Raw genomic sequence first — 57,671 nt, forward strand, 5'->3', positions numbered from 1 at the left:
TTATATACACATATAAGAATATATGTCTAAAGTATTAGGCTTGCTTATATGTCATTTTTATATGATGGGAGGATCAGTTTATTAGATTGAGTAAAAGCGAGCAAGATCTATAAAGTGTTATTTGTTTTATAGGCTAAGGTGGCATAAAAGAAAGTGTGTTTAATACTTTGTTGCATAAGGATATTGAGCGAAATTCCAATGGCTAAGACGATGATTATCCTTTGGTGTATTTAAGTGATAGCTTTTTAGTGATCGTTTTTAGGGATAGCTTTTTCTTAGCAATGTGTGCTCTGGGGCTGCCAAACCATATTGATTGTGATTCAAACACTTAAGATGAACATACACCTACAAACTTTTACCACTGTCACAACTTTACTGACATTGAGCTATTGATTATGCGCACTTTGGTACAATCGGTGTGACTTATCTCGATATGCCTGTGAAATTGCAATGCTAAAACAAGACAAACTAGCACTGACCGCTCTACAAAAATTGCCCTTATTAGTGGGCGATACGGTAAATACAGTTGAAAACTGTACTTTGCTAATCAAACCACTAGAGCAACTTAGTCATGATGTGCGCAGTTTCGAGCAAGAATATCACCAAGTTAGGCAGCTCGCATTGGAGTGTCAGTTAGAATCCTCTATTAAGTATCAGATGCCGGGGGAGAATGATATTGTTTTAGAGGTATACCACCAAGGTTGCTTGGCGGGTGTGGCAACATTCAGTCGCTACCTTGATGATCCTAAACGTTTGGTCAACCATTCTGATTTATTTTACGAAGTGGTACTGCATACGATTTATGTTAGTGAACCTTACCGTGGTATAGGCTTGGCTACGTATTTGGCTGCCACCATTGTTGAGGTTGCCCGTTTAGATTGTGAGCATCTTCATCGTTGCCTTGCTGTTCACGATAAGAGCCTTAAATTGTGGTTTTCAGCTTTGGCTATTTCAGAAGGCGGTGAGGTAATCTGTGATTATCTCAGTGAGGCTTTCGTTGAGATGAGCGATGATTTAATCGATGAGCTGCAAGATGATGGTATAAATATCAAATATCATGAGCCAATGATTTTCGTTGATAGTTTGCAATAGCGGCTGATTGTTAAGCAATTTTCAAATTCTACCCCAGTAATATGATGTTGCTCATGTTTTTTCAAAAATATCATGAGTTTAATATCAATTTTCTCATTTCGTTCTAATCTTTAATACATTGGTGCCGGTTTTTCCGGTTGGCTTTTAGATGGAATGGAATGTGTCTGAAATTGAAACCAATGGCCTATTGAAGCCAGAACAAAATACAGATGCGGAAAGCGCAAATAGTTTGCTTGGACAGGAAGAAAAGCAGGCGTTTACCGATAAGGTAATGGTGGTGATGACTGGCATTATGCTAACCATCACAGGCTTGGCATTGCCGCTATCTATGTTGATGTTATATGACCGTGTGGTGCCCAACCAAACGCGCTCAACCCTGTATTCAATTTTTGTGATTTTGGTGCTAGTCGGCTTGTTTGAATTGCTGATTAAAACGCTACAAAAGAAAATCATCAATTATGCTGCGGTGAACTTTGAAATGAAAATGCATGAGCGCATGTTCAGCGCCATTCTCAATGCAAATTTATCGCAATATTTTAAACGTGAGCAAGGCGAGTATTTAGAGTCTGTTCGTGATGTTGGCGAATTGAAAGAGTTTTACTCTGGTCAGTCGCTGGTTGCTCATATTAACGCGTTTTCCGCGGTGATCACCGCTGTCATTATTGGCATGATGGAGCCGTTTGCTCTGATTGTGCCTGTTATTGTCATTATTGGTTTAGCGATCATGAATCGGATTTCTGATCGCAAAACCCAGCAGATCTTACAACAATCACGGGAGTTGGAGTCGAATTCAAACTCCCGTCTGATAGAGGTCATTCGCTCGGTTGATACGCTGAAAGGCTATGCGATGGAGTCGCGGGTAGAGAACTGGTTAAGGCCACTGTTCAAGCAGCGGGAGCGGTTGAACTTCAGTCATACGCTTCAGGTGGGCGAGCAGGATAACCGCACCCAGTATATTTCTGGGCTTGCCGTGATTATGCAGGTGCTGGTTTGTGCTGGTTTGGTGATCCAGGGGGAGTTATCACAAGGTGCAATGGCTGCGATTGTCATGCTGATGAATCGCTTTAGTGGTCCGCTACAACAGTCTTTTTCATATTGGTCTCGCTATAAACAACACAAGATCTACAAAAATGAAATTGAGCAGGTATTAAGCCTAGACGAGGGACAAGCTGATAACCCTCACCAACTTGATGACAGTTTCGACTTGCTTGTGACTCAGGTAAACGGCAAAGATGTTATGCGCCAATACAAGCTGTCGCCAGGTATGTTGGTGTGTGTAACGGGAAGTAATGGTGGCGGTAAAACAAGATGGCTAAAGCGCTTAGCCGGTTACAACTTCTCATCTACTAAAGATGTCATGGTGTCAGGGCGACCACTAAATCAATATGCGGAAAGTGATTGGAGTAAAAAGGTCACCTATATTGATCAGGAAACAGACTTTATCAATGCGTCCATTATCGACAACCTAACTTGTTTTCGGCCCCATCTAAATTCGTTGGCCCTGGCTATTTGTGATGCATTTAAGATCCGAGATGAGATCAATTTGTTGTCTAAGGGTTTTTATACCCAAGTGACAAACGGTTTAAAAAATACCGTACCAAATAAAATCGCGCAGAGCCTATTGATTGTGCAGGCCATTGTTAACGGTAGCCATGTTGTGTTGCTGGATAATGTTGATTGGATATCGGATGAAGACTACATCCGTTCGCTTGATCAGGTGATTAGAACCTTCTCTTCACGTCATATTTTTGTGGTTTCAACCCATAACCCCATCATTATTAATAACGCTGATCTGGTGATCAGCGTCGAGGGCTAACGTATGCAGGGATTTGTCAACATCGCCGACGTTAACCAGCGACTAAAAACGTTCAACCACAGTTGGATAGGGCAGGTTAACGAAAAGAATCCGCTGGTCTCCACTATGTCGACATGGCTGGTGGCGATTGGCTGGGAGGGCACCGCAGAGAAGTTGGCTGATTTTATCATCCTTGATGAAGACAGCACATTTGCCAATATCGAAAAGACGTTTACCCGTTTAGGTTATAAAACGTCGCAGGAAACGATAAACCTTAAGCACTATCAGAACATGACGGTGCCGTTTTATATCGAAGGGAATGGTATCGAAGGCTTGGTGGTTGAATATAACCAAGGCCAAGTGCTGATATGGGATCCTTACTCGGGCCAACTTGAGAGTCGGTCGACGCCAGAGTACGTTGTTAACGTTATCTTCATCGATGATTATTCTCGTTATTTTAAAGAGCCGCCTCCGCAAACAGCCGATAAAACCAATTGGCTGAAGCATGCGTTCTTCCGCTATAAAACTGAGATGAATTTACTGCTGCTACTGAGCTTTTTCATCAACTTAATGGGCTTGGTGACCCCGCTCTATATCATGAGCATTTATAACCTGGCGTTAACCAGTGGCAGCATGTCGACACTGGGCTGGATTGCCGTGGGGGCAACCATTGCGTGTACGTTTGAATTCATGTTGAAAAATGTTCGCCTACGTATTTTGGCGTCCTCGGGGCGGGAGCTGGCTGAGACTATCTCCTATGAGGTGTTTTGCAAACTGATCTGGCTGCCATACCGACTGATAAAAAATGCGGGTGTGACAAACCAAATTGCCCGTATCAAAGACATTGACCAATTCCGTAAGCTGGTTACCAGTACAGGCACATTAGCCTATTTGGATTTGCCGTTTATCGTCATTTTCATTGGGGCTTTGGTGATCCTTGCTGGCTCTGCTGCATTGGTGACGCTTGGCGGTATTGCACTGTTTGTCGCTTTTGGTTTTTATGCTCGCTTTCAGTATCAATCGCAAATGATGAAATCTTCACGAGCCAACAGCAACAAGCAAAGCAGTTGGTTTGAGGTGCTAGGTAATCTGCGGATTATTAAATCTTTGCCGTTGGCGCAAATTTTAAAAGTACGGTTTGATATTGCAAATGGCCAGTCGGCTAAAGACAGTTATCGCTTGGCGGGTTTGCAAGGCTTTATTGGTGATTTCGGCGCTTTCCTTACCCAATTTATCGGGGTGCTGAGTATTGTTGTAACGGTGGAGGGCGTGCTGGCTCAAGAGATTGAACCTGGCGTCATGATTGCCATGGTGATGTTGGTATGGAAGGCGTTAGGGCCGTTGCAAGCAATCTATAACACCATTATTCGGATGAAGCAGCTGTCAATTTCAGGCCATCAAATCAATCGCTTGATGAGTTTAGATGATGAGCGCACTTCATTGAGTAACTCACTGCCAATTGAACAACTTGATGGCAATGTTGAGCTGATGAATATCAACTATCGTTACCCTGGAACCAGTACCGGGCTTACCCAGATCAGCGCGAATTTCTACAAGGGTGACATCGTTTCTATTGTCGGGCCGAGTGGTTCGGGTAAATCAACCTTGTTACGGATTATTGCTGGCCTCTATGACAATTATCAGGGGAAGGTGGTGGTTGATAACTACAACCTGCAGCAATTCCCTTCTTATGTTTACCGCAATGCGATTACCTATATTCCGCAAGACACATGGCTGTATAACTGCACGGTAAGGCAAAACTTCATGCTGGCTGTTAGCAATATTGATGATTTTGAAATGCAGTCAGCCCTGAAAAGCTTTGGGCTGGAGAAGTGGTTGCCTGATGGGCTCGATACGGTGTTGGATAAGCTGTTTTTGGATGCGCTACCAAGCGGTATTAAGGTGAGGTTGAAGCTTTCCATGGCTTTTTGCAAGCGAACCGGCTTGGTGATTCTTGATGAACCGGGTCTTGGCTTAGATCTTGAGTCGAGCTACCAGTTTAGGGCAAAGCTGAAAGAACTGAGCCGCGGTGCGACTGTGGTTATTGCAACGCGTAATACGGAATATTTACGATTATCTGATAAGGCCTTACTACTTGATGCGATGGGCAATCAGAAGTACTTCGGTGCTTCAGATAAAGTGATTACTAGCCTAGCCAAGCAAATTAAGTAGTGGTTTGAAAGGGAATTATTATGGCTGAAGAATTAGTCGATTATAAAAACAATCAGCTTACCGAAAAGGATGAACGGACTGATTTTGTTGAGCGAATAGAGGCGATAAGCAAGGACACGAATCGCCATACCAACAGTGCTGTACATGTGCTGGAAGGTAAAATGTTGTCGGGAAGAAAAGCAACGCGAACGGTCGTGGTAACTGTGTTTATTTTCTTCTTGCTCGCGGTGGTATGGTCGTATTTTGCCAAGCTAGAAGAGGTTTCAACGGCACGTGGGGAACTGGTTCCAGTCGCAACATTAGAGCGCTTACAACATTTAGAAGGGGGGATGGTTCAAGAGTATTTCGTGAGTAAAGGGGATGTGGTGCAAAAGGGCGATATTATCGCGACCTTGAAAGATGAAAGTCGAACCTCTCAAGATACTATTTCTAAAAACCAGCTCTTAAGTCATTTGTTTGCTAGGGAGCGCTTAGTTGCCTTACTGAATGCACGTCCTGCAGAGTTTGAAAATGTGCTTAATGACGGTAGTGACGATTATCAGTCACTGCGTGTTGTGCATGAGCAACTATACCTTTCCGAACAAGCATTAATTAATGCTGAAGATACGTTTTTATCTGGGCAGGTTGAGAGTAAAGAAAAGCTGGTTGAGAGCATGTCGAATCGATTGTTGTCATCGGAGAAGCAGCTCAAGCTAATTCAAGAACAAGTTCGTATGCGCCAAACGTTATACGACCAGCAAACTTCGTCGTATTTAGAGTTGGTGAATAGCCAAATCCAAGAAATGAATATGATCCGTGAGATAGAAAACCTGCAAGAGTCGATCATGACGACGGAAGATGCGCTTATCGACTTGCGTAATCAATGGCAGCAGACGGTTTCAGCACGGCTTGCGAAGTACAGTGCCGAGCTAAAACTGGAAGAAGATAAAATTCAGGAGCTAAGCCAAACGCGCAGAGTGGATACCGACAAAACTGAACGCTTGGTGATCCGTTCACCTGTCTACGGCATTATTAAAGATCTCCCCATTAAGCATGAATCGGCTGTGTTGGAGCCAGGTGGTATTTTGGCTGAGATTATCCCGCTTGAAGAGGGCTTAAAGGCAGAAGTTAAAATTAATCCAAAAGATATTGGGTTTGTTCAAGTTGGCCAACCCGTTGCGCTTAAGTTTGATACCTATGACTTCACCAAGTACGGCGCTTTGGAAGGGATTTTAACCAATATTAGCGCCAGTACATTTAGTGAAGAAGACGAGATTTACTACAAAGGTGATGTAAAACTGGCAGCTAATAACCTCAATGCGATGGGGGGACAGTTCCCAGTGAAACCGGGTATGGAAATGAATGCGGATATCAGCACTGGCGAGAAAAGGGTGATCGAGTACGTTGTTAAGCCGGTTGTGTTTGGATTAAAAGAAGCATTTAGGGAGCGGTAAATGTTGAGTGTCTTTTTTAAATGGAATTATAAGCGTTTGCTGTTGGCCGCAGGGATCGTTGGGGCATTAATCGCCAGCGTTGCCATTGTGCTGATTTGGGCATCCTATCAACAGAATGCGCAACAAAAAGAGCACGTTGTCGAACTGATTGAATCGGACTATGAGTTTAATCAAGTAGGGCTAACTGAGGCCGGGAGTGCCGTAGATGGTCAAATCCTACAGCCAGAGCAAGTGATTGCGATTCGCCAAACATTGCAAGGTCTATCAACGGCTCAAGTTGATGAGACGCAAACCTTGCTCGGTAACATGATTAATTTGCTTGATGCGATGTGGTTAGTCGGGATCGCCAGCCGCGACTTTGAAAGCGGTAATGACGCTGAACTTGCAGCGATCAATACTCAAATTGAACAACTGGCGCAAGCCAGCCAACAGTTTCATGCTCAGAATAAACTTCAAGTAGGGTTGGCGGTTGATGTTCCTTTAAGATCGGTCTCGCAAGCACTAACGTCTTATCAGCAAGGACTAAATTTACCAACGGAAGTGGAAATAGGGTTAACACGTGCACTGGGCGAGTTAAGTGAGGTATTTACTCAATCGAAGAGTCAATTTATTACACACTATGAACAGCAAGTTGCTCAGCAAAAAATAAGAGCCATTCTGCTTACCCTGGGTGTACTGATAGTCTCAGCGGTATTGTTTGCCTTATTAATGCTGCAGTGGAAACTGCGCCAGAAAGAGAAGGTGAAGCTTCAATACTTGAGCCACTTACTTGAGGCTCACGGTAGTATCGAAAAGGATGCGAATACCAGTGATATTGACCAACTTGCGGCTTTAATTAAGCTAGTTATGAAGGCCAACTCCCATAAAGTTGAACTACTGAAAGAAACAGAAATAGAGAATGAAAAGCTTCAGTCTCTGGCATCATTTCTAGGTTATGAAATCCATGCGCTAACCAGTATTGTAGCGGGTGGCTTATCAATCAATGAAGATGTTGATGATGAAAATAAGAATGTGTTTAGTTCGGAAATTAACATTGCATTGGAATCGCTGGAGCAGCTGTCTGATAACTTCATTTCTGTATTCTCGCAAAACAAGCAAGCGCTTGATGAGAAGATAGATATACGCGAGCAAATTAAGCGCGTAGTCGTGCTGTTGAATGCAAAATGTCGTGCGTTGAACAAAGAGCTTGATTTCTATGTGACGCCAGCGGTACCGCAGTCGACTTTAGGTAATAACTACCGTTTCTACTGGTGCCTATATAATGTATTGGTTCGCTTGATTGAACAGGTTGGGCCAAGAAAGTTCATGTTGGTTGTCGATTGTGACAGTACCGCATTGGATAAAGTTAAACTGTCGGTCACTCTATTACCCGTGCTCGATGACTTTAATACCCTTGATACATTACGCCACCAATTCAACCTGAATACGGAGCGTGGCACCGGTAAGTTTGATGATAATTTCTATTCAAAACTGGTCAGCAATTTCTTTACCGGTGATGTCATATTCAAACCACTAAAAGATGAATCAATAGCAGCAGAACTAACCTTTGAACTAGTGGCAACAGCTCGAATAGAGTCAAACGGCAAGCCCGCAGCGGCGAACATTGTCGTATGTGGTGAGCCATGTCTGGAACGTGAGTTATTGTTGCTGAAGCTTCATGATAATGGATTGAATTTTGAAGTTGTTAGCTCGCTTCACCAGTTAATGAAGCGGGTAGCCAGTGGTCTTGCTTATAGCTGTGTGATTTTGATGGATGGCTTTGAGGGGGTAAATATGGCCACCATGCTAAAAGGCGTGACGGGTCGAACGCACGGGCGAACGGTGTTTGTGTCTAGGCGCAATGAGCTGCCTGAAGAGTTAACTGCTCGTTTAGCTGCTATTTGGCATTATCCTATTTACCATGATGACATCACTGCATTGTCTGAATTTATCTCTAATCAGAATGTGTCTGAGTTGCCAGCTGGTCAAAGCGGGCAAGTAAATAAGGAAGAACGTTTTGTCGAGAAACAACTGCTGGTGGTCGATGACGACCCTTCACAGCAGTTTATTTTATCTCGTATGCTCAAGCGTGTTGGTGCCAACGTTAAAGTTGTTAATAGTGGTGAGCGCGCCATTGATGAGTGGCAAGAGAACGAGTATGACATTATTTTTATGGACTGTTTGATGCCAGGTATGTCAGGGATTGAAGCAACCCAAACTATCCGGGACAAAGAGCGTACTTTGCAGCAAACTGGGCAGTTAAGTCGCAAGGTGGTCATTATTGGTAATACGGCGTTAACCACCCAAGAAGAAATTAATGAGTGCTTAAATTCTGGAATGGATAACGTATTACTCAAGCCATACAAGTACGAAACCATATTTAACATGATTAGCCGGTATAGCTAATGGAATTATACCCAAGTTACTTCAAGGTGAAGGGTTCAGAGGGATGTCTGCCCGTTCAGTTCAAGGCGAAGGTTTGCAGGAAAGCTCCCTTTTTAAAAAGCTTTTAGTATATAAAACAAGTTTGATAATGAGCAAATGAATCAGCCTCACCAGTGTGAGGCTGATTTTTTTTATATAAATAGTTGATCTATGTCTGATTTGTTGGACTTGAGAGTGTGTTTTATTTGCTGGGAATAATAACTACTACCACACTTTATATATTGCATAACTGCGCCTGCCGCTTAAAACATGGTTGGCTTAAACATATTTGCTGTGCTGGATATTGAAGGGAGTCAGTATGAGTAGTAATCAACAGCCATCTCAGGATGAGAAAATTCTTAATGAAGCCGTCGAAACATCGGGAGAGTCTTCAAATTCTGAACAAGCGGCCCAACAACAGCGACAGCAAGAGAATCAGCTGAATGCCAATGTCATGGTGAGTAATGACGCACTTGGACAGGGTGGTCAGAACCAGCAAGGTGGGGGTGAGCAAGGCCAAGATTCAGGTGAGGGTGAACCTTCAAATCAGCAACAAGATGGAGGAAATTCACCTCAAGGTGAGGGCGAATCTCAAGAGAATGCTGAAAACCAAGTTGTAGAAGGCAATGATGAAAATGACGCTGGTGATGATAATGATCCGGGTGTTCAGTCAGTAGGTGGGCAGTCTGGGCCTTCTCCAAGAAGTGGCGCGGGCCGTCAACAGAATGATGAACCAACTCCCCAAGGTGGCCCGCAAGCTGCACAAAATAACGATAGTGCACCGCAAGGCGGAAATAATAGCCCGCAGCAAGATGAACCTGATGTTGCTATTTCATCTGAAAATTTTGCTGTCAATGTCGCTCCTGGTGAAGGGGAAGAAGCCCCGAGTGACTGGGATCAGGAAATCACCGAACAGGTATTTGAAGTCAATGTTGAGGCTGTCAACGACGCACCGGAAGCGGGCGATCATATCGAAGCCACCATGGACGAAGATGGTGAGCTCATTCTGACGCAGGACGACTTACTGGCGAATGCCACTGATATTGACGGTGACGATTTAACCGCGAGTAACTTAACGTCAGCCAATCCGGATGTGGAAATCACGCCGAACCCAGATGGCAGCTTCACCATTACCACGCCTGAAAACTTTAACGGCGACTTGGCGCTTAGCTATGATATCTCCGATGGCGAAGAGACGATATCCAGCGGTGTGGATTTAACGGTGACGCCAGTCAACGATGCACCAGAAGCCGGCGATCATATCGAAGCCACCATGGACGAAGATGGTGAGCTGACCCTAACCCAAGATGATTTGTTAGCGAATGCCACCGATATTGACGGTGATGATCTCACCGCGAGTGACTTGACCTCGGCCAATCCGGATGTGGAAATCACGCCGAACCCAGATGGCAGCTTTACCATTACCACGCCGGAAAACTTTAATGGTGATCTATACCTGAGCTATGACATCTCCGATGGCGAAGAGACCGTATCCAGTGGTGTGGATTTAACGGTTACGCCAGTGAACGACGCACCGGAAGCAGGCGATCACATCGAAGCCACCATGGATGAAGATGGTGAGCTTATTCTGACGCAGGACGACTTGCTGGCGAATGCCACCGATATTGACGGTGACGATCTCACCGCGAGTAACTTAACGTCAGCCAATCCGGATGTGGAAATCACGCCGAACCCCGATGGTAGCTTCACCATTACCACGCCGGAAAACTTCAACGGTGATTTGGCGCTGAGCTATGACATCTCCGATGGCGAAGAGACGATATCCAGCGGTGTGGATTTAACGGTGACGCCAGTCAACGATGCACCAGAAGCCGGCGATCATATCGAAGCCACCATGGACGAAGATGGTGAGCTGACCCTAACCCAAGATGATTTGTTAGCGAATGCCACCGATATTGACGGTGATGATCTCACCGCGAGTGACTTGACCTCGGCCAATCCGGATGTGGAAATCACGCCGAACCCAGATGGCAGCTTTACCATTACCACGCCGGAAAACTTTAACGGTGACTTGGCGCTGAGTTTTGATATTTCCGATGGCGAAGAGACCGTCTCCAGTGGTGTGGATCTAACTGTTACGCCAGTCAACGACGCACCGGAAGCGGGCGATCATATCGAAGCCACCATGGACGAAGATGGTGAGCTAATTCTGACGCAGGACGACTTACTGGCGAATGCCACTGATATTGACGGTGACGATTTAACCGCGAGTAACTTAACGTCAGCCAATCCGGATGTGGAAATCACGCCGAACCCAGATGGCAGCTTCACCATTACCACGCCTGAAAACTTTAACGGCGACTTGGCGCTTAGCTATGATATCTCCGATGGCGAAGAGACCGTCTCCAGCGGGGTAGATTTAACGGTTACGCCCGTTAACGACGCACCGGAAGCGGGCGATCATATCGAAGCTACCATGGATGAAGATGGTGAGCTGACCCTAACTCAAGATGACTTGTTAGCGAATGCCACTGATATTGACGGCGATGATCTCACCGCGAGTAACTTAACCTCGGCCAACCCGGATGTGGAAATCACGCCAAACCCAGATGGCAGCTTCACTATTACCACGCCTGAAAACTTTAACGGCGACTTGGCACTCAGCTTTGACATCTCCGATGGCGAAGAGACCGTCTCCAGCGGTGTGGATTTAACGGTGACGCCAGTGAACGACGCGCCGGAAGCAGGCGATCATATCGAAGCCACCATGGACGAAGATGGTGAGCTAATTCTGACGCAGGACGACTTACTGGCGAATGCCACTGATATTGACGGTGACGATTTAACCGCGAGTAACTTAACGTCAGCCAATCCGGATGTGGAAATCACGCCGAACCCAGATGGTAGCTTTACCATTACCACGCCGGAAAACTTTAACGGTGATCTATACCTGAGCTATGACATCTCCGATGGCGAAGAGACCGTCTCCAGCGGGGTAGATTTAACGGTTACACCAGTGAACGACGCACCGGAAGCTGGCGATCATATCGAAGCCACCATGGACGAAGATGGTGAGCTCATTCTGACGCAAGACGACTTGTTAGCGAATGCCACCGACATTGATGGCGACGATTTAACCGCGAGTAACTTAACGTCAGCCAATCCGGATGTGGAAATTACGCCGAACCCCGATGGCAGCTTCACTATTACCACGCCGGAAAACTTTAACGGTGATCTATACCTGAGCTATGACATCTCCGATGGCGAAGAGACCGTATCCAGCGGTGTGGATTTAACAGTAACGCCAGTGAACGACGCACCGGAAGCAGGCGATCATATCGAAGCCACCATGGACGAAGATGGTGAGCTAATACTGACGCAGGACGACTTGCTGGCGAATGCCACTGATATTGACGGCGACGATCTCACTGCGAGTAGCTTGACTTCGGCCAATCCGGATGTGGAAATCACGCCGAACCCAGATGGCAGCTTTACCATTACCACGCCGGAAAATTTCAGTGGCGAATTGTATTTAAGTTATGACATTTCAGATGGTGAAGAAACGGTTCAGGCTGGCGTTGACCTTACTGTTGAGGCGATTGCGGATTCACCGAATTTAGCCGTTACGGACGGTGACGGCAATGTGATTCCGGGCAATGAAATCGACACTGATCCGGATGACGCCATTGAGCTGAATATAGCCGCCAGCCTAAATGATCAAGACCTTTCTGAATCACTGACTGTCACCGTTGATGGCATCCCTGAAGGCGGTGTACTTCGCTATGATGGTAACGAAGTGTTAGAAGCGCAAGATAACGGGTTAACCAGCTATGCAGATACCGAAGTCACGGTAACCTTTGAAGGTGAGGGCGCTGGATTCAGGAATTCAGTGGGCTACTACAAGGTTGATGAAGAAGGCAATATTACAGGTGTAGATCTTGTTTATGAAAATGCCTCTCAGATACGTGGCGGTGGCGACTTACGCCCAGGTGAAACTCAATTCAGCTTTGATATTGAACAAGGTGAAAGTTTTAACCTGTTCGTTATCCCAAATGGCTTTAGGAAGAATGACTTTGATGATCTAGGTGAAGGCCATTATGAATTCCGCGATAACGAAGGTAATCCTGCGACGATGGATTCAACGGATCCTCAGCTTGTGTTCATTGGTGATGATGGCAGTGAAACAGTGATTCGTAGCCAGTTTGGTGATGCGGTGTTCCATGGTGGTAGTAGTGCTCACCTTAACCAAGACAACTTCCAGCATACTCGTACTTCGATGAATCAAGATGGGGAGATTGTTTACGGTATAGAAGATTTGCTGGGCGGTGGAGACCGAGATTTTGATGACTTCATGTTTACCATCGATATGGGTGAGGTGAACAGCACTATTTATAGTGGTGAAATAATATCGGATGGTGAAACTCCAATTGTATTGCCTACCGTAGCCCTTGAAGACACTATTAGCCTTCAGCTGCCCGATGACTTTAATGATGAATTTGATATTGTCGTTGAAGCAACAGCCAGAGAACTATCAAACGATGACGAGGCCAGTGTTTCACAAACTATCCATGTAGACGCGAGGGAGTTTGCACCGGAAACGTCCGGGCCTGCTTCGGCCAATACCGCCGAAGACAACTCAGTGACGGTTAACCAAGCAGAATTGCTAGCCAATGCGTCAGATGCTGATGGTGATAACCTTGTTGCTCAAAATCTGGCGTCAGATAATCCCGATGTTGATATTCGAGATAATGGCGATGGTACCTTTACCATTACGCCGCCACAGGATTTCCATGGTGATCTTGCATTGTCATACGACATCACCGATGGTGAATTTACAACCCCATCCCAGTTAGATTTAACGGTTACTCCGGTTAACGATGCACCGGAAGCGGGCGATCATATCGAAGCCACCATGGATGAAGATGGTGAGCTGACCCTAACCCAAGATGACTTACTGGCAAATGTTACCGATATTGACGGTGACGATTTAACTGCTAGCAATCTTACTTCGGCTAATCCGGATGTGGAGATCACGCCAAACCCCGATGGCAGCTTCACCATTTCCACGCCAGAGAACTTTAACGGTGACTTAGCGCTCAGCTTTGACATCTCGGATGGTGAAGAGATCGTATCCAGTGGTGTTGATTTAACGGTCACTCCGGTTAATGATGGTCCTGAAGCCGGTGCGCCTGTAGAAGCGGTGATGGATGAGGATGGTACCTTACGCTTCACTCAGGATGATTTGCTAGTACATGCCACCGATATTGATGGCGATGAATTAACGGCAAGCAATCTCACCTCGGCTAACCCGGATGTGGAAATTACGCCAAACCCGGATGGCAGTTTTGATGTAACGCCACCAGAGAATTTTAATGGCTCTTTGGATTTGAACTTCGATATATTTGATGGCACAGAAACTGTTCAAAGCACCGTTGATGTAACCGTCAACCCGGTTAACGATGCGCCTGATGCTGGCGATGAGATATTCCTAACAGCGCAAGAAGATACAATTGTTGGCGTATCAATGCGTGAAGAGCCAATGATTCGCCTCGATCAAGAACCTGAATTTGGTTCAATTGAAGCCTTTATTGATGATGAGTGGGTAATCATGCAAGTTGGGGATGAGGTGGCGCATGACACCGAGATCCGCTGCGTGCCTGATGAAGATGCGGTTCAGGCCGTTACTCACGACAGCATGATTGGTACCTTTGACGATAATGCCAAACTTGATGACTGGGGAGAGGCGGTTGACAGTCATACCCGTCAGTTTACTGATGGTGATCTTACGGTAACCACCTCCAGCAATGATGGCCCGCTAGGTGCTTGGAACGGCAATACACATATTGGTCATGGTATTGGTGATAGTGACCGTAATGGCCTAAGTGGAGATGAAAAGCTAACAGTCGAAATTGATGGTGAAAACATAAACCAAATTAGCTTCACCTTGGATGGGCTAGGTGGCTGGTTTATGGAGTCTTCAAAACACTTTACGGAAGTCGAAATTAAGGCCTTTAATGCCGAAGGTGAAGTGATTGATTCGGAAACCTACCACAAAGACGATCCTAACAGTTATGTGACGACTTATACCCTGACTGCCGATGAACCTGTGGCGCGCTTTGAGCTAGGAACGATTCAAGGCAATGGTACTTATGTTGTACAAAACATGACAGTGTCACAAGTTGCACCAGACTCCGCTGTCTTTACTTCTATTGATGTTGATGGTTCGGAAATGACCGAAGAGGTTGTCTTCCACCATCAAGAAAATCAAGCGAATGAGCCTATTGAGCTATCGGCACAGTTATCAGAAGCTTACTCACAATCAGAAAGTTCGACGCAGTTTGCACCTGTGGTCATTACTGAGCAGCAGCTGCTTGAGCAAGCATCAGACATTGATAGCTTGGATCTCGACATCATTGATCTGACGTTGGTCGGTAATGATGCAACCTTACAAGACAATGGTGACGGTACTTACAGCGTTATTCCCAATGAAGACTATAACGGCACTGTTGAACTGACTTATAAGGTCACTGATGGTGAATTGATTTCAGAAAACAGTATTTTCATTGATTTTGAAGCCGTGAACGACGCACCGGAAGTCCAGCAGCCGCTCGCGGCTGAGGTCAATGAAGATCAGGAGCTAGTTCTTCATCCTGATTTCTTGTTGAGCCAGGTGACGGATATCGAAGGTGACGAGCTGTCACTGGTTGGCCTTGAGATAAAAGCGCCACTGGGGGGGACGTTAACGCCGAATCAAGACGGTAGCTATTCATTTGCACCACCGCCAGATTTCAACGGTATGGTTGAGCTAACCTACAGCGTGACAGATGGCGAACATACTGTCGAAGGGACGGTGAATGTAGATGTTATTCCTGTTAATGACGCGCCGTTTGCAACCGGCAATGCATCGCTGACTACGTTAGAGGACGAAGGCGTCACTTTCACATCCGAATCACTTCTTGGCTTGTTCGATGATATTGATAGCGAAACAGTGTCAATATCACGAGTACTGACCGCCGACGGTGAAGAAGCGCAAGGCGAGGTGGTTGATAACCAAGATGGTACTTGGACCTTTGTGCCTGCTGATGACTTTGCTGGCAGCATTGCAATGACGGTCGAGGTCACGGATGGGCAGGCAACTTACGAAACATCAATGCCTGTTTATGTTCGCCCGGTCGCTGATGGCGCCATGATCACGACTGAAAATGATGGCCCATTGTTGATTACGGAAGATGGTAGCGGAATTTTAGATCTGAATATCACCATGGTGGATGATTCAGAATCGATGACAGCATTGGTAATGTCAGGTTATCCGGTAGGCTTCATTGTCAGTGATGGTGTTAATACGGTCGAGATCACCGAGGAAGGTCAGCAGATCAATTTAATGAACTGGGATGTTGATGTACTGGAAATTACACCACCGGCAAACTGGTCAGGAAACTTCTTCGTCACAGTAACGGCGACAACAGTTGATTACGGTGACGAAATTTCAAATATGCCAGCGGCCGAGGCAACCATTGTTGATGAGGCAGTTCAAGGTGAAGCTAATGAGGTGATCGAGCTAACCGCTGATGAATTGTTATCGCTTTCGGAATTGGAAGTTGAAGGCAATGACTTCACTATCGAGCACCTTAACCTTGTCGATTCGAGCCAAGGCGAAATCGACATTGACCAAGATGGTAATGTGACTTTCACTCCGGCCCCTGATTTTACCGGGCAAGTGCATGTTACCTTCCAAGTTGTTGATGCCGAGGGGAATGCGCAGGATGCGGGTATCACCCTTGGCGTTGAATCCACGCAACAAAGTGATAATGCCGTGCCGCAAAGTACACAAGCGCTTGTTCATGAGATGACGGAAGATGGGACTCTGAACTTTAGTGACGCTGATTTACTTTCCAATATCACGGATGCAGATGGTGATGACTTAACCGTAAGCCAAGTACAAATCACCCAAGGGGAAGGTGTACTGACTGCTGAGAATGGCACTTATAGTTTCATACCTGAACCCGGCTGGCATGGGGAAGCCGAGATTAGTTACAGTGTGAATGATGGTACAGATACTGTATTGCAGGCGATGACTGTAACCGTTGAAGAAGCATACCCTGATAATGCGGTAACCCTTACCACGGAAACACTGCTACAAAGTTGGCCGGAGGCTGATCGCGACAGTTTAGATGTTTCAAATGTTATGGTGGATGAAGGTGAAGGGCGAATTGTTGAAGAAGACAGTGAGACCTGGACTTTCATTCCCGATGAAGGATGGAGCGGTGATGCCAGTGTTTCTTATGATGTGAATGACGGTGAAGCCAGTGTACCGGGTTTATATCAGTTCACTGTTGAAGAGTCGCAAGAGAGTACTGAGCCTGCTCAGGCTTTTGCTGCGGATTCCAACGGAACGGTGAACTTTACGGATACTGATATTCTGAACCAAGCAGGGATAGATGATCATGACGGTATCACAATTAGCGAAGTGAGTTATGACGGTGATGACGGTATGTTGTTTGATAATCCAGATGGTAGCTATAGCTTCTGGCCAAACGATGATGCCGATAGTGAAATAGCCCTCAATGTGAGTTATAGCGTGGATGGTGAGCCTGAACAGCAAGCTGTTGTGTCCTTCTTCCTAGAGGAGGCGGGAGATCAGAACGTGCAGGAGATTGAACAGGAAGACATCGCGATTGAATCTGCAGAGGCTGATTATTATGGTGTGCCGGGCGATAGCTTGGAAATCCCAATCCCGGACGCGATCACTGATAACCCTGATCTTGATGTCGTTGTGATTTCAGGACTTGAAGAGGGGGTGAGCGTTGATTCGGCGCTAGATAATGGCGATGGTAGCTATACGGTAAGTGGCGATGATAGCTTCACGTTGGTTGCCGATGAAAACTTCAGTGGTAGCCTCGATATCACTATGACCGGCTATGACAATATGTATGAGCAAGTGGGTGATAGTGACACTGTCACCGTTAATTTTGATGACGATAATATTGGTAATACGTCGCCGCAAGCTAACGAGCAGCAGGATGATCAGCAGGGTGAAGAAACAGATTGGACGCAAGACAATGGCGGACAAGATGGCTTCGATCCGCTGATGGATGAAGGTGCAGGCGGTGACGATGATATGAATACTAACCAGCAAGAGGATATGAGCTTTGATGACAATAATTTCTAATTGCCAATAGCAACTCATAGTCTGTCACTCAACGACAAGGCCATAACCCGATGGGTTATGGCCTTCGATTTATTTGCTGTGAATAGGAGCAGCGCTTAGTGTTTGCGTGTCTTTCTGCGGGTTAAGCCTAGGCCTGCAACCGCAAGAGTTAAGACAGCCAATGTGCCCGGCTCTGGCACAGAGTTGGCAACGAAGACGAGTTTTTCAAAGCTTGTGCTGCTATTTAACCAAAGATTGTCACCACTTCGCCAGCCTCCAACACTAGAGTTAACCGTATGCCAACATAAGCGATCACGTTCATTCATACCTGCGGTATCACATGAATTTTTACTGACAGTATCCCCAATACCAGCAAAACCCCATGAATAATTTGGATTGTAATACCACTCAGCACCATTGGAGGTTGTTGTTACTCCACCTCCTGTGCCTGTTAATGTTGTTGCATCAAGTACGGTTGTCGCTGCTAACACATCTAGAATATTGTTACCTGTACGGCGTCCTGCCAGCATAATGTAGTCACTGTTTTGACAAGATGGATCCAGTGATGCGATACCGCCAGCATTGTTGTCTCGGTATCGGCGGGTATCACACAATGTCCAGCCCCAGTCATTCGTCACAGTACTGATATCGATATCATTCTGTGGACCAAAAGGCATGTAAACGGCATGCGCGGGAAGTGATATCACCGCACTGGCAGCTAGGGCCAATGATGCGGCTAGTGTACGAATGAGTGTTTTTGATGGTGAGTTAGAATGCTTCATCGAATTATTCCTTTTTAACTGCCCGATTAAGGCGACTACTTAACAGAAACGGCAATTTAATATTGCTGTGTAATCTGCTATCCCATATGTGCTTGGTTGAGTATTTGTCTTTTAATAACGAGCAACTATTGGGCCAGATTTTTTATTACTAAAATTCAATGAGTTAGTATGTGAGCTTTAGAGGTGTGTAAAACTTCCTGACAGCAATATGATGCATAAAGCCTAAAAACCCCAACCATGTGGTCAGGGTTTCGTTTATCACTCATATAATGGTTAGAAGTTTTAGGGTTTGAAAGAAAACACAGGCTTAGTTGCTTAGTCATGATTTCAGATTGAGCGCCCGTTTTTGTCGGCGTTTGATATTGGCACTGACTACAAAGTTATCGAATAGTGGTGCGAACAGATTAGCAAACAAGATAGCGAGCATAATGCCTTCGGGATAAGCGGGGTTAACCACGCGGATAAACACCGTCATGACTCCAATCAGGATCCCGTACGCCCATTTCCCTTTATCGGTAAACGCCGCAGAGACGGGGTCGGTTGCCATGAAAAACATACCGAAGGCAAAGCCACCCAGCACCAAGTGCCACCAAAACGGCATGGAGAACATTGGGTTAGAGTCGGATCCAATCATATTGAGCAGGGTCGATGTTGCTATCATTCCCACCATCACGCCGACAACAATTCGCCACGATGCCACGCCCATGAACAAGATCATCAAGCCGCCGAGAAGTAAAAACAGGGTGGAGACTTCACCTATTGAGCCAGGGATGTTACCGACAAAAGCGTCCATCCAGCTGATGGTTTCGCCTGTTGCATTATGAATTAACGCCGTTTGACCGTTTTCAGCCCATTGGCTGAGGGCGGTTGCGCCGGAGTAACCGTCGGCAGCGGTCCATACTAAGCCTCCGGAACTTTGTGCCGGATAGGCAAAGTAAAGGAAGGCACGGCCAGCCAATGCTGGGTTCAGGAAGTTCCGCCCGGTACCGCCAAAGATTTCTTTGGCTACCACAATACCAAACGTGATCCCCAAGGCTGCCTGCCAAAGTGGAATGGTTGGTGGCAAGATCAACGCAAACAGAATCGACGAAACAAAAAAGCCTTCGTTGATTTCATGCTTTCTGATGATCGCAAACAGTACCTCCCAAAAACCACCGACAATAAACACCGTAATATAAACCGGGAAGAAATAGACGGCGCCCAGCAGCATCTTACTGGCCCAGCTGGCTGACTCGGCCATGCTCCCACCAAGAGCAATGGTGGCAGAGTAATGCCAATTACTGTCAATAAGCGCTGTGATTTGCTCTGGTGTATAGAGCGAGTACAAGGCAACGATAGCTTGGTGGCCGACGTTGTACATTCCCCAAAACATGGCTGGGAATACGGCAAGCCATACCATGATCATGATCCGCTTCAGATCGATGCTATCGCGTACATGGGTTGTGCTTTTAGTCACTTGTCCCGGAGTGTAAAGCAGGGTGGCGAATGCCTCATAGAGCGGAAACCACTTTTGATATTTGCCACCTGGCTCAAAAGCGTGTTCGAGTTTTTCTAGTGTAGATTTAAGACTCATTCTTTAGCCCTCACGAATCCTAGTGAAGAAGCTCACCAGTACTACTGTTGTTACGGGCTGAGTGGTCATTGCGATTAGCAATAGTTTAAATATAAACCACTAACCCAAACTGGGCGAGTGGCAGAAAAGACCAGAGAAGAGGGCGAATACCATTATGAACTAATAGGAGGATCTTGCTACGGATCCAGCAGGATGAACCATACTGTTAATCAGCGCGTAGTTAATTATGTTAACAAACTCAGATTGGTATTCGCTTTTAGCTGGAACAACTAGGAGCTGCTATGAATGAATTAGCTGTTGATTTAGCTAGGTTTCAATTTGCATTTACTGTTTCCTTTCACATCATATTTCCCGCTTTTACGATTGGCTTAGCCAGTTATCTTGCCGTCCTTGAAGGTTTGTACCTTAAAACAGGCAAGCATAAATACATTGAGCTTTACCATTATTGGATAAAAATTTTTGCCATCAGTTTTGGTATGGGCGTGGTAAGTGGCATTGTGATGAGTTACCAGTTTGGTACCAATTGGAGTGTTTTTTCCGACAAAACCGGGCCGGTGCTGGGGCCATTAATGGGTTACGAGGTATTCACCGCGTTTTTCCTTGAAGCGGGCTTTCTTGGTGTGATGCTGTTTGGGATGAACCGGGTTGGTAAGAAGCTGCATTTTATGTCGACCGTGATTGTCGCGATAGGGACATTAATGTCGGCATTCTGGATCTTGTCGGTGAATAGCTGGATGCAAACACCCGCCGGGTACTCAATGAATGAGTTGGGCCAATACATTCCAGAAGACTGGTGGGCGGTGGTGTTTAACCCTTCGTTCCCATACCGATTGGTTCACATGGTGCTAGCGGCGTATCTAACCACGGCGTTTGTGGTGGGGGGCGTGGCTGCTTATCACTTGCTCCGCTCGCAGCAAAATCATTTGGCTCGAACCATGTTCTCCATGGCAATGTGGATGGCTGCGATTGTCACGCCAATACAAGTTGTCGTGGGTGACTTGCATGGGTTAAATACCCTTGAGCACCAGCCTGCCAAAATTGCCGCAATGGAAGGCCACTTTGAAACCCAGAAAGGGGCGCCACTTATTCTCTTTGGCCTACCGAATGAAGAAACCAAAGAAGTGGACTACAAAATTGCGATCCCGCATTTGGGCAGTGTGATCTTAAAGCATGAATGGAATGGGGAAGTGCTTGGGCTAGATGCATTCCCCGAAGAAGATCATCCGCCAGTTGGCATTGTATTCTGGAGCTTCCGCATCATGGTTGGCCTTGGTTTCTTAATGCTGGCGATTGGCCTTTATAGCTTGTGGTTGCGCAAGAAAGATGATCTTTATCACCACACCAACTTCCATCGATGTTGCGTCATCATGGCACCATCAGGGTTTGTCGCGTTGCTCTGTGGCTGGATAACCACCGAAGTAGGCCGTCAACCCTTTACCGTCTACGGATTGCTGCGTACCGCCGATTCGGTTTCACCTGTTGATGCCGCAGCGGTAAGTGTGTCTCTTGCTGCCTTTGTGGTTGTTTACTTTACTGTGTTTGGTGCAGGTATCTTCTACCTATTACGTTTGATGCGCAAGTCACCAACCAAGTATGAGAAACCACCTGAAGCCATTGTGCCGGTAGCCAGTGAGGGGGGGAGCGACAAAGAGTCGTTGTCTTCTTCGAACAAGTTAACCATGTAATTGCTTACACAAGGAGCCATCATGGATTACGCATTAATTTGGTACATATTGATTGCGATAGCCGTGTTCGCCTATGTCATTCTTGATGGATTCGATCTTGGCATCGGTATCCTGTTTATTTCTGGCGAATCGGTTAAAGAGCGTGACTTAATGATGAACAGTATCGCGCCAGTATGGGATGGTAATGAAACTTGGCTGGTGCTGGGCGGCGGTGGGTTGTTTGCCGTATTTCCACTCGCGTACGCGGTAGCAATGCCAGCGTTGTACGCGCCGCTCATTGTAATGTTGTTGGGACTTATCTTCAGAGGTGTGGCTTTCGAATACCGATTCAGAACGAAGCGAGGGCAGTTCTTGTGGGATAGCTCTTTCTTTATTGGTTCCCTGGCCGCGACCTTTAGCCAAGGTATGATATTGGGCACCTTGTTACAAGGCGTTGAAGTGGTTGATCGCCAATACAGTGGTGGTTGGTTTGATTGGTTTACGCCATTTAGTGTGTTCTGCGGCTTTGTGACAGTTGCGGCTTATACCTTGCTGGGGGCGTGTTGGTTACTGATTAAAATGCCAGACGGTTATCATCAACGCTTTTATCCGATCGCGAAGCGATGTGCGTTGATAATGGTAGTGATGGTCGGTATTTTGAGTTTATGGTTGCCACTGGGCAATGAAGTGATTGCCGACCGTTGGTTCTCGTTCCCGCAAGCCTTTTTGTTCTTGTTAATTCCCGGTTGCTCAGCTTACCTGGTGTATCTCTTGTTTAAAGATTTGATGGAGCACAAGCCCGTGCAGGCTTACTTGGTTAGCTTGGGGTTATTCTTCTTGGCATTTCTAGGGTTTGGTGTCAGCACTTATCCATACATTGTGCCGCACAGTTTGACCTATGCTGAAGCTGCTGCACCTGATACCAGTTTGAAATTTTTGTTGAGTGGGGCAGTGTTCCTATTACCGTTGATTATTGCTTACACCGCCTATTCATACTGGGTGTTCAGAGGCAAATTGAAAGAAGATGAGGGTTACCATTAATGATCAACCCATGCTTTAAACGTTGGTTTTGGTTTGCTGCATTGTATCTTGGCGGTATTGCGGTCGTGTCGTTGATTGCCGTCATTGTTCGTTGGGCGCTTAGCTGATGGCTACCAGGCTACTATACTCCAAGGGTAATTTACTTTACGTAGAGTAGAGGGATTGATTATGTCAGCACAAGATAAACTAGGTGGCTATGCAAGTGGGTTTAGCAGTCTCGATGCGAGTGCGATTGCTGCGAATGTAACCGCTGATTATAAGCTTCTGGATAAAAATGGTGTTGTGCATCAAAAGGGCGACTTACCGAGTTATATCGGTGAATTAAAAGCATTCGGTGATCAAATGATGATTACCGAAGTGATGGTTGATGGTGAAAAAGCCTGGTGTAAATGGCAGATTGGTGATGTTGTTGGTGCCGGGTTGATCAGCTTTGGCGAAGAGGGTGTCAGTCAGGAGCAATTATTCTTTTTTGAATAATCAAGATAGTTAGCTTTGGTTATTCATGACCGTTTTTTAGAAGCAGTATTCCCCTCACCCAAATAATTAGGGGGCGAAAATGAATTTCGCCCCCTGAAGTTTAATTTATTAAAAGCTTAAGCAATTAGCAGATATGTTTTTGCATTAGGCGAACTCACTCTGAGCTAATTCTTTTTTCTTCCCAGCGTATTGTTCAATTTCTGTCTCATTGTCTTCAACTTTAATTGCCGGAGGTTGTGCGCTAGCTACTTTCTGCTTGTCTCGACCCAGCATCAGCAGGCATGGGGTAAGAATCAATGTCAGCAGGGTTGCGAAGGCTAAACCACCGGCAACGGCGGTTGCCAACTGTGACCACCATTGGGTACTCGGTGCCCCGAACTCAATCTTACGGTTGATTAGGTCGATGTTCATTTCAAGCACCATTGGCATCAAGCCAAGAATCGTGGTGATGGTGGTAAGCAATACCGGACGCAAACGCTGGGCACCGGTTTGCATTATTGCTTCTACCTTGTCTAAACGTTGTTTTCGCAGTTGGTTAAAGGTGTCGATCAATACGATGTTGTTGTTGACCACGATACCGGCCAAGGCGATGACACCAATCCCTGACATGATGATGCCAAACGGACGTTGGAACACAAGCAAGCCAAGGAACACGCCAACAGTCGAGAAGAGCACGGCACTGAGGATCAACAATGCTTGGTAAAAGCTGTTGAACTGCGTGATCAGGATAAGTCCCATGACTGCTAGCGCAACCAAGAACGCCGACTTTAAGAAGGCGGAAGACTTGTTTTGATCTTCATTCTGACCGCGAACTTGCACCTGAGTACCTTTGGCGAACGTCATCTCTGCAATGGCGGCTTCAACTTCCGGTAACATCAGGCTTAGGTTGTACCCTTCAGCCATATCAGCCATGACTTCCAGTACGCGCTTACCGTTAATACGATTGATCGTGCTTTGTTTAGGGGCAGGGGAAATACTGGCAAAATTGGTGATAGGCACCATGCCGTACTGTGTTTTCACCCTCAGCTCATCGAAGCGCCCTACGTCCCGTTTATCATTGGGGTAGCGAACCAAAATATCGACTTCTTCATCGGTATCATCAGGCAAGAAATCACCCACTTTGAGGCCATTGGTAACAAACTGAACCGTATTACCGACCAAGGTGGCATCACCGCCAAAGCGGGCCGCATCATCACGGTTGATATTAATGGTCCAATCGATACCTTGTTTATCGGCGGAATCGGAAATATTGGTGAATGCTGCTTTGCTTTCTATCCAGTGTCGAATTTGGGCTGTTGCTTGCTCCATGTCTTGCGGGTTGATACCCGTTATTTCAATGACGAGATCGTGCTCACTTGGCGGCCCTGCTTGTGGGAACTTGAATTCCAGCTCAACGCCAGCAATATCAGCGGTTTTCTCTCGAAGCTCTGCAATGATCTCTTTAATTGGTCGGCGGTACTGCCAATCCATTGGGTTCAGCTGAATTTGACCGATTTGGTCATCGCCCCCTGTTCGGGTGTAGACACTCTTAATCCCTTCAGTACCAAACACACGCGACTCAATTTGCTTCATGAGCGCATCTTTTTCGTAGATAGAAAGATCGCCATGAGAGCGGGCTTTGATTGTAAAGTGTGGTGGGTCGACCTCAGGGAAGAAAACCACACCTAGTCCGGCTTTGCCATAAGCAAAGGCGACCAACACTGCCAAAACCAAGGCGCTGGCTAAAATTTTCAAAGGATGCTTAATTGCGATAGCAAGGCTACTTAAGTACAGCTTGGTTAGCCCGACCGCTTGATCAAATTGGCCGTTTTCAATGGCGATTTTACGTTGTTGTTCGGCTTTCGTTGTGTACTTTGGCTTGCCAAATACAGTCCCGAGCACGGGAACGAACACCAGTGCCATCAACAGCGAGGCCGTCAGGGTGGCAATCAAGGTAAGCGGCAAGTAGCGCATGAACTCACCCGTGGTATCGGGCCAAAATAGCAGAGGGGCAAAAGCGGCAAGGGTGGTGGCTGTTGAAGCCGTAATTGGCCATGCCATACGCTTGGCTGCTTCTTGGTAGGCTTGCTTGCGCGGAATGTTTTCCTGCATCCGGCGATCGGCAAACTCAGTAACGACAATGGCACCATCAACCAGCATACCGACTGCCATGATTAAGGCAAACAGCACGATGATATTGACGGTGAGCCCACTGATGGCCAGTACCAGTAACCCGGTTAGGAAAGATCCGGGGATTGAAATACCCACCAAAAATGCCGTACGTGAGCCAAGGATCGCGAGAATGACGATAACCACCAAGATGATTGCAGACAAGATATTGTTCTGCAGGTCATTAAGCATGGTTTTAACTTCTTTCGATTGGTCTAGCGTGTACTCAACCAAGAGGTTGTTAGGCCACTCTTCGCGTTTTTGCGCCTCGGTAATGACAGCTTTGACTATTTCTACTGCTTCAATGATGTTTTCACCGGCACGTTTTTTCACATCAAGTACCACGGCCGATTGACCATTGAGGCGGGCAAAACTTTCAGGATCCCGGTAGGCACGACGGATAGACGCTACATCGCCAAAGGTGACGACCTTATTGCCATCGACTTTGATAGGTAACTCCAGAATATCCTTTAGGGAGTTGAAGACAGAAGGCACCTTGACTGAAAAGCGACCGTAGCCACTGTCAATGAAACCAGCGGCAACCACGCGATTGTTGCGAGCAATCAGGTTAAACACATCTTCCTGATCGAGCCCGTAGCTTTCCATCAATAATGGTTCAACCAGCACCTCTACAACATCTTCTCGGTCGCCCGCAATATCCACTTCCAAGATTTGGCGGTAGCTTTCTAGCTTGTCTTGTAGCTCTCGGGCAATTTGGATGGTGGTGCGCTCGGGTACGGTACCGTACAACACCAAAGACAATACCGGCTCTTCACTGGCTAGGGTGATTTCATGGACAGTTGGCTCGTCACTGTCTTCAGGCAGTTTTACCTTGGCAATATCGACCGCTTCGCGTACATCGGTAAGGGCTTCATTGAGATCAGTACCCGCATTAAACTCCAGTACCACCGAGGCGTGGCCTTCGGAAGCCGTAGCCGTCATTTCCTTCACCCCTTCGATGGAGCGAAGCTCTTTTTCTAATGGCCGGACAAGCAAGCGCTCGGCATCTTCCGGACTAATGCCTTGGTGCGAGACTGACACATAGATGATAGGGATAGTGATATCTGGGTTGGATTCTTTAGGGATCTCCCGATAGGTCGCGATTCCGGCGAGAAGCACCAATATCAGTAATGTAATGATGGTTCGAGAGCGACTAATCGCAGCATCTATAATGGCTATCATTATTCACTCCCAAGCTGCTGTACCGCTTCAACGTTGTCACCATCGCGGACAAAACCTTGCCCGACTGTGATGATATTCACAGGAGAATCAAACCCGCCAAGCCAAACACCATCAGGTTCCACTTTAACCAGAGATATGGGGTGGAAGGCTACAGTATCTTGTGCAGCCAAGGTTTTGATACCGAGGTTTCCTGCTTCATCTAGTGCAAGCATAGATGGTGTGACTTTGATTGCAGGCTTGGTTTCCAGAATTAGCTCAACATCGGCACTGATACCGGCGGTAAGCGTCATATCAGGATTGGGAATTTCAATTTCGATTGGGTAAGTGTTGGTCTGTTCAGATGCAACCGACGCGCGATAGCGCAGCTCGCCTTGGGTACTAAAACCTGTGACCAAGTTAATGTCGGCAGGTTGATTGAGGTAAACCTTATCGATATGGCGTTCGCTGATATCGGCATTAATGACCAGAGGATCGAGATCGACAACGCTAGCAACAGGATCGCCCACGCCAAGGTAGTCACCTTGCTCAACGTGAAGGGTTTCGACAATGCCATCGAATGGGGCATAGATGACAGTATTGTCTAAGGCGATTTGAAGACTTCGTACATCGGCTTTCGCTTCAATTAAGGCGGCCTCGGCTTGGCTTAGTGCCACTTCACCTTGTAACCCACGCTTTCGGAGTGATTGTGCCGCCTTGAACTCTTGATCCCTCACTTTTAGCAGCGCCTTTGCGCGAAGCAATTGCAGCTCGCGGTCTGCCTTGGCAAGTTGAAGCAATGGCTGACCAGTTTTGGCTCGTTGGCCTTTGCGCACCAGCAGTTTCTCGACCGTACCGGAGACTTCAGCCCCAAGGGTAGCTTGGCGATCTGGGGCTGTTCGCCCGTATAGGGAAATAGTTCGGGTAACCGGTTGGGGCGTAAATTGCTCGACGATCACTTTTGCTAATGGTGGGGTGATATTGGCTGGTTTAGCTTCGGCTTGTTGACCAGCTGGCTCATCTGCTGATGGGGCTGAGGGGAGATAACCGCTAAAGAGCCATAGCGACAGCAGTGCCAAAATGAACAGTGAGATAATCCATGGGCGTTTTGATAATGCTTGTTTTATTGAAGCCATCGGTCACTTCCTTGTGAGCACAATTAAAAAGGCGAAGTCTTTATTGATACGAACTTTATAGATAACTTGGATTTACATGTTATCAAAAAGTTGTACTGATGTAGGTGATACAGGTAGCTAATAATGATATGGGTCGCATTTCGTTGAGTCGATTCGACCAAAGCCGATTGATTCAGCTTATTGGCTTAACCACTCCATCAAAGTTGTCGCTGTACACAGAGAGTTTTATTTTCTGATGACCGTCCATGAACCAACGTATTCTCATTTCAATTTCCACTGTTAGCGGCTCCAAGTCGTTGCAACTTAGTAAACGCACGCAACAATTTCTACGTTGGTCAGGATACGGATTGCTGGTGGCAGTGTTGGCCGTGGCAGGCAGCATCTTGTATTTACTTCATGATCGCGCTTCTGCGCGGGGAATACAAGCAGAATTGGAAGTTCGTTCAGGTAACCTTGAACAGCAACTATCGTCGTTGCAATCGCTAAAGGCGGATTTAGAGCAGGATTTGGATGAACGGGAATCTCGCTTAGCGCAAGTGTCAGACCGATTATTGGATATCGAAAACGTGCTGGGCGTGCATGGTGATGGCGAAGCACCTATCGAGGCAAGGCTAGATCTCGCCGCGGTGAACTCTGCGGTTAGGCACATGGTATTAGAGCAGGTACCCAATGGCTCACCAGTAAAAAACGCCCGCCAATCATCCCAGTTTGGCTTTCGAACCCATCCAGTTACAGGCAGACGGAAAATGCACCGGGGGCTCGACTTTGCCGTCAACACCGGCACGCCAATTTATGCCCCAGCCGATGGGGTGGTTGAAGTGATCAGGCCAAGTAAAAGTGGTTCAGGTAACTTCCTTAAAATCGAACATGCTTTTGGTTTTTCCTCGTCATATTCGCATTTGCAAAAGTTTGTTGTGCGCAGTGGGGACTTCGTGAATAAACACGATCTTATTGCGTACTCGGGAAACACGGGGTTGTCATCAGGCCCCCACCTTCATTACGAGATCCGGTTCATCGGGCGTGCGCTAGACCCGCGACCGTTTGTCGATTGGAATAGTGATAATTTCGAATCAATTTTTGAACAAGAGAGAATAGTAAAATGGGCTTCTTTAATAAACAAAGTGCAGCAACGGGTGAGCTTGCAACTACAACTATCATCGCACAAGGATGCAACATCAAAGGCGAGCTCAAGCTAGAGTGCGATATTCAAGTTGATGGCTGCATTGAAGGCAAAATTCGGTTAGAGAAACTATTGGTGGTGAGCCAATCAGGCCGTATCGAAGGAGAGGTGTTTGCCGACAAAATGATAGTGGGCGGTATCATCAAAGGTAAGTGCTATGCCAACACCATCGAGATTTTAGAAAACGGCAAGATCGAAGGGGATATCTACTGCGATGATCTCAGCATTGCTCGCGGCGGTAAATTCCTAGGCAGCACCCACCCGGAGCAAAAAGAGCAAGTTGTTGAACTAAAACAGGATAAGAAGCCAGAAAAGAAAGAAGAATCGAACAAAGCGATCCCGAAGAAAGCGACAGCAGCCAATGCATGATAGAGGTTAGTTTGTGTGCAACCTGCCAGTTTGGTTTTGTGATATAGCTGAAGTTGGCAGGTTGCATTAAATAAATAGGTTCTGCTCTGTAGTAGGTTTCGAATAGTCGCATTAGTACCTTGATTCTATGTTGCCACTCCCTTACCCTGGCAATCCTTATTTTCCTGGTGGCATGGGGTAATTATCGCCGATCATGCAAATCAGGCTGCCTAGCAAAGCTTGGTCATAACGTATTGTTCCTTTCGCATCAGAGCTCTCTAAGCTCACTTCACCATCAACAATGTGATTAATTTCTTGTGCAACCTCTAGTGGAACTAGCCAAATACAAGCAGCTAGAGAGCATGAGGATGAAGTCGTTTGACAACCTGTGGGGGAGCTTCCTCGTACCCATGCACTGTTCGTTTCTTTTAGGAGTAGCTGTGTGGCAATGTATTGTGGGTGGCTGATATATTGCTCGCCGCCGATCCAAGTATCATCATATGGTAAATAAGGACCACGCCAAGTCTTCAAACCAGGGTTAGCGATCAGATTATTGATATTCAAGTAACCAAATTCAGGCTCAGTATCTGAAGTGATTGGGGGAAGAGCACCGTTGTCGAGATAATATTGTCTAGCGGCATCTAATACTGTCTCTAGATCGTTTAGAACTGCTTGTACTTGATCGGCTTGTGAAGGTTTGTCTGTAAATTGATGGTATGCAATCGTGCTACCAACGATTGCTGTTAACCCTAATAAGATAGTTTTCCATTTCTTAGTGTACGAAAAAAACTTCAATGTATAACCTATATTCTTCAGCGCGTTGTTTTCTATAACCTTAAACTTATCCAACGAGAAAGCCTATATCAGATTACTTTAAAACCAAAAATTCAGCTGCCGAGAGAATAATTTTGCGGTTAAAGTGACGGCCTTTGAAGTTTGGCATACCATGGCTCCGTAAGTATCCAAAGCTCGAGTGCTTGAGTGTACAAACGTTGCAACGGAGCTTGTTTTTTGCGGTTGTATTTATTGTTAAAAGTTTTGGGCGGTATTGGTGTAATTGTTGGATTTGTGGTTGATATTTTAACATTGTTATAATATAACAATGTTGTTTTCTGTGATTCATTCTGATACCGGGAAGGTGTATGGCGTCTAAAGCAATAACAAAATGTATTAGCTTGTTGATGCTATTCATCCTCGCAATTGGAATGACTTCATCTGTCATAGGTGAATTTCGGTCTCATAGTATGCCTTTACTATCCACATTCGATAGTGAGCACTCCCATGAATCAAATCATACCCATACCATCGATGATAAGTACTCGTTTTATCATGATGCAAGTAATCATAACCATGTATATGACAATGTGAGTTTTAAGGAAAATCATTACTTTTCCTTGGAAAGGCTATTGAGCACCAGCTATGATAAGCAAGAAAGTGGATCACCTCGCCATAAACCTTTCACAATCGAACGTCCCCCAAAAGCCTTGTTATTTAGTTGATAAGTGTCGCAATGAGCGGCTAATAAATATCTTTATAAATACTTGGTAATAAAATGAATTTACTCGATTTACATTGAATAAGAAGGTTACCTTCTTATTTAGCTTCGTGGCTTAGTCAATGGATACTTTATCTCATACTAGGTTTGCTCACATTCATAAGTACAGATGCTTTTGCTCACGCAGTGGCGCAAGGTGATAAAGGGTACATACAAGAAATTACAGGCACCAATATTGTTGCTTTTATGTATTTAGGGGCAAAACATATGGTGACAGGATATGATCATATTTTGTTTCTGTTTGGTGTGATCTTCTTTCTATACAAAATGAAGCATATTGCTCTGTATGTGAGCCTTTTTGCTCTGGGGCATTCGTCTACTATGCTGCTTGGGGTGTACTTTAATATAGGTATCAACAGCTACATTATTGATGCGATTATTGGGTTATCTGTCGTATATAAAGCAATGGATAACTTAGGCGCATTTCAGCGCTGGTTCGGTGTGCAACCCAATACAAAACTAGCAACCTTGCTGTTTGGGTTCTGTCATGGTTTTGGGCTATCGTCTAAAATCATCGAATATGATATCTCTCCTGATGGGTTAGTTCCTAATCTATTAGCGTTCAACATTGGTGTCGAAATTGGGCAACTAATTGCACTTGGCACTATTTTGATTGTAATGGGCTTCTGGCGGCGACATACCAGTTTTTATCGTCAAGCCTATTCAGTCAATGTCGTTATGATGAGCTTAGGTTTCATGCTCATTGGTTATCAGTTAACGGGCTATGTTGTCGCTCAATAATCAATAAAGGAATTAATTATGTATAACTCAGATATGCCGAATCGTGCTGAGCTTCCAACAACTAAGCAGCTAGTCCGTTCAACTTTCATCGCATTGGGAGTGGCTGTGGCACTTTTGGTCACCGTTATCCTACCTGCCGAGTATGCTATCGATCCAACAGGTGTGGGGCGGGTGATGGGATTAACAGAGATGGGAGAAATTAAAGAACAGCTCGCTCAGGAGGCGGCAGAAGACAGGGCGGTAAGTGAAGTGGTTACTGTTGTGGCAAGCGCTGAAAATGAGCCTGTCACGGATGAACCTGAGCTGATAACCCCTCAGCAAGAAAGTACTGTCGAAACAGTGCCTGTTTGGAAAGATAAGATTATGGTTTCCCTTAAACCTGGGCAAGGGGCTGAAGTAAAATTGGTGATGGAAAAAGGCCAAACAGCTCAATTTGAATGGATAGCAAAAGGTGGCCCTGTCAATTACGATACGCACGGCGATGGAAATGGTAACTCGATAAGTTATGAAAAAGGCCGTTTTCCTTGAGTACTCTGGTGATACATCGAATGAACTTTATACCGATGGCTCGGCTTATGTTTACCAAATGAAGGAAGCAAGAGGCCGTGGCTCTGACGGTCAGATCATGTACAGCCAGCAGTTTGGTAATCTTTATGTTGAACTGGGTTCAATGATAGGTGATCGCTCCAACCTGTTTAATGGCGGTATTGGCAGTCAGTACCATGGTAAAACGATCGACGCTTCTAAAGATGCCTTCTTGATCCGTCCTGTTGTTGCGTACAGCATGGGTGACTTTACCGTTGCAGCCTCGATGGAAGCGAATATGGTTTCGAATGCAGTTGTGGCTGATGGCGTCGATATCTCAGAACGCACCGGTTACGGCGTAACAGGTAACTGGAACAACGGTGATTGGAACATTAACTTAAACGCAGCATACCTAGATGCTGTGGACGAAAACAATATGACATTGGGAATGAACGCCCTTTGGAACAGCTTCGGCTTGGGTTATGTTTACTCGCATAATGAATATGAAAATAAAGAATTTTCAGGCTGGGCAGAAGGTGACGTGAAAGTGTCGACTTGGTATGCCTCATACGAGTTTAAGGATGTATTGTCAGTTGAAGACTTCTCAGTGTTGTTGGGTAGTTACTACACAACGGTCAATAACAAGTTGGATGCACAACCTCACTCTGATGCGTTTGCTGAAGAAGATGACTTTGGTGCGCGTCTAAGATTATTCTACGAGTTCTAAGAAGGCGATTATTCATCCTCATGCTGATGAATACATATTTGCCCCAGCTTTAAGCAGGCAGATAAAATCTAGTCGGGGAGGTTAAATGCCTCCCCATTTAGAGATAGTAAAACGCTAACTTATTGAAGTTTATGCAAGTATATTGATCACACTGAGTTGCATACGAATCAGCTGTCTTTATTCTCATAATTGCTGTGCTGATCACTATAGGTTGCCAAATTCATCGGACGAGTCTTTATCAATCCTGTGGTATGGTTAACCCAGAGTGAAAATCGATTTACTGAAACAGGACGAGGATGTCTGAGAGCAAACGCGATAAACGAATACAGCAAATTACCGATCTCTTGCATAACCATGAGAAACTCCGCCTAGGGCATATTGCAGAAACACTGGGTGTTTCCGAGATGACACTTCGCCGCGATCTGACCAACCCACCACCTACCATGAGCTTGCTTGGCGGCTATATCTTCAATAAGCAATTCCGTACCACGGAAACGGGTTATGAGATCAATGAGCAAAACGCGAACCACGTAAAGGAAAAGCATCAAATAGGTGAAATTGCCGCTTTAGAAGTCACGGATAACTCAACAATCTTTTTTGATAACGGCACGACAACTGTCCATGTTATCCACGCTATAGACGATGAGCTCAGGTTTACCGGTGTCTGCTTTTCGTTGAATGTTTTCTTGGCGTTGAAGAACAAGCCTAATTGCCACGCGATTTTGTGCGGTGGGCAATTTGATGATGACCACAACCATTTCTATCCCGTATCGGATATTTCTGAAATCGATAATTTCCGGTTTGATCTGATGTTTATGTCTGCGGCGGGTGTGTCTCTTGAGCAGGGGATCACTTGTTACGCTTTGACAGAGCTTCCCTATAAGCAAAAAGCGATGAAGCAGTCTCAGAAGGTGGTGCTCGTTGCCGATAGCAGTAAATTTGAAAGGGTAAAGCGTGCGGCCACATGCCAATTGGCAGATGTTGATGAAATTATCAGCGAGGTGCCACTGCGTGATGCTTATTTGCAGGCCGTGGGGCTAAGGCGAAAAAGCTAACCTTTGTTAGTGACATAAATTGGGGAGAGGGTGTTTGCTTGATTGTTTCTTGCACAATACGAGGTTGTGATATCTCGCACAAAGGTGGTTAATACAACCAAACCATTTGTGATTTTTAGCATATCGCCTTGTTGAATATGAGTGTATGTTAATAAGCTTGTTACGCATTTATTACTCTCATCACAAGGAAAGACTATGCAAGGAAGTAAGCTTACCGTGATTGCCGCTGCCATAACTATGTTAGCGGCGAGCCCCACTTGGGCTGCAGATGTAACATTGGCCAAGGTTCAGGAAATAGTACGCGGTAACGGCGATGAAGTACCGACCTTAGATCCTTCTTACTCATCAGATACCTCAAGTTCACGTGTAATATCCGACATGTTTGAGGGTTTGGTAACCCAAAGCCCTGATGGCAAGATCATCCCAGCATTGGCAACACATTGGGAGCAGTCGGCTGATGGCAAGGTGTACACTTTCCACTTACGTGACAACATTAAGTGGTCTAATGGTGAGCCAATTGTCGCGGGTGATTTCGAATACAGTTTTAAGCGTGTTGTTGACCCGAAAACAGCGGCCCCTTATGCGTGGTATTACAGCACGGCACATATCTTAAATGCCGGCAAAATCAATGAAGGTAAGTTGGCTGTTGAAGCCTTGGGCGTAAAAGCGCTTGATGATAAAACCCTGCAAGTGACTCTTGATAAACCCGTGCCGTATTTTGTCAAAATGATGGCCCATGAATCGACGTTCCCAGTATACAAACCAGCCATAGAAACCCACGGCGATGCTTGGACTAAGCCGGAAAATATTGTCACCAGTAGTGCCTATAAATTGGCAGAGTGGACGCTAAACGAGCGTATTATTCTGGAGCGAAGCCCCAACTATTGGAATAACGACAAGACAGTAATTAACAAGGTGACCTATTTACCGATTTCGGATATGACGGCGGAGTATAATCGCTACCGTACCGGTGAAATAGATATCACGTCGTCATTCCCATTGGAGCAATACGCCGCAATTAAGAAGCAGCGACCAGGTGAATTGCTGACCATGCCTTCATTGGGTACTTACTATTACTTGTTCAATGTGGATAAGCCTCCCTTTGATGACCCACGTGTAAGGAAGGCATTGGCGTATGCGATTGATCGTGATGTGGTGACCAACGTGATCCTTGGGCAAGGGCAGGTGCCAGCTTATGGTGTTACGCCGCCTTCAGTTGACGGCTTCACCCCACCTAGTTTGGCATGGGGCGAGCTAAGCCAGAAAGAGCGTAACCAAAAAGCACAGGCATTACTTGCAGAAGCTGGGTTTGATAAGTCGAACCCGCTATCGTTTGAGCTGGTTTACAACACCATGGAATCGCATAAGAAACTGGCAATTGTGATGTCATCAATGTGGGGGCAAACGCTAGGCGCGAAGGTGACATTGGCAAACCAAGAGTGGAAGACGTTCCTACAGAAGCTGGCTCAAAAAGATTTCACGGTTGCTCGCTATGCGTGGATCGGTGATTACAATGAGGCATCCACCTTCTTATCATATTTTGAAAGTTCCGGTATGAACTATGCTCGTTGGTCTAGCGAGGCTTACGACGAAGCCATGGCGAAGGCAATCAAGGCGCCAAGCAATGAACAGCGAAACCAGTTCTATCAACAAGCAGAGGCCGTGTTCTCTGAAGAGATGCCGGCTATTCCGTTGTACCACTACACCCGCTCTGTGCTAAAGAGTCCTAAGGTCGGCGGCTATTCAACAACTAATGCGGCAGAAGCACGATATACCCGTGATTTGTATTTGATCCAATAGCACCCCTTATTCAATTTACAGCAGGGTGTGCAACCTAGATTGAATGAAGACGATAAAAAGCCGGAATGATTTCCGGCTTTTGGTTATATACCCAAGCTGCTTGGCTATATGAGATTAGTTACAGTGTGTTACATATCTCAGGGTCAAAATACAAAGTAGCTAAGCCGTTTTGCAATTAAACCGCAATTGCTTTTGGCTATTCGAAATCATGGGAAACTTTGACATCGTTCCACCATTGGAGCATGCCAAACAAAAAGCCAAGAAACCCAACAGCAATTATTAGGTTATGAAACCCTTCACTTAAGATATTGGGCTCAAAAGAGGTTGTTATGATCGCAATAGTAGCGAAAGCATAGGCGAGGTAACCCCAAGAGCTACTGCGGTAGTATTGTAATACTTCTAGGGTGATGAACAGTACTGCAGAGGTAAAGTAAAAGCCGTAAAACTTCCATAGCAAGTCGGTATAAAACTCACCCGCATACCTTGTCATCAGCCAGTGAAAACAAAAGTACAGCACAAAGATACACACCGATGACTCGGTTAGGTGCTTTATCAGTTTAACGTCCATAGCAAGCTCACAGATGCAAATTCGTCGACCGTCATTCACATTGCTCCCTGTTTATCAGTGATATAAGGGAGATCAATAAATCCTATAGGCTATGATAATTTAAATCGTAAAATGAAGGATTAATGACCTGTTACTGCTTTGTAACTGTTTGTGTAAACTGTATCTTCTGCAAATAATTGAGCAAGAAAAAAGCCAGCATTTACATGCTGGCTGCAAGCTACCTGATTGGGCGCTAATTCTTTTACGGTGTCGCTTGGGCTGAACTTTACGTCGCTGCTGAGCCGCACACTTGGCAGCTGGCTTGCTTACCAAGTTTCATTTCACGCCAGCTCATGCTCATTGCATCCAGCATTAAGATTTTGCCGGTTAGCGGCTGTCCCATGTTTGCCACGACTTTGATGGCTTCCATGGCCTGTACCGCACCCACGATCCCTACAACGGGTGACATGATACCAGCTTCGACGCAGCTTAAGGTTTGTTGACCGAATAGGGCGCTTAGGCACTGGTAGCAAGGTTCGTTATCTTGATAGGTATAAACGCTGATTTGTCCTTCCATACGAATGGCCGCACCGGAAACCAGCGGTGTTTTATGCTGGTGGCACAGGCGGTTCAATTGGTTGCGAGTTTCAACGTTATCACTACAATCAAGCACAATGGTGTGCTGCTGGATGAGCTGATCCAATTCTTGATCATTGAGGCGCTTGGCAATGGTATCAACCTGCGTATTTGGGTTGATAGTTGTCAGCGCCTGTTTGGCCGAGTCGACTTTCAGTTCGCCCACAGTGCTGTCATTGTGAAGCACCTGTCGCTGCAAGTTAGACACTTCGACCTTGTCATCATCAATGAGCGTCAGTTTGCCAACACCTGCCGCCGCTAGATATTGTGTCGAGGCGCAGCCCAGCCCGCCAGCCCCAAGGATCAGCATAGATGCCTCTTTCAACGCTTCTTGACCATCAAAGTCAAATTGCTTGAGGATGATCTGGCGGTTATAGCGCAGCATTTCTGCGTCGGTAAGTTCTACCACGGGTGTATCCTGTTAGTACATTGAATGGTTAAACAGCTCGATGGTTACTTTTTCGCCCGGCATCACGCGGCCGCGCTCTTGCTCTAGTACCACAAAGCAGTTGGCTTGATGCATCGAGCTAAATGCGCCAGAGCCTTGGTTTCCTGTGGTGGCAACTTCAATTTGGCCTTCGGCATTGATGCTATAAATACCGCGTTGATAGTCGGCACGGCCCGGGCGCTTTTTGAATACCGTTGTTGCTTCCGCTGTCATGCGCTGGGGTGGTTGATACTGGTTATGACCAGCAAGCTTCGCCAGCATTGGCTGTACAAGTTGGTATAGGGTTACCATTGCCGACACCGGGTTGCCAGGTAGGCCGCAGAACCAAGTGTTTTTGATGGTACCAAATGCAAACGGCTTGCCTGGTTTCATGGCTATTTTCCAGAAACCGATTTCGCCTTGCTCGTCGAGAATGTCCTTGGTGTAATCTGCTTCGCCGACGCTGACGCCGCCAGAAGTGACAAGCACATCTGCTTGAGTCGCGGTTTCGAAAGCTTCACGTAGTTTTTCTGGGCTATCTGGAATGATGCCAAGATCCATGACATCGCAGCCGAATTTTTCAAGCAGGGCGCGAATACCGTAACGGTTGCTGTCATAAATCTGTCCGGCTTCCAAAGGTTCGCCGACAGGGCGTAGTTCATCGCCGGTAGAGAAGAATGCTACGGTAGGGCGTTTGTATACAGGTAGCTCAGCAATACCAAGAGAGGCTAGCAATGGCATTTCACGGGCGGTAATACGAGTACCTTTTGCCACTACAACATCACCCTGGCAAACGTCATCACCGATAGGGCGAACATTATCCCCTGCCGGTGCTTTTGCCGTGAATCGAATGTTATCACCGTCGACCTCGGTTTCTTCCTGCATGATGACGGTATCGGCACCGTCAGGCATTTGGGCGCCCGTCATGATGCGAATGCATTGACCTTGTTGGCAAACGCCTTCGAACGGAATACCCGCGAAAGATTTACCTGCAAGCGTCAGCGTATCAGTGTTTGCTAAATCAGCGGCGCGCAGGGCATAACCGTCCATCGCAGAGTTGGCAAAAGGGGGCACGTTAATTGGTGAGCGAATATCGTCTGCCAGTACTAATCCCATCGCGTCGTTAAGCGCAACAGTGTGGGTAGCTTCAAGTGGTTTAACTTGCTCTAAGATTTTTGTTAGCGCGTCGGCTACAGGCATCAAGCCCGGTGTGTCACAACATCCCATAATTTGGCATCCATCAATCATTTTATTATCTTTTGTGTGGTCAGTAATTATGACAAAAAATTCCTCTCATCACTAATGCCGTATTAAATACGTGGTGTAATTGTTGTGAATTACAGGTATCCTTCGGACAGAAATATTACTGGTATGCTCATTTGGGTGATTTATCATCAGCTAAGCGCTTAATTTTGCTTAGTTATACCCAAGCCAGTAGGTTGGAGGAATAGAATGACAGCATTAAGCGAATCTGCGTTGAAGGTGCGCCAAGCACTGGTTGATCGTGGCCTTGAAACACCAATGACTGACAAGCAAGTCAGCCGCGAAGAAAAGAAAGAGAAGATTGAGTACCACATGCGTGAGATCCTCGAGCTTCTTTCATTAGATCTAACCGATGATAGCTTGGTAGAAACTCCGCATCGTATCGCCAAAATGTATGTCGACGAAGTGTTCTCTGGTCTGGATTATGCCAACTTCCCAAAGATCACGGTTATCGAAAACAAGATGAACTGTGATGAGATGGTACGAGTGAAAGACATCACCCTAACCAGTACCTGTGAGCACCACTTGGTGACTATCGATGGTAAAGCGACGGTGGCATACATTCCTCGCGGTAAAATTATCGGCCTGTCGAAGATTAACCGTATCGTACGCTTCTTTGCTCAACGCCCTCAGGTACAAGAGCGAATGACTCAGCAGATCTTAGTTGCGCTGCAAACCTTGCTTGAAAGTGATGATGTGGCTGTCACCATGGATGCGACGCACTACTGTGTGAAGGCGCGTGGTGTCATGGATGCGACCAGTGTGACAACAACAACGGCACTGGGGGGAATTTTCAAACGTAACCCAGCAACCCGTGCAGAATTTTTACATGGTGTTCGCTAAATCTTCATTTGACGCCATTGCAGAATAATTTATTATGAAACAAGCCAGTAGCTTAAGCTACTGGCTTTTTTGTCGAATATGAACAGTGAAAGCGCATGGATTTAATCAAGTTATCCCGAATTAGCATGAAGCACCTGATCACCTTGCATGTCATGCTTGATACGCTGAGTGTCACTGCCAGTGCCGAGCGCCTTTGCTTGAGCCCCTCGTCGGTAAGTAAAACCCTGACCCAGTTGCGCGAAAACCTTAATGACGAGTTGTTTTATCGTCACGGCAACCAGCTGGTCGCGACACCACTTGCAAGGCGGCTAGGGCCCACTGTTCATCAGATGATCAATGAAATGAATCAGATGCTGACTCAAGAAGCGTTTGATCCTGCCTCTTACCAAGGTCGCTTTGCATTGGCTATGCGTGAAAGTACGTTTGAGCTTATTGCCGCGAGGCTAACTGCAAGGGTACTCGAGCAAGCGCCTGGTATGCGATTGGAAATATGGTCGCGGGATAGCATGGGGTTTGAAAGCCTGTCGAAAGGCCAACTCGATTTTATTATTTTGCCCCATGACAAGAGCCAGCCGCCGAGCTCGCAAAATAACTTGGTGTGGGAAAGCTTGATAGAAGACGAGATGGTGTGCTTGATGAACCCAAACCATCCGCTAGCCGACGAACCTCTGACTATCGATAACTACCTTAGCTATGGCCATGTTGGGATCATGGATAGTGATCTGAATGTCCCGTTCTTTGAAATGCAACTGGCTCAGCAGCATCAAAAGCGTCGAATTGCCGTGAATGTCGCTGACTTTGGTGGGGCCGCGTTGATCTGCCAGCAAAGTGAGTTACTGTTTACCTGCTCAAAGAAATGGGCAGAAGCTGCGCAACAGGCTAAAGGCTTGATATCCAAACCTTTGCCGTTTAATTATGGTGAAGTCTCTTACAGTCTTGTATGGCACCAGCCGAGCATGAATGATCCCGCCCAGCGTTGGCTCTATGAGCAAATCATGGCTGTTTCCCAGGCTATTTAACGGGAAAAGCTCCGATTTAAGCTATATGTGTTCGAGAGCTATGGTGCTCGATAAATAGTATCTATATTCTTCTGCTTTAATTTAGCCGCCAGCGCTTCAATTTCTGCTTTGCTACATGCCTCCCATGTCAATGCCTCACCGCTTATCCCATGATGCTGAAATGCATTGAGCCGGACAGTTGTACGCTTTGGTAGGCTCTTCAAGAAGTGGCCAACAACCTCTATTTCCGGTTCATAGTCAGTGATACTAGGAATATGCAGCAAGCGTACTTCCTCAAGTTTGTCGTGTTTGGTTAGCCACTCAATTGATTGGATAACCCGATGGTTGCTACGGCCGGTAATATAGCGATGGGTATCTTCCTGCCAAGCTTTTAGATCAATCATCGCGCCGTCCAATACCGGAAGCAGTTTCTCCCAACCGGTTACACTGAGGCTGCCATTGCTATCTACCATGCAACTTAGGTGCTTGAGCTCATTGTCATTTTTGATGGCATTAAATAGGGCGATGATAAACGGCAGCTGCAAGGTCGCTTCGCCGCCGCTAACGGTAATGCCCGTCAGGAACAAGTGGTGCTTGTGAATGAGCGTTATAAGCTGGTCGACATTCATTTCTGCCGTTTTAGGGCTCGATTGGCGAGGGCAAATGGCAAGGCAGGTATCGCAGTGGGTACATTGATCTGCTTGCCAGTGTATTTTGCCTTTTACCAGAGATAGCGCGCCCGACGGGCAGGGGGAAACACAATCGCCGCAGTGATCACATAACCCGATGGTATGCGCGTTGTGGCAATTTTTGCATTGATAATTGCAGCCTTGCAGGAAAATGACGAGCCTGTTGCCAGGCCCGTCGACGCAAGAGAAGTTAAGAACCTTACTGACTGTTGCAGTAACGTGGCGATTGTTCATTACTAACGACTCGTGGTTTGCGATTGAGTATGCCGGTATTTGATGCGGCTTCTGCCCCTAAACCTGTGGTATTGGTTCGCGAGCCTTGTTGTTGGAATTTCGCGATATCAGACATCTTTACCATGTAGCCAGTCACCCGCACCAAGTCGTTGGAATGAACATTGGCTGTAAACTCGCGGAACCCAATTGCCAGTGCGCCTTTACAAAGCTGGTACATGGTTTCTGGGTTTGATTTAACGGTTTCGTCGATGGTCAGAATATCGCTAATACCTGACAGGTAGTATTGGTGATGGGCGGCCAGCGCTTGAATGTGGGTGACCGGATCGGGCTCTGTGCCGTAAGGAATACGAACGCCTGGCGTGACATCAATATCTAGGCTGATCCCGCCTTGGGCATGGAGAAGGGCACGTTCTTGATAGCCGTATTTGACTGGCGTATTGGTCACAATACCACTGAGTTGTTTTGAGATACGAATACCAAGGGCATTGGCTGTTTCATCGTGACCGTAACGGGCTTCACTGCCGTCTTTTTTCAGCAAGGTCGCCACCGCTTCGGCCATACCATAAATGCCAAACATCGGTGCAAAGCGGTTCTCGTGTATCAGCCCTTCACTGACTAAGAAACTGTTAAAGAAGCCAGACTCTTGGTGGAGGAAACTGGCTCGGGCATCGATAAGCTCATACATGGTCGTGCAATAGCTTGGTAGCACGTTGTCAAAGAAGTCTTGGCTTGAGTTTGCTTTTAACGCCACTTCTTTCAAGTTCATACGAACCAGTGTGTTGGCGCCACCTGCCAGTGGTAGCGAGTTGTAGCAACTGACAATGCCAAATCCTTTATCATCAAAGGTATTGGCATGGATTGGGAAGTTGGCGATGTGCGGTTTGCTGCATTCGCAGATATTGTGGTTGGCGATGCGAAGTAGCTCGTCTGGCGTTTGAGCTGGATCGTACATGAAGGTCAGGTTGGGTGCGACCTGCTTCAGTTCAGCATCGACACGCAAGATAGTGCGGCAAATGATGTTATCGCTAGGGCCAATGTTCACGTGCATGAAAGCATCAGGAAGGGTGCGATCAAGCATGATCCAGAATAAGCGAAGTTTACGATAGAGCGTTTCTTCGTCAAGATCACCGACAAACGGCAGTAATACCTCATCGAGCTGGCCAAGGTATACCGGAATATTGGTGACAGATGGCACGTGGTGATAAATGATGGTTAGGTGATTCAGTGCTTCGTCGAAACTGCTTGCTGGTGGCAATTCAAGGTAGTCAGAACCTTGGGCTAGGAATTTTGCATAGTCTGGTAATACGTAGCGGGGTTTGAAAGGCGCATTGCCTTCGAACATGTCGCACAAGATACCGGCGTCCATTGCGTCTTTAACGCGGTCGGAAACATCAAGGTATGGGATTTGCGCATCCGCTTCCAATGCTAAGTATTGTGATTTTTGTTTTGGCGATAGGGTTGGATCGCAGGCAATTTGTTGGAATTTGTTTTCTGTCTTCATGATGATTTAACCATGCTTTGTATATGGTTATAAGATAAAGGGATAGGTGAATTTCTTGAAGTGAAAAATAACCAACAATTAATTTCCAAAAAAGAAAACAGCGGATAAGCGTCATGATATTTGAGCCTGTACGTTGTTGTTAATCAAGCTTTGGCGTTAAACACAAAAAAATACTAAGTAGCGCTAGTTTGCTTTTTTGGAGTGAACAATATTGATGTACTAATATCTATTTTAAGTGTCTGATTAAATTCTACTATTTTGATAATTCTATCAGCGTTTTATTTGTGCGACAGTGAATCGCTTGCTGTTATGTCAATTTTTTGACTAAACCTATAGGAGTACAAGGACGGTAAAGAGCGCTTTTAGCTCGCAAGAAAAACGTTGAAATGCAGGGATAGGTTGTTAACTCTGATGTAGGGGCGTTTGTCATGTCTAACTTGAGCCGAACGACAGCAAAGGCGTTAGGTGCCATGATCAGCTTTTGTTCATTGAGCGCTGGAGCAATGGCTGGGGAAGGGGCCTTACCTGCTAGGCTTAACGTTGAATTGGTTCAGCTTGGCTCAAGCGCCAGTCAGTACCGAGCGAGCAGCGGTTTGATATGCCCACGTAGTGTGGATCAGGTTTGTTTTGCTGATACGCTAGAGACTATCTATGCCACGAATGGTTACCTTCCTCTATGGCAAGACCCTGAATTACGCTCGGCATTGATAGTGAAGCTAAAATCTATCGCCTATGCTGGCTTAAGTGAGCATTTATTCAAGCGAATTGATGAACTTGCACAATTAGCGAATAAGCGTGATCAACGTGGCTACGATATTCTCGCGACAGACTCTTACTTGGTTTACCTCAGTCTTCAACAGCAGATCCAGAACCAACCAAGCCTGCTATTCCGGCATCAAACCTTGGCGCCCATTGAGACGATGGACGTTTCACTAAACATAACGTCTTTAACATCACCGCAAGCCCTTGGTTATCATCTTTTATCGGATGCAGGTCAGGTCGAGCATGCTAAGCGCTCAATGGCATTGGCAGAAAAGCTCAGCATAATACCCCCCCATAGTTACCAACCTACAAGTCGTAAACTGGTAAAAGAGGGTCAGGTAATTCCTGAAGCTGATGCCTTATTGCAGGTATTAAACCAGTATGGTGATTTGCGCGATGAAGATTATCAGCTACTTCAATCTCAGCTTGAAGTGACGAACAGTAACGAAGTGAACATGGCCATTCGTCGGTTCCAACAGCGAAATGGGTTGGAAAGCGATGGTATCTTAGGGCCAGCTACGATCAGGCAGCTGTCTTTGCCTTATCAGGAAGTCTCTCGGCTCATTGCGTTAAACCTTCAGCGCAGCCAGCTGGGTGCGAGTGGCATCGAGCGACCGCGAATTAAGGTGAACATCCCGGACTACCAGCTGCAGATCACCCATAACGATGAAGTTGTTTTTCAATCTAAAGTGATTGTTGGCAGAACCACGCGCCCGACTAACTTATTCTCATCTTCGGTCAGTACCATGGTGGTGAACCCGCGTTGGAACGTACCAGAGACCATCAAGAAGAAAGATGTGATTCCTGGCATGAAAGCCTCGCCGGATTACCTCGCAAATAAAAACCTCAAGGTGATCAGAAGCTGGCGTGATCGTAGTGAGATCTCGCCCGATATGATTGAATGGAGCAATGTAAACCCTGAAACCTTCCCCTATGAGTTTATGCAGGGGCCGGGGCCGAATAATGCATTGGGTGATGTGAAGTTTCTGATGCCCAATGACTATTCGGTATATCTCCACGATACACCTTCAAGGGGCTTGTTCAATAAAACCAAGCGTAACCTTAGCTCAGGCTGTGTCAGGGTAGAGAAGGCTGCCGAACTTGCCTCTTACATATTGGACTATCAGCAGCGTCCGACCTGGCGCAGTTATGATCAATTGGTGAGCCATAAGAAGACAGATACGATAGCTTTGCCAAGAAAAATTGATGTCGATGTCACTTATGTGACGGCATGGGTAGATGAGAATAACCAGCTACAAATGCGAGAGGATATCTATGGTTATGATCGTCCAAGTCGATATACGGCAAAGAAAAAGTATTCGACCTTAAAGAACTTTCGTTACTAGCAAATAGAGAGTGGATATAAATATGCCCCGTAGTTAGCGGGGCATGTTTGTGTTTATAGCAGGCATTTATAGCAAGAGCTGCTGAACTGCGGTGTTACGCGGTCACATTTCGTGTTTTCCAAAGTGAGCCAGCGATTGCGGCGGAAATGGTCAACACGATCACACCCAGTGAAACAGGTGTTGGAATGGCGTAGCTGGTTTCCATCAGCAGCATCTTAATACCGATAAAGCTCAAGATGAACGCCAGTGCTGGGCGTAGGTAGCAGAAGCGAGTCAGCATACCTTCCAACACAAAGTACAAAGAACGCAGGCCAAGCAACGCAAAAATGTTTGCGGTAAGTACCAGGAACGGTTCTTTGGTGACGGCAAAGATCGCAGGGATAGAGTCCAAAGCGAACATGACATCAGTCAGTGCAATTACCGTTATCACAATAAACAACGGTGTCGCAATCCAGCCTTTCTTGTCTTTAAAGAAGAAAGCGTGGCCTTTGTAATCATCGCTGACTCGGACACATTTCTTCACTAAACGCACCGGCAGCGAGTTGGAGAAGTCTTCCTGCTCTTCCTCGTCCTCTTTCCATAACTTGTAGCCGGTGTATAACAAGAAAGCAGCAAAGATATACAGGATCCAGTGGAACTGGGTGAGTAGCTCTGCACCTACCGCAATCATGATACCGCGCAAAATCAATGCGCCAACCACACCAAGCATCAGTACGCGTGGTCGAATAGCTTCCGGTACCGCGAACTGGCCAAAGATCAGGGCGAAGACAAATAAGTTATCGACACTGAGCGATTTTTCCAACAAGTAACCCGTCAGAAAGGCAGTGGCAGCTTCGCTGTTGGTGTAGCTACTTTCTGGTGACATTAACGGCCAGTATAGGTAGATGACTGCGTTAAATACCAAAGCCAGTGCAACCCAGAACAAGCTCCAGATAGCCGCTTTTTTGATGGTGACCTTGCCACCACGGGTTTGGTATAAGTCCAGCGCCAACATTAATACTGTTAGGACAGCTAAGCCTTCGTAACTCAACAGGCTCATGGTTTTCTCCTTTCACGGTCGCGCGAAAGGGGCAGGAATGGTGATGTGCCAAGACCTTTCGCGCATTAAAACACTACACATAAGTGCATACAATTAATGGCGTTGGTCTCGTCAGAATGGTGTAACGCAGAAGCTTACAAATCCACCCTCGGCTGCCGGAAGCATGAGGCTTCGAGATGACGACAGACGAACAATTGGTGACTACTCCCCAAACAGGCGCATTATAGATCTTGCTCACACTTTTACCAGCGTTTTTTTGCAAAAGAAAAAACAAATTTCTGTCATGAATCATTCATAGTCGCGGGGTACTTTAATGTCAGTTTAATTGGTCTATACCACGTGAGTTAATAATGATGCAAAAAGACAATACAGCGTTTCAGCCATTTTGGTTTGCTCAGGCTATGGGCAACGAAATCTCCTCCCAACCGAATGTTCTTCATAATGACTTGCAAACTGATGTCTGTATTGTCGGTGGTGGTTTTACCGGTTTATGGACCGCGATTAATTTGAAGCAGGCGCAGCCTGATTTAGACGTGGTGATCATTGAAAAGGATCTGTGCGGTAGCGGTGCTTCAGGGCGCAACGGTGGCTGTATGTTGACGTGGGCAACCAAATACCTGTCGATGAAAAAGCTGTATGGCGATGAGCAAGCAGCACACTTGGTTGCGGCTTCAGAGCAAGCTGTTTATGAAATAGAGGCGTTTTGTCAGCAGCATGGTATCGATGCCCAGCTACGCCGTGACGGTACGCTCTATACCGCCACCAATACGGCACAAGAAGGGACAATGGATGGTGTGTTGCAAGCGTTGAGTAAAGATGAGCTGAATAGCTGGCAACAATGGGAGAAAGACCGTGTTCAACAGCATGCTGGCTCTGAGCTACATAGTGAAGGTTACTACTCGCCTGCGGCGGCGAGTGTTCAACCGGCCATGTTGGCCCGTGGATTAAAGCGTGTTGCTGAGCAACTTGGGGTGAAGATATTCGAGCAAACTCCAATGGAAGATATCAATACCGATATACCTATCACCATTACCACGCCACATGCAGACATTTTTGCCAAGAAAGTGGTATTGGCATTAAATGCATGGATGGTTGAGCAGTTTCCAGAGTTTAAGCGCAGTGTGGTGTTGGTTTCCTCCGATATGGTGATCACCAATCCCATTCCGGACAAGCTTGACGAAATGGGGCTAAAAGACGGTAAGACGGTTGTCGATTCGCGCACGTTTGTTCACTACTACCGGTCGACGCCAGATGGACGTTTGATGTTGGGTAAAGGCGGGAACCACTTTTCTTTTGCTAACCGTATTACTCGAATATTTGACCAGCCAAGCCGATACCAGCACATTTTACGCCGTGCTTTCGATCGCTTATTTCCAGCACTGGCAGGCGAGAAGTTCGTGGCTTCATGGACAGGGGCATCCGACCGATCCGTGACCGGTATGCCTTTCTTTGGCCGGATGAAGCAAAACCGTGAGATTGTTTATGGCTTGGGCTATTCAGGCAATGGTGTCGCCCAAACCTGGATCGGCGGTAAGATCTTATCTTCGATGGTATTAGAACAAGATAACGAGTGGAGTCGCAGTGCATTGGCGACGGGTCCAAGAGGGTATTTCCCCCCGGAGCCAATTCGCTGGACGGGCGCCATGATGGTTCGCAACGCCATCCGTCGTAAAGAAGCGGCAGAAGATGCAGGGCAGAAACCCAACTGGCTTGATAAGCAACTGGCCAAGTTTGCCAATGCAGCAGGTAAGGCGGATAAAGCCTGATCTTTAAGAACAAAGTGTAACGACTTGTTGAATTGTTAACTCAAGCCCGCGCTATGTCGCGGGCTTTTTCATGGCTAGACAATTCTTGTAACACATCCTCTGCCTTAACCACCTTTTTCTATTATCTGGCTTATCTATAATGGTATGGTCATAAATTTAGGAATCTAATGCTTTGGTTAGGCGCTTTTATTCTATTTTCATCTTGTTAGCTATGTTGCTTGGCGCTAGTCATGCGACAGCGCAAGCGTGGACGATAGACAAAAACGCACACTTGTTAACCGCCGGGCAGTTTAATGGTTTGTCGATTGTGCAAGCGACTGACCATGAGGACGATCAGCTTTCTTATGTCCAAAGCATTGATGCCGTTATTCTCAATCCGCTGAGGCGGATTATTAGCTCCGATAGTTATGCAAGCAAAGGTGTTTCACCCCATTACCATTTAGTATGGAGCTTTGACGCTTCACCTTGGCTTCAACTTGCCCTTACCCCCGATTCACTTCCCCGCACTCAGTCTCATTGGACTGGGCATATTACGCGTTCCCACTCCCGCCTATCTGGCTGGAAAGAAGGAAATATCCAATACAGCCATAACCGAACCCACTCTAGCTAATTGATGTCCTTCGTTGGGCAGAATATGCGTGAAACTCGTGATAAATACGTCCTGAATTTCACGTTGGCTAGACATTACTTTTATGGGTAATTGTGGTGAAGATTGACCAACTGCTGCAGCAAACGCGTTTAGTTAAGTTATGCCGCACTTTGTTGTTATCGACAGTCATACTCGGTTTATTGGTGAAAATGATCACCGTGTATTTTGGTGTCGATGCTTTATGGCTTGGTGACGAAACCGTCAATGCTTACATTGCCACAATGGCAAAAAGTACTGAAGGGACGCCTATATCTCGGTTGATCATCAACCTGATATTAGGGCCTTTTGAACTTAGCGATATGAATTTTACGTGAGGGTAGTAATACCAACCCCGTCAACTATCTAATATCAAGCATGCGATTGGCATGTTGGAAATGGAGTACAAGTTATGCAAGAGATGCTGCTCGCGATTTGGCATCATGATTTCGAGACACTGCAACAAGTCAGTTCGTTGAAGTGGTTTTTAATGATATTGGCACTGGTGTTGTTTCTTGAGTCGAGCTTTGTCTTTTTGCCGTTGCCGGGTGATAGCCTGGTATTGTTTGCCGGTGGCATGATTGGCTTGGGGATTTTGGACTTTCATAGTACTGCTGCAATCCTATGCCTTTCTGCAACCGTAGGTGGTTATATTGGGTATTTGCAAGGGCGAGTATTGCACCGCACGCCTTTTGTCGATTGGCTAGAGCGAATTCTGCCTGATGACGCACTGCCAAGGGCACGCCACTTGCTCCATAAATACGGCTTTTTGTCGTTGTTTGTTTCCCGGTTTATCCCGTTTGTTCGTGTGCTAACACCAATGCTGATGGGTATCGCGAAATTGAGTGCGTGGCGTATGGTGATCACTAACGCTGCCAGCTCGCTGATCTGGTGCTTGGTCTTGCTGCTTGCAGGAAAGTGGGTCATGCTAAGCCCAATGCTTCAAGACTATCAGGCCACCATCACCAAAGGCTTGGTGTCAATGAGCTTGGTCTTGATGCTAGTGGCAATGATGGGACTGTTTTATCGTTATCTGCGTGGAAAGACTGCAGCCGTCGCTAAATAACTTGGAAAGGGCAGTAGCTTGCCTATTAGCAGCTTGGACATAGAAGCGGCCTAATTAATAGGCCGCCTTGCTTTTAAAAAGAAAATTTACTTTAAAAAGCCAATTTGTTTTAAAGCAAGGTTGTTTTTAAAAGCCAATCTGTTTGTAAACAAAGTGCCTTGTGTTTATTTGTTTAGCGTTGCCATCGATTCAATACTGATCGCGTCGTGTCGCCAATACTCAAGATCGCAGTCGATCAGGTTATCATGCTGATCATAGTTAAGTCGCTCGACCAACATGGCAGGGCTGCCGGCAGTGGCACGTAGGTGCTGGGCGGTTTCACCCAATAAAGATGTAGTACTCACGCGATAGCGGGTTTTAGAGTAAATGACCCCGTACTCTTCTTTGTAGAGGGTAGTGAGTGAGCTAGTAAATTGCTTCTTAAGCAGGTTAGGGAAGTACTGCGGTAAAATGAAGTTGGTGACAACAACAACAGGGCGCTCATCCAAAAAGCGCAGTCGATCAACGCGGTATACTTCAGATAATGGCGGCACTTGCAGCAACGAGGCTGCTCGACGACTGGCCGGGATTAAACTGGCGTTAATCAATTCAGTATTGGCTTTACGCCCTTGCTCTTTTGCCATTGCCGGAAAGTTGGTGGTGTACGTAGGGTCGTAGGTGAGCGGTTCCGGTGACACGAACCAGCCACGGCGATCTTCACGGTACAATTTTCCTTCAGCTTCCAATAAGGCCAATGATTCTCGTAGCGTAACTCGCGTGGTGTTGAATGTTTCTGCCAGTTTACGCTCGGCGGGTAACTTATGTCCTGCCGCAAGAAGGCCTGCATCAATCTGTTCGTTGATGGCTTCCATTATTTTTAGATATTGCACGATGAACCCTATATGATCCCAAACCCATTAATTAAAGGTGCTGTGATTTGGTGGCAATTGAATGGGCATTATACCCCAAGCGAAAACGATAAAATAATCGGGACTTCATTAGATTGAATCAACGGTAATAGAACATTAAAAGTGTTCTATTACCGTTTAGTGAATGAGCGGCTATTAATCGACTTATTGATTAACGTTGACGCCAGGCTTGGGTGTATCGGTCAATCACTTGGCTTGTGCCAACATGGAACAACTTCACCCCTGCTGCTGTTAGCAAGATCATCACTGCCATTGCTGCGGCAGGGCCGGTTTGACCTGCATCGTCCATATTGAGTACCGATACGGAGGCTGGCATGGTGTTGCTCGCATAAAGGAATACGATTGCCGAGGTTGTTGTCATCGCATTGACGAACATGTAAACCGCAATTTCTAAAATCGCCGGCATACATACGGGTACTGTGACTTTGAAGAAGACCTTGTATTGCGGCATTTTGATGGACGCCGATATTGCCTCCACTTCTGCTGGCAGTTGCTTTAATGCGGTTAATGCCGTCATGTGGCCAACGGTGTAGTAGTGGATCACGGTATTGATCACCAAGATGGCCATTGTGCCGTATAGCACCGATAGCGGGTTTGCTTGGTCGTTGAAGAAGAAGATGTAACCCAGGCCCAATACCATGCCAGGTACGGCCATCGGAATGATGGCGAACATTTGTAGCAGGTTACGCAACGGACCAAAGCTGCGACCTTTTTCAATGCTGTACGCCCCGATAAAGATAATGATGGTACCCACAACGGCTACCCAAGCGGCCAGCTTCAATGAGTTGAAATAAGGTGCCCACCCGTAGGTACTAAACTGTGCAAAGTTGTAATTGTTCAGGCTTAAGGTTTGGTTCCAAGGCCAGAAAGTCACGAGTGATCCGTAAACCGCCATGCCAATCAATGCCAGAATGGCAAGGCAAATCAAGCTACAGAATACAAAGCAAATACCATCACGTAATTTGTTTGGGGCAGGGACGTAAGCGACGGAACGCGAATCGAACAGGCCTTGCTGCTTTTTCTTCACCCAGCGGTCGGCAAAGAATGCCAAGAGCGCAGGAAGAAGCAGGATAACACTGGTTACCGCACCCATGGAGAAGTTCTGCTGGCCGACCACTTGCTTGAAGATGTCGGTTGCCAAAACGTTGTAGCTGCCGCCAATCACTTTTGGAACACCGAAGTCGCAAACCACAAGTGTAAAGACCACGATCAATGCACTGATCAGGCCGTATTTCGCGGCAGGAAGCGTGACAATAAAGAAGGTTTTAAATGATGACGTGTTAAGGGCGCGTGCTGCTTCATACAAGCGGGCATCCGACGTTTTTAGCGATGTCGTCAGGATCATGACTGCGTGCGGGAATGTCCAGAAGATCAAGCCTAGTGCAATACCAATCGGACCATAAACGGAATGGCCCATGAGAAGATCCTTGGCAATGCCTTGGTTACCAAACAGGTAGATCAAACTGATCGCTGGTAGTAGCGAGGGGGCCAAGATCGGCGCGGCACCGAGGATGCTGAATAGCCCCTTGAACGGCATACAACTGCGAGTAATGGCATAGGCATAACCGAACGCCAATACACCTACAATCACCGTTACTACCGAGCCGATGAAAACCGTGTTTTTTAGTGAAAGCCACAGTGCCGGAGAGGCAAAATATTCGGCAAAGTTAGCGAGGCCGACAAAATCGCCTTGGCTGTTTTGTACACTCTTTTGCAACATGGCAACCAGAGGCCCAAGCACAAACAGCCCCATGATCACCATGATGAAAATAAGAATGGTGGCGAGGGTGATGTTGTCTTTGCTGAGTGCACTTTTCAACATTGTCAGCCGCTGCTGGCTAGGAGGGCGACGTGAATCCATCGTCCTTGCATCCGTCATTGTATTCATTCCAGTGTCCATAATTACTGTGCCATCTGAAAGATGTGGGTGTGTTTTTTCGAAATATTGACGTTGTGGAAATGTCCCCGCTCAAGGGAGAGTTCGCGAAGTTCACGAATAGGCACATCGACTTTGATGGCATCGCCGTTATGCTCACCTTGCAATTTACACTCTGCGCGAACGAAGGTGCCTTGGAACTCAAGGTCTTCAATTTGAACCGGGAAGCTATCATCACTGCGTTCACCAACCGGTAAGAAGTGAAGATCTTCAGGGCGCAGTCCCAGCTCAAAACGTTGACCGCGCGCTAGGCTATCGTCTGGCTTCGCCATCAGGGTTTCTCCCACCCGAATTTGGGTGTTACTGACTACCGAGGCTGGAATGAAGTTCATGCTGCCAACAAAGTCGGCCACAAAGCGGGATGCCGGTTGTTGGTAGATTTCTTGTGGCGTGCCTACCTGTTCAATAACGCCGTGATTCATTACCACGATGCGATCTGCCATTGCCAAGGCTTCTTCTTGGTCGTGGGTCACCATAATGGTGGTAATACCCAGCTGGCGTTGCAGGCGGCGGATCTCTTCACGTAGGTGAGATCGCACTTTGGCATCCAAAGCTGATAGGGGTTCATCAAGCAGTAACAAACCTGGTGATAATGAAAGGGCACGGGCGAGCGCAATACGCTGCTGTTGGCCGCCGGATAGCTGGTTTGGGTATTTGTGGCCAGAATCAGGCAAACCGATGGTATTTAGCCAGGTATTTACGATATCGGTAACGGTTTTGTTGTCTTTGCCTTGGTTACGTAAACCCAAGGCAATGTTCTCTGCCACTGTCAGGTTAGGGAACAAGGCGTATGATTGGAACACGATGCCAAAATCACGCTTTTCTGGTGCTAGGAAGGTGGTTTCTTTATTGTCTTGAATGATCGTGCCCGAAGAGGCGAGATCAAGGCCAGCAATGGCACGAAGCAGGGTAGTTTTACCGCAGCCTGATGGGCCAAGGAAGCAAACAAATTCACCTTTGTTGATCGCGAGTGAGATGTTATTTAGCGCGGTGAATTGACCATACTGTTTGCTGACATTTTCAATCTGAAGATACGTTTCCATGTGAATACTCATTGATTTTGGTATATACCAAAATGTAGCGAAACCGCGTTACACTTGAATGACATCGACTTTACGAAAAAAAGACAATCAAAAAATGGCGAGATTGGTGCGTTCAGCCATACTTAACCATTACTGAATATCGGTTTATTTGTCGTCAAAAAATAACCAAATTGAATGGATAGCCACGAAATAATCTGATTCGAGTTGATATTCTAGAACTGCTGAGTCTGAATAAGGAATAGGTCATGGAAAGAAAGATGCTGATCAGAAATATCTCTTATATGGAGCGTGAGTTGTCAGAGATGAAAAAGGAACTGGCTAAGCTGGATGCCCAGCAGGAGCAGCAAGAGCAGCAAAATACATCAAAAGAATTGCTCTTTACCCCAGTATACTAGGTTATATTATTTTGCTCTAACCAAGGCTGTCGTTAATTGATTTTTTTATAAATTAAAAGCGTGGCGATATTATTATCGCCACGCTTTTTTGTTTGATGCAATTTATTGTTTCAACATGAATTAAGAACGAGGCTCTGATTTCGCATCAAACTTTTCTGACCATGTTTTCAATACGGCTTCACGGCTTTGCGCCATTTGACCGAAGTCCATATCAACCATCGCACCCTCTACATCTGGGTAGTTTTGAACTTCAGCACTGATGTCTTTGTGGCCAACAACAGGGTAGAACTCGTTATATAGCTTGTTTGCTTCTTTTGATATAGACCAATCCACCAGTGTTTTTGCCGCGTCTGATTGCGTGTTCACTAGGCCAACCGCTTCAGCTTCCCAGCCCACGCCACCTTTTGGCATGATGATATCGATTGGTGCACCTTGGGTTTTCAGCGTTGCACCGCGAATAGCCATGGAGATACCAATCGCGACTTCGCCCATACCTGCCTGAACACAAGGCTTAGAGCCTGAGTGCGTGTAGTGCGCGATGTTGTTGTCTAGCTTTTCCATGTATGCCCAAGCGGCGTTATCGCCCATCGATTGCATCCAGGCTGAAACCTGCATGTAGCCCGTACCCGAAGAAGCTGGGTTTGGCATCGCGATGTGGCCTTTGTACTCAGGTTTTAGTAAGTCTTCCCATGATTCTGGTTTTGGCAGTCCCTCGGCTTTCGCGACCATCTCATTGAAACAAACCGCGTTGAAGAAGGCATCGTTACCAAACCATGCTTTATCTTCCTGTGGGTCAACCAAGTTGCTACGTACCAGTTCAAGCCCTTTTGGCTCATAGGGTTTAAGTACGCCTTCCTCTTTAAGCAGCGCCATTGAAGAGCCTGCAAGTCCCCATACCACATCGGCGCGAGGGTTATCTTTTTCAGCAAGAAGTTTCGCCGTCATAATACCGGTTGAATCGCGAACCCATTTAATTTTGATATCAGGGTTAGCTTTCTCAAAGCCATTTTTAAACTTCGCGAGCATGTCTGTTTCGAACGCGGTGTAGACCGTTAGTTCCTGAGCTGCAAATGCGGAAGAGGCGCTTAGAGCTGCAATGGCAGTTAGTGGGGCGATAATCCAACGGTTTTTCATCTTACTTCTCCATGAATGTTTTTGGTGACCGTTTTGGTCTGTACCAGATAATCTCAACACCGACGATGCTAGGCAGGAAATATGACATTTCAATGTTTGCTTTATTTCAGTTTGCTAACAGTTTTGTTAGTGGTTTTTGACAGCCAATTTGACGAAGTAAATAAAGGACAACGAGATTTTGTGAAGGTTTTATTAATTATCAAGCAGTGGGGTTTACACCAAAGCAGCGCAAAACTTATAGTTTATCGAAACTGGTATAGTCCAAACTGGAATTAAGAAAATGGAAAACTTGGATAATCAATATTTGCTACTTACACCTGGACCACTTTCAACCTCTCGCACCGTTCGCGAAGCGATGCTAAAAGACTGGTGTACATGGGATGATGACTACAACAAGGAGATTGTTGAGGTGATCCGCAGCCAACTTGTTTCGCTGGCGACAAAACAGGCCGGTTACACCAGTGTGCTCATGCAAGGCAGTGGTACGGCATCGGTAGAGGCAACTATTGGTTCTGTTATTCCACAGGACGGAAAACTGCTTGTTGTTAATAACGGCGCTTATGGCGAGCGCATCGGTCAGATTGCGCAGTACTTAAACATCGCTCACCACATCATTGAGCTGGGTGAAGTGGCACAGCCTTCGGCCCAACAAGTGGTGGATATTCTAGACAGTGACCCTGCAATCACCCATGTTGCTATGGTTCACTGTGAAACAACGACAGGCATGCTTAACCCGGTTGCAGCGGTGTGCGATGTGGTTAAGTCGCGCAACAAGATCATGATCCTTGATGCGATGTCGAGCTTCGGCGGGATCCCGCTTGATACTGGTGAGTTGGGCATCGACTTTATGATCAGCTCTGCAAATAAGTGCATCCAAGGTGTGCCGGGCTTCGGTTTCGTTATTGCTAAACAGTCAGAACTTGAAAAGTGCCAAGGTGTGGCACGTTCGCTGTCGCTAGACTTGTTCGACCAATGGCAATGTATGGAGAAGAACCACGGCAAATGGCGCTTCACGTCACCGACTCACACCGTCCGCGCTTTCCATCAGGCGATGATTGAGCTGAACGACGAAGGTGGTGTTGATGCGCGCTATCAGCGTTATTCAAGCAATCAGCACATTTTGGTTGAGGGCATGGAGAAGCTCGGTTTTAAGTGTCTGCTTGATAAGTCGTTACACTCGCCAATTATTACGTCGTTCTACTCGCCTGAACACCCAGAATATGACTTTAAGAAATTCTACAGCGTGCTGAAAGAAAACGGCTTCGTTATCTATCCCGGTAAAGTGTCGAATGCGGACTGTTTCCGTATTGGTAATATTGGTGATGTTCACAATGACGACATGCACCGCTTGATTAATGCTATTGCGTCAGCAATGTATTGGGCATAAGGAGTGTAATGATGTCGGTTTCACATACGCTATCGGATCAATCGCTGCGCAGTGAGGGGGATACCAATATCACCCCGGCGCGTGAAACGTGGAAGAACGCCATTTCCGATCCAAAAACCCAGCAAATGTTGGCGCAAGATAGCCAGTACTTCTTGCATCAAGCTATGTCGACACCTTGCTTGGATGCATTAACTGGCGCTAATGGCATCTATATTGAAGATGCTGCCGGTAAGAAGTACATGGATTTTCACGGTAACAATGTGCACCAGCTGGGCTACGGACATCCCCATGTGCTGAACAAAATTCAGCAACAGTTGGTAGAGTTGCCGTTTTCGCCTCGTCGTTTTACCAACCAGACCGCGATTGATTGCGCCAAAAAGCTCACAGAAATTGCAGGTGGCGATTTGAACCGCGTGCTATTTGCCCCGGGTGGTACGTCAGTTGTGGGTATGGCCTTGAAGCTTGCCCGTTATATCACAGGCAACTACAAGGTAGTTTCTTTGTGGGACTCATTCCACGGTGCTTCGCTGGATGCGATATCGGTAGGTGGCGAAGCGTGTTTTAGGGAAGGAATGGGCCCGTTAATGGCAGGTGTGGAACGTATTCCACCGGCAGTGAGCTATCGTGGGGCTTTTCCAACTCAAGATGGTAGCGATGTACATTATGCAGATTACCTTGAGTATGTGATTGAGAAAGAAGGCGGCATTGGTGCGTTCATTGCAGAAGGTATTCGCAATACCGATGTGCAGGTGCCGAGTAAAGCTTACTGGCAACGGATCCGAGAGATCTGCGACAAGCACAATGTGCTGTTGATCATTGATGATATTCCCAATGGCATGGGCCGAAGCGGCAACTGGTTTACTTATCAAGAGTTCGGTATTGAGCCTGATATTTTGTGTATAGGTAAAGGGCTTGGTGGTGGGGTTGTGCCTATCGCGGCAATGATCACCAAAGACCAATACAACACGGCTTCGCATGTTTCATTGGGCCACTATACCCATGAGAAAAGCCCAATAGGCTGTGCCGCGGCACTGGCCACGATCGAAGCCATCGAGCAAGAAAATTTGCTGGCGAAAGTCAAAGCTGATGAAGCTTACATGCGTGATCGTTTGGAAGCGATGAAGCAACGGTATCCGATTATTGGTGATGTGCGCGGTGTGGGTTTGCTGTGGGGCGTTGAGTTGGTGACGTGTCGAGAAAGCAAAGAGCGCG

At 46.5% G+C, this 57,671-nt stretch carries 39 protein-coding genes and 4 pseudogenes (1 of these 43 cut by a window edge); 28 read left to right on the plus strand and 15 right to left on the minus strand.

Annotated features, from left to right (window positions below):
• The first annotated feature begins 450 nt into the window (after positions 1-450).
• The 8 genes and pseudogenes from C9I98_RS17700 to C9I98_RS27145 form a co-directional block, all read left to right on the plus strand.
• Positions 451-1,092 (plus strand): GNAT family N-acetyltransferase, encoded by a 642-nt coding sequence (locus tag C9I98_RS17700; protein WP_051902560.1) that lies wholly within the window; start codon positions 451-453, stop codon positions 1,090-1,092.
• Positions 1,093-1,252: 160 nt separating this feature from the next.
• The gene (locus C9I98_RS17705) at positions 1,253-2,908 is read left to right on the plus strand and encodes an ABC transporter transmembrane domain-containing protein (RefSeq protein ID WP_158262694.1); all 1,656 of its coding nucleotides are present in this window, start codon (positions 1,253-1,255) and stop codon (positions 2,906-2,908) included.
• Positions 2,909-2,911: 3 nt separating this feature from the next.
• Positions 2,912-5,059 (plus strand): peptidase domain-containing ABC transporter, encoded by a 2,148-nt coding sequence (locus C9I98_RS17710; protein ID WP_036816383.1) that lies wholly within the window; start codon positions 2,912-2,914, stop codon positions 5,057-5,059.
• Between the two features lie 20 nt (positions 5,060-5,079).
• On the plus strand, positions 5,080-6,492 hold the full coding sequence (locus C9I98_RS17715; protein WP_036816385.1) for an HlyD family type I secretion periplasmic adaptor subunit: 1,413 nt from the start codon (positions 5,080-5,082) through the stop codon (positions 6,490-6,492).
• On the plus strand, positions 6,493-8,877 hold the full coding sequence (locus C9I98_RS17720) for a response regulator (protein WP_107272282.1): 2,385 nt from the start codon (positions 6,493-6,495) through the stop codon (positions 8,875-8,877).
• Positions 8,878-9,349: 472 nt separating this feature from the next.
• Positions 9,350-12,463: pseudogene (locus C9I98_RS27135) on the plus strand (tandem-95 repeat protein); the annotation flags it as partial.
• 966 nt (positions 12,464-13,429) lie between these two features.
• Positions 13,430-16,042, plus strand: a pseudogene (locus C9I98_RS27140) (cadherin-like domain-containing protein); the annotation flags it as partial.
• Positions 16,043-16,387: 345 nt separating this feature from the next.
• Positions 16,388-18,025: pseudogene (locus C9I98_RS27145) on the plus strand (cadherin-like domain-containing protein); the annotation flags it as partial.
• 95 nt (positions 18,026-18,120) lie between these two features.
• On the opposite strand, the gene C9I98_RS17730 reads toward C9I98_RS27145, so the two are convergent.
• Together C9I98_RS17730 and C9I98_RS17735 are read right to left on the minus strand one after the other, a co-directional pair.
• Positions 18,121-18,786: a PEP-CTERM sorting domain-containing protein gene (locus C9I98_RS17730; RefSeq protein WP_036817803.1), complete on the minus strand. Its 666-nt coding sequence runs from the start codon at positions 18,784-18,786 to the stop codon at positions 18,121-18,123.
• Positions 18,787-19,105: 319 nt separating this feature from the next.
• Entirely contained in the window at positions 19,106-20,359 is a 1,254-nt protein-coding gene (locus C9I98_RS17735; RefSeq protein WP_036817801.1) for an NADH:ubiquinone reductase (Na(+)-transporting) subunit B, read from the minus strand.
• Positions 20,360-20,640: 281 nt separating this feature from the next.
• On the opposite strand from C9I98_RS17735, the gene C9I98_RS17740 reads away from it, so the two are divergent.
• The 3 genes from C9I98_RS17740 to C9I98_RS17750 all read left to right on the plus strand — a co-directional run bounded on the left by C9I98_RS17740 (position 20,641) and on the right by C9I98_RS17750 (position 23,541).
• On the plus strand, positions 20,641-22,044 hold the full coding sequence (locus tag C9I98_RS17740) for a cytochrome ubiquinol oxidase subunit I (protein ID WP_107272284.1): 1,404 nt from the start codon (positions 20,641-20,643) through the stop codon (positions 22,042-22,044).
• A gap of 21 nt (positions 22,045-22,065) precedes the next feature.
• Positions 22,066-23,064, plus strand: a complete 999-nt coding sequence (gene cydB, locus C9I98_RS17745) for a cytochrome d ubiquinol oxidase subunit II (protein WP_036816657.1) — start codon at positions 22,066-22,068, stop codon at positions 23,062-23,064.
• 168 nt (positions 23,065-23,232) lie between these two features.
• Positions 23,233-23,541 (plus strand): hypothetical protein, encoded by a 309-nt coding sequence (locus C9I98_RS17750; protein ID WP_036816658.1) that lies wholly within the window; start codon positions 23,233-23,235, stop codon positions 23,539-23,541.
• A 144-nt stretch (positions 23,542-23,685) separates the two neighbouring features.
• On the opposite strand, the gene C9I98_RS17755 is transcribed toward C9I98_RS17750, so the two are convergent.
• Both C9I98_RS17755 and C9I98_RS17760 read right to left on the minus strand, forming a co-directional pair.
• Positions 23,686-26,871: an efflux RND transporter permease subunit gene (locus C9I98_RS17755; protein ID WP_051901815.1), complete on the minus strand. Its 3,186-nt coding sequence runs from the start codon at positions 26,869-26,871 to the stop codon at positions 23,686-23,688.
• On the minus strand, positions 26,871-27,983 hold the full coding sequence (locus tag C9I98_RS17760) for an efflux RND transporter periplasmic adaptor subunit (protein ID WP_036816660.1): 1,113 nt from the start codon (positions 27,981-27,983) through the stop codon (positions 26,871-26,873). Before C9I98_RS17760 ends, C9I98_RS17755 begins: the two co-directional genes overlap by 1 nt.
• 245 nt (positions 27,984-28,228) lie before the next feature.
• Between C9I98_RS17760 and C9I98_RS17765 the strand changes: the two genes are divergently transcribed.
• Together C9I98_RS17765 and C9I98_RS17770 are read left to right on the plus strand one after the other, a co-directional pair.
• A complete protein-coding gene (locus tag C9I98_RS17765) occupies positions 28,229-29,179 on the plus strand; it encodes a M23 family metallopeptidase (RefSeq protein ID WP_036816662.1) in 951 nt (316 codons plus the stop codon).
• Positions 29,083-29,532 carry a bactofilin family protein gene (locus C9I98_RS17770; protein ID WP_081878817.1) on the plus strand — a complete coding sequence of 150 codons (450 nt, stop codon included), beginning with the start codon at positions 29,083-29,085 and terminating at the stop codon, positions 29,530-29,532. Before C9I98_RS17765 ends, C9I98_RS17770 begins: the two co-directional genes overlap by 97 nt.
• A 156-nt stretch (positions 29,533-29,688) precedes the next feature.
• Here the strand turns inward: C9I98_RS17770 and C9I98_RS17775 are convergent, their stop codons facing one another.
• On the minus strand, positions 29,689-30,360 hold the full coding sequence (locus C9I98_RS17775) for a type II secretion system protein (RefSeq protein ID WP_420848063.1): 672 nt from the start codon (positions 30,358-30,360) through the stop codon (positions 29,689-29,691).
• Between the two features lie 832 nt (positions 30,361-31,192).
• Here C9I98_RS17775 and C9I98_RS17785 point away from each other — a divergent pair.
• The 5 genes and pseudogenes from C9I98_RS17785 (at position 31,193) to C9I98_RS17805 (ending at position 35,914) form a co-directional block, all read left to right on the plus strand.
• Positions 31,193-31,807 (plus strand): HupE/UreJ family protein, encoded by a 615-nt coding sequence (locus C9I98_RS17785; protein ID WP_425440729.1) that lies wholly within the window; start codon positions 31,193-31,195, stop codon positions 31,805-31,807.
• 18 nt (positions 31,808-31,825) lie between these two features.
• Entirely contained in the window at positions 31,826-32,335 is a 510-nt protein-coding gene (locus C9I98_RS17790) for a transmembrane anchor protein (protein WP_245907178.1), read from the plus strand.
• Positions 32,325-33,059: pseudogene (locus tag C9I98_RS17795) on the plus strand (carbohydrate porin); the annotation flags it as partial. The gene C9I98_RS17790 and the pseudogene C9I98_RS17795, both read left to right, overlap by 11 nt.
• Before the next feature lie 296 nt (positions 33,060-33,355).
• Positions 33,356-34,114 (plus strand): DNA-binding transcriptional repressor DeoR, encoded by a 759-nt coding sequence (gene deoR, locus C9I98_RS17800; RefSeq protein WP_107272287.1) that lies wholly within the window; start codon positions 33,356-33,358, stop codon positions 34,112-34,114.
• Positions 34,115-34,309: 195 nt separating this feature from the next.
• Positions 34,310-35,914 (plus strand): peptide ABC transporter substrate-binding protein, encoded by a 1,605-nt coding sequence (locus C9I98_RS17805; protein ID WP_107272288.1) that lies wholly within the window; start codon positions 34,310-34,312, stop codon positions 35,912-35,914.
• 196 nt (positions 35,915-36,110) lie between these two features.
• Here C9I98_RS17805 and C9I98_RS17810 read toward each other — a convergent pair whose 3' ends face one another.
• From C9I98_RS17810 to moeA, 3 genes are all read right to left on the minus strand, one after another.
• Positions 36,111-36,482, minus strand: a complete 372-nt coding sequence (locus C9I98_RS17810; protein ID WP_107272289.1) for a hypothetical protein — start codon at positions 36,480-36,482, stop codon at positions 36,111-36,113.
• A gap of 265 nt (positions 36,483-36,747) precedes the next feature.
• The gene (gene moeB, locus C9I98_RS17815; RefSeq protein ID WP_107272290.1) at positions 36,748-37,506 is read right to left on the minus strand and encodes a molybdopterin-synthase adenylyltransferase MoeB; all 759 of its coding nucleotides are present in this window, start codon (positions 37,504-37,506) and stop codon (positions 36,748-36,750) included.
• 12 nt (positions 37,507-37,518) lie between these two features.
• Positions 37,519-38,751, minus strand: a complete 1,233-nt coding sequence (gene moeA / locus C9I98_RS17820) for a molybdopterin molybdotransferase MoeA (RefSeq protein ID WP_036832108.1) — start codon at positions 38,749-38,751, stop codon at positions 37,519-37,521.
• A gap of 225 nt (positions 38,752-38,976) precedes the next feature.
• Between moeA and folE the strand changes: the two genes are divergently transcribed.
• Positions 38,977-39,630 carry a GTP cyclohydrolase I FolE gene (gene folE / locus C9I98_RS17825; protein WP_036832105.1) on the plus strand — a complete coding sequence of 218 codons (654 nt, stop codon included), beginning with the start codon at positions 38,977-38,979 and terminating at the stop codon, positions 39,628-39,630.
• Positions 39,631-39,725: 95 nt separating this feature from the next.
• Complete coding sequence (locus C9I98_RS17830) at positions 39,726-40,649, plus strand: LysR family transcriptional regulator (RefSeq protein ID WP_036832104.1); 924 nt, start codon at positions 39,726-39,728, stop codon at positions 40,647-40,649.
• A gap of 38 nt (positions 40,650-40,687) precedes the next feature.
• On the opposite strand, the gene C9I98_RS17835 is transcribed toward C9I98_RS17830, so the two are convergent.
• Entirely contained in the window at positions 40,688-41,551 is an 864-nt protein-coding gene (locus tag C9I98_RS17835; protein ID WP_036832102.1) for a YjjW family glycine radical enzyme activase, read from the minus strand.
• Positions 41,517-43,052, minus strand: coding sequence for a YjjI family glycine radical enzyme (locus tag C9I98_RS17840; protein ID WP_036832100.1), 1,536 nt, complete (start codon positions 43,050-43,052; stop codon positions 41,517-41,519). The genes C9I98_RS17835 and C9I98_RS17840 overlap by 35 nt, the downstream gene beginning before the upstream one ends.
• 428 nt (positions 43,053-43,480) lie before the next feature.
• Between C9I98_RS17840 and C9I98_RS17845 the strand changes: the two genes are divergently transcribed.
• On the plus strand, positions 43,481-45,160 hold the full coding sequence (locus C9I98_RS17845) for a L,D-transpeptidase family protein (RefSeq protein ID WP_081879149.1): 1,680 nt from the start codon (positions 43,481-43,483) through the stop codon (positions 45,158-45,160).
• 94 nt (positions 45,161-45,254) lie between these two features.
• Here the strand turns inward: C9I98_RS17845 and C9I98_RS17850 are convergent, their stop codons facing one another.
• On the minus strand, positions 45,255-46,199 hold the full coding sequence (locus C9I98_RS17850) for a TerC family protein (RefSeq protein ID WP_036832098.1): 945 nt from the start codon (positions 46,197-46,199) through the stop codon (positions 45,255-45,257).
• 353 nt (positions 46,200-46,552) lie between these two features.
• Between C9I98_RS17850 and C9I98_RS17855 the strand changes: the two genes are divergently transcribed.
• The 4 genes from C9I98_RS17855 to C9I98_RS17865 all read left to right on the plus strand — a co-directional run bounded on the left by C9I98_RS17855 (position 46,553) and on the right by C9I98_RS17865 (position 49,656).
• Positions 46,553-47,965, plus strand: a complete 1,413-nt coding sequence (locus C9I98_RS17855) for an FAD-dependent oxidoreductase (RefSeq protein ID WP_107272301.1) — start codon at positions 46,553-46,555, stop codon at positions 47,963-47,965.
• Positions 47,966-48,137: 172 nt separating this feature from the next.
• Positions 48,138-48,575, plus strand: a complete 438-nt coding sequence (locus C9I98_RS26455) for a hypothetical protein (RefSeq protein ID WP_146153887.1) — start codon at positions 48,138-48,140, stop codon at positions 48,573-48,575.
• A gap of 95 nt (positions 48,576-48,670) precedes the next feature.
• Positions 48,671-48,928: a hypothetical protein gene (locus C9I98_RS17860; protein ID WP_036820369.1), complete on the plus strand. Its 258-nt coding sequence runs from the start codon at positions 48,671-48,673 to the stop codon at positions 48,926-48,928.
• A 74-nt stretch (positions 48,929-49,002) separates the two neighbouring features.
• On the plus strand, positions 49,003-49,656 hold the full coding sequence (locus C9I98_RS17865) for a DedA family protein (protein WP_036820372.1): 654 nt from the start codon (positions 49,003-49,005) through the stop codon (positions 49,654-49,656).
• A 164-nt stretch (positions 49,657-49,820) separates the two neighbouring features.
• Here the strand turns inward: C9I98_RS17865 and phnR are convergent, their stop codons facing one another.
• The 3 genes from phnR to C9I98_RS17880 all read right to left on the minus strand — a co-directional run bounded on the left by phnR (position 49,821) and on the right by C9I98_RS17880 (position 53,543).
• The gene (gene phnR / locus C9I98_RS17870) at positions 49,821-50,525 is read right to left on the minus strand and encodes a phosphonate utilization transcriptional regulator PhnR (protein WP_036820375.1); all 705 of its coding nucleotides are present in this window, start codon (positions 50,523-50,525) and stop codon (positions 49,821-49,823) included.
• A 190-nt stretch (positions 50,526-50,715) separates the two neighbouring features.
• Entirely contained in the window at positions 50,716-52,425 is a 1,710-nt protein-coding gene (locus C9I98_RS17875) for a putative 2-aminoethylphosphonate ABC transporter permease subunit (RefSeq protein WP_170111226.1), read from the minus strand.
• A gap of 41 nt (positions 52,426-52,466) precedes the next feature.
• Positions 52,467-53,543 carry a putative 2-aminoethylphosphonate ABC transporter ATP-binding protein gene (locus tag C9I98_RS17880; RefSeq protein WP_081879035.1) on the minus strand — a complete coding sequence of 359 codons (1,077 nt, stop codon included), beginning with the start codon at positions 53,541-53,543 and terminating at the stop codon, positions 52,467-52,469.
• A 245-nt stretch (positions 53,544-53,788) separates the two neighbouring features.
• Between C9I98_RS17880 and C9I98_RS26560 the strand changes: the two genes are divergently transcribed.
• The gene (locus tag C9I98_RS26560) at positions 53,789-53,938 is read left to right on the plus strand and encodes a hypothetical protein (RefSeq protein ID WP_158262695.1); all 150 of its coding nucleotides are present in this window, start codon (positions 53,789-53,791) and stop codon (positions 53,936-53,938) included.
• 120 nt (positions 53,939-54,058) lie between these two features.
• Here C9I98_RS26560 and C9I98_RS17885 read toward each other — a convergent pair whose 3' ends face one another.
• Positions 54,059-55,072, minus strand: coding sequence for a putative 2-aminoethylphosphonate ABC transporter substrate-binding protein (locus tag C9I98_RS17885; RefSeq protein ID WP_036817611.1), 1,014 nt, complete (start codon positions 55,070-55,072; stop codon positions 54,059-54,061).
• Between the two features lie 289 nt (positions 55,073-55,361).
• On the opposite strand from C9I98_RS17885, the gene phnW reads away from it, so the two are divergent.
• A complete protein-coding gene (gene phnW / locus C9I98_RS17890) occupies positions 55,362-56,459 on the plus strand; it encodes a 2-aminoethylphosphonate--pyruvate transaminase (RefSeq protein WP_036817615.1) in 1,098 nt (365 codons plus the stop codon).
• 11 nt (positions 56,460-56,470) lie between these two features.
• Positions 56,471-57,671, plus strand: partial view of an aspartate aminotransferase family protein gene (locus C9I98_RS17895; RefSeq protein ID WP_051901900.1) — the 5' portion only. Its footprint extends 170 nt past the window's final position; the window shows 1,201 of its 1,371 coding nt (coding positions 1-1,201); the start codon lies at positions 56,471-56,473; its stop codon lies beyond the right edge, outside the window.

It is taken from the genome of Photobacterium sanctipauli (assembly GCF_003026495.1).
Lineage (GTDB): Bacteria > Pseudomonadota > Gammaproteobacteria > Enterobacterales > Vibrionaceae > Photobacterium > Photobacterium sanctipauli.

Coding starts and splice junctions, on each gene's coding strand:
- C9I98_RS17750 (WP_036816658.1), top strand. CDS start 23,233: ATGTCAGCACAAGATAAACTAGGTGGCTATGCAAGTGGGTTTAGCAGT.
- C9I98_RS17735 (WP_036817801.1), bottom strand. CDS start 20,359: ATGAGTCTTAAATCTACACTAGAAAAACTCGAACACGCTTTTGAGCCA.
- C9I98_RS17770 (WP_081878817.1), top strand. CDS start 29,083: ATGGGCTTCTTTAATAAACAAAGTGCAGCAACGGGTGAGCTTGCAACT.
- deoR (WP_107272287.1), top strand. CDS start 33,356: ATGTCTGAGAGCAAACGCGATAAACGAATACAGCAAATTACCGATCTC.
- cydB (WP_036816657.1), top strand. CDS start 22,066: ATGGATTACGCATTAATTTGGTACATATTGATTGCGATAGCCGTGTTC.
- C9I98_RS17840 (WP_036832100.1), bottom strand. CDS start 43,052: ATGAAGACAGAAAACAAATTCCAACAAATTGCCTGCGATCCAACCCTA.
- C9I98_RS17830 (WP_036832104.1), top strand. CDS start 39,726: ATGGATTTAATCAAGTTATCCCGAATTAGCATGAAGCACCTGATCACC.
- C9I98_RS17755 (WP_051901815.1), bottom strand. CDS start 26,871: ATGATAGCCATTATAGATGCTGCGATTAGTCGCTCTCGAACCATCATT.
- C9I98_RS17740 (WP_107272284.1), top strand. CDS start 20,641: ATGAATGAATTAGCTGTTGATTTAGCTAGGTTTCAATTTGCATTTACT.
- C9I98_RS17710 (WP_036816383.1), top strand. CDS start 2,912: ATGCAGGGATTTGTCAACATCGCCGACGTTAACCAGCGACTAAAAACG.
- C9I98_RS17700 (WP_051902560.1), top strand. CDS start 451: ATGCTAAAACAAGACAAACTAGCACTGACCGCTCTACAAAAATTGCCC.
- C9I98_RS17790 (WP_245907178.1), top strand. CDS start 31,826: ATGTATAACTCAGATATGCCGAATCGTGCTGAGCTTCCAACAACTAAG.
- C9I98_RS17730 (WP_036817803.1), bottom strand. CDS start 18,786: ATGAAGCATTCTAACTCACCATCAAAAACACTCATTCGTACACTAGCC.
- C9I98_RS17855 (WP_107272301.1), top strand. CDS start 46,553: ATGCAAAAAGACAATACAGCGTTTCAGCCATTTTGGTTTGCTCAGGCT.
- C9I98_RS17835 (WP_036832102.1), bottom strand. CDS start 41,551: ATGAACAATCGCCACGTTACTGCAACAGTCAGTAAGGTTCTTAACTTC.
- C9I98_RS17810 (WP_107272289.1), bottom strand. CDS start 36,482: ATGGACGTTAAACTGATAAAGCACCTAACCGAGTCATCGGTGTGTATC.
- folE (WP_036832105.1), top strand. CDS start 38,977: ATGACAGCATTAAGCGAATCTGCGTTGAAGGTGCGCCAAGCACTGGTT.
- C9I98_RS17875 (WP_170111226.1), bottom strand. CDS start 52,425: ATGGATTCACGTCGCCCTCCTAGCCAGCAGCGGCTGACAATGTTGAAA.
- C9I98_RS17760 (WP_036816660.1), bottom strand. CDS start 27,983: ATGGCTTCAATAAAACAAGCATTATCAAAACGCCCATGGATTATCTCA.
- C9I98_RS17880 (WP_081879035.1), bottom strand. CDS start 53,543: ATGGAAACGTATCTTCAGATTGAAAATGTCAGCAAACAGTATGGTCAA.
- C9I98_RS26560 (WP_158262695.1), top strand. CDS start 53,789: ATGGAAAGAAAGATGCTGATCAGAAATATCTCTTATATGGAGCGTGAG.
- C9I98_RS17845 (WP_081879149.1), top strand. CDS start 43,481: ATGTCTAACTTGAGCCGAACGACAGCAAAGGCGTTAGGTGCCATGATC.
- C9I98_RS17865 (WP_036820372.1), top strand. CDS start 49,003: ATGCAAGAGATGCTGCTCGCGATTTGGCATCATGATTTCGAGACACTG.
- C9I98_RS17765 (WP_036816662.1), top strand. CDS start 28,229: ATGAACCAACGTATTCTCATTTCAATTTCCACTGTTAGCGGCTCCAAG.
- C9I98_RS17720 (WP_107272282.1), top strand. CDS start 6,493: ATGTTGAGTGTCTTTTTTAAATGGAATTATAAGCGTTTGCTGTTGGCC.
- moeA (WP_036832108.1), bottom strand. CDS start 38,751: ATGGGATGTTGTGACACACCGGGCTTGATGCCTGTAGCCGACGCGCTA.
- C9I98_RS17805 (WP_107272288.1), top strand. CDS start 34,310: ATGCAAGGAAGTAAGCTTACCGTGATTGCCGCTGCCATAACTATGTTA.
- C9I98_RS17885 (WP_036817611.1), bottom strand. CDS start 55,072: ATGAAAAACCGTTGGATTATCGCCCCACTAACTGCCATTGCAGCTCTA.
- C9I98_RS17715 (WP_036816385.1), top strand. CDS start 5,080: ATGGCTGAAGAATTAGTCGATTATAAAAACAATCAGCTTACCGAAAAG.
- C9I98_RS17850 (WP_036832098.1), bottom strand. CDS start 46,199: ATGAGCCTGTTGAGTTACGAAGGCTTAGCTGTCCTAACAGTATTAATG.